42 protein-coding genes (1 of these 42 running past the window's edge) are annotated in these 57,671 nt (G+C 65.5%); 33 read left to right on the forward strand and 9 right to left on the reverse strand.

Annotated features, from left to right (window positions below):
• Positions 1-222 precede the first annotated feature (222 nt).
• From AC1AZA_RS07420 to AC1AZA_RS07445, 6 genes are all read left to right on the forward strand, one after another.
• Complete coding sequence (locus tag AC1AZA_RS07420) at positions 223-927, forward strand: response regulator transcription factor (RefSeq protein ID WP_476514027.1); 705 nt, start codon at positions 223-225, stop codon at positions 925-927.
• A gap of 168 nt (positions 928-1,095) precedes the next feature.
• Complete coding sequence (pstS, locus tag AC1AZA_RS07425) at positions 1,096-2,235, forward strand: phosphate ABC transporter substrate-binding protein PstS (protein WP_476514028.1); 1,140 nt, start codon at positions 1,096-1,098, stop codon at positions 2,233-2,235.
• Positions 2,236-2,379: 144 nt separating this feature from the next.
• Positions 2,380-3,333, forward strand: coding sequence for a phosphate ABC transporter permease subunit PstC (gene pstC, locus AC1AZA_RS07430; protein ID WP_476514029.1), 954 nt, complete (start codon positions 2,380-2,382; stop codon positions 3,331-3,333).
• Complete coding sequence (gene pstA / locus AC1AZA_RS07435; protein ID WP_476514030.1) at positions 3,333-4,325, forward strand: phosphate ABC transporter permease PstA; 993 nt, start codon at positions 3,333-3,335, stop codon at positions 4,323-4,325. Before pstC ends, pstA begins: the two co-directional genes overlap by 1 nt.
• A gap of 33 nt (positions 4,326-4,358) precedes the next feature.
• Positions 4,359-5,138: a phosphate ABC transporter ATP-binding protein PstB gene (gene pstB, locus AC1AZA_RS07440; RefSeq protein ID WP_476514031.1), complete on the forward strand. Its 780-nt coding sequence runs from the start codon at positions 4,359-4,361 to the stop codon at positions 5,136-5,138.
• 211 nt (positions 5,139-5,349) lie between these two features.
• Positions 5,350-6,735, forward strand: a complete 1,386-nt coding sequence (locus AC1AZA_RS07445) for an NCS2 family permease (RefSeq protein ID WP_476514032.1) — start codon at positions 5,350-5,352, stop codon at positions 6,733-6,735.
• Between the two features lie 490 nt (positions 6,736-7,225).
• Here the strand turns inward: AC1AZA_RS07445 and AC1AZA_RS07450 are convergent, their stop codons facing one another.
• Positions 7,226-8,263 carry an aggregation-promoting factor C-terminal-like domain-containing protein gene (locus tag AC1AZA_RS07450; RefSeq protein ID WP_476514033.1) on the reverse strand — a complete coding sequence of 346 codons (1,038 nt, stop codon included), beginning with the start codon at positions 8,261-8,263 and terminating at the stop codon, positions 7,226-7,228.
• 235 nt (positions 8,264-8,498) lie between these two features.
• A complete protein-coding gene (gene trxA, locus AC1AZA_RS07455) occupies positions 8,499-8,831 on the reverse strand; it encodes a thioredoxin (RefSeq protein ID WP_476514034.1) in 333 nt (110 codons plus the stop codon).
• 175 nt (positions 8,832-9,006) lie between these two features.
• Here trxA and AC1AZA_RS07460 point away from each other — a divergent pair, with 175 nt between their 5' ends.
• The 19 genes from AC1AZA_RS07460 to AC1AZA_RS07550 all read left to right on the forward strand — a co-directional run bounded on the left by AC1AZA_RS07460 (position 9,007) and on the right by AC1AZA_RS07550 (position 34,150).
• Positions 9,007-9,633 (forward strand): NUDIX hydrolase family protein, encoded by a 627-nt coding sequence (locus AC1AZA_RS07460; protein WP_476514035.1) that lies wholly within the window; start codon positions 9,007-9,009, stop codon positions 9,631-9,633.
• Between the two features lie 34 nt (positions 9,634-9,667).
• Positions 9,668-10,543, forward strand: a complete 876-nt coding sequence (locus tag AC1AZA_RS07465) for an alpha/beta fold hydrolase (RefSeq protein ID WP_476514036.1) — start codon at positions 9,668-9,670, stop codon at positions 10,541-10,543.
• Entirely contained in the window at positions 10,543-11,637 is a 1,095-nt protein-coding gene (gene nudC / locus AC1AZA_RS07470) for an NAD(+) diphosphatase (RefSeq protein ID WP_476514037.1), read from the forward strand. The genes AC1AZA_RS07465 and nudC overlap by 1 nt, the downstream gene beginning before the upstream one ends.
• A gap of 186 nt (positions 11,638-11,823) precedes the next feature.
• Positions 11,824-13,479 (forward strand): L,D-transpeptidase, encoded by a 1,656-nt coding sequence (locus AC1AZA_RS07475; RefSeq protein ID WP_476514038.1) that lies wholly within the window; start codon positions 11,824-11,826, stop codon positions 13,477-13,479.
• Between the two features lie 48 nt (positions 13,480-13,527).
• Positions 13,528-13,929 carry a glycine cleavage system protein GcvH gene (gene gcvH / locus AC1AZA_RS07480; protein ID WP_476514039.1) on the forward strand — a complete coding sequence of 134 codons (402 nt, stop codon included), beginning with the start codon at positions 13,528-13,530 and terminating at the stop codon, positions 13,927-13,929.
• 19 nt (positions 13,930-13,948) lie between these two features.
• Positions 13,949-15,133 carry an App1 family protein gene (locus tag AC1AZA_RS07485; RefSeq protein ID WP_476514040.1) on the forward strand — a complete coding sequence of 395 codons (1,185 nt, stop codon included), beginning with the start codon at positions 13,949-13,951 and terminating at the stop codon, positions 15,131-15,133.
• A gap of 396 nt (positions 15,134-15,529) precedes the next feature.
• A complete protein-coding gene (locus tag AC1AZA_RS07490) occupies positions 15,530-17,890 on the forward strand; it encodes a S9 family peptidase (protein ID WP_476514041.1) in 2,361 nt (786 codons plus the stop codon).
• Positions 17,891-18,068: 178 nt separating this feature from the next.
• Positions 18,069-19,100 (forward strand): 3-isopropylmalate dehydrogenase, encoded by a 1,032-nt coding sequence (locus tag AC1AZA_RS07495; protein ID WP_476514042.1) that lies wholly within the window; start codon positions 18,069-18,071, stop codon positions 19,098-19,100.
• A gap of 607 nt (positions 19,101-19,707) precedes the next feature.
• Complete coding sequence (locus AC1AZA_RS07500; RefSeq protein ID WP_476514043.1) at positions 19,708-21,522, forward strand: lipoate--protein ligase family protein; 1,815 nt, start codon at positions 19,708-19,710, stop codon at positions 21,520-21,522.
• Between the two features lie 94 nt (positions 21,523-21,616).
• Entirely contained in the window at positions 21,617-22,348 is a 732-nt protein-coding gene (locus tag AC1AZA_RS07505; RefSeq protein WP_476514044.1) for a Crp/Fnr family transcriptional regulator, read from the forward strand.
• A gap of 120 nt (positions 22,349-22,468) precedes the next feature.
• Entirely contained in the window at positions 22,469-24,805 is a 2,337-nt protein-coding gene (locus AC1AZA_RS07510; RefSeq protein ID WP_476514045.1) for a transglycosylase domain-containing protein, read from the forward strand.
• A 287-nt stretch (positions 24,806-25,092) separates the two neighbouring features.
• Positions 25,093-26,406, forward strand: coding sequence for an NADH:flavin oxidoreductase/NADH oxidase (locus tag AC1AZA_RS07515; protein WP_476514127.1), 1,314 nt, complete (start codon positions 25,093-25,095; stop codon positions 26,404-26,406).
• 260 nt (positions 26,407-26,666) lie between these two features.
• Positions 26,667-27,818 (forward strand): quinone-dependent dihydroorotate dehydrogenase, encoded by a 1,152-nt coding sequence (locus AC1AZA_RS07520; protein ID WP_476514046.1) that lies wholly within the window; start codon positions 26,667-26,669, stop codon positions 27,816-27,818.
• A 13-nt stretch (positions 27,819-27,831) separates the two neighbouring features.
• Positions 27,832-28,611 carry a polyprenol monophosphomannose synthase gene (locus AC1AZA_RS07525; RefSeq protein WP_476514047.1) on the forward strand — a complete coding sequence of 260 codons (780 nt, stop codon included), beginning with the start codon at positions 27,832-27,834 and terminating at the stop codon, positions 28,609-28,611.
• 86 nt (positions 28,612-28,697) lie between these two features.
• Positions 28,698-29,522, forward strand: coding sequence for a DeoR/GlpR family DNA-binding transcription regulator (locus AC1AZA_RS07530; RefSeq protein WP_476514048.1), 825 nt, complete (start codon positions 28,698-28,700; stop codon positions 29,520-29,522).
• A complete protein-coding gene (gene galT, locus AC1AZA_RS07535) occupies positions 29,519-30,769 on the forward strand; it encodes a galactose-1-phosphate uridylyltransferase (protein ID WP_476514049.1) in 1,251 nt (416 codons plus the stop codon). The genes AC1AZA_RS07530 and galT overlap by 4 nt, the downstream gene beginning before the upstream one ends.
• 39 nt (positions 30,770-30,808) lie before the next feature.
• Entirely contained in the window at positions 30,809-32,059 is a 1,251-nt protein-coding gene (gene galK, locus AC1AZA_RS07540) for a galactokinase (protein ID WP_476514050.1), read from the forward strand.
• 170 nt (positions 32,060-32,229) lie between these two features.
• Complete coding sequence (locus AC1AZA_RS07545) at positions 32,230-33,681, forward strand: DHA2 family efflux MFS transporter permease subunit (RefSeq protein WP_476514051.1); 1,452 nt, start codon at positions 32,230-32,232, stop codon at positions 33,679-33,681.
• A gap of 277 nt (positions 33,682-33,958) precedes the next feature.
• Positions 33,959-34,150 carry a hypothetical protein gene (locus AC1AZA_RS07550; RefSeq protein ID WP_476514052.1) on the forward strand — a complete coding sequence of 64 codons (192 nt, stop codon included), beginning with the start codon at positions 33,959-33,961 and terminating at the stop codon, positions 34,148-34,150.
• Positions 34,151-34,558: 408 nt separating this feature from the next.
• On the opposite strand, the gene AC1AZA_RS07555 is transcribed toward AC1AZA_RS07550, so the two are convergent.
• Positions 34,559-35,881 carry an MFS transporter gene (locus AC1AZA_RS07555; RefSeq protein ID WP_476514053.1) on the reverse strand — a complete coding sequence of 441 codons (1,323 nt, stop codon included), beginning with the start codon at positions 35,879-35,881 and terminating at the stop codon, positions 34,559-34,561.
• A 323-nt stretch (positions 35,882-36,204) separates the two neighbouring features.
• Between AC1AZA_RS07555 and AC1AZA_RS07560 the strand changes: the two genes are divergently transcribed.
• The 3 genes from AC1AZA_RS07560 to AC1AZA_RS07570 all read left to right on the forward strand — a co-directional run bounded on the left by AC1AZA_RS07560 (position 36,205) and on the right by AC1AZA_RS07570 (position 40,006).
• The gene (locus AC1AZA_RS07560) at positions 36,205-36,477 is read left to right on the forward strand and encodes an ACT domain-containing protein (RefSeq protein WP_476514054.1); all 273 of its coding nucleotides are present in this window, start codon (positions 36,205-36,207) and stop codon (positions 36,475-36,477) included.
• Between the two features lie 45 nt (positions 36,478-36,522).
• Positions 36,523-37,887 (forward strand): DUF711 family protein, encoded by a 1,365-nt coding sequence (locus AC1AZA_RS07565; protein WP_476514055.1) that lies wholly within the window; start codon positions 36,523-36,525, stop codon positions 37,885-37,887.
• Between the two features lie 613 nt (positions 37,888-38,500).
• Positions 38,501-40,006 (forward strand): hypothetical protein, encoded by a 1,506-nt coding sequence (locus AC1AZA_RS07570; RefSeq protein ID WP_476514056.1) that lies wholly within the window; start codon positions 38,501-38,503, stop codon positions 40,004-40,006.
• A 941-nt stretch (positions 40,007-40,947) separates the two neighbouring features.
• Here AC1AZA_RS07570 and AC1AZA_RS07575 read toward each other — a convergent pair.
• Positions 40,948-41,619 (reverse strand): tRNA (cytidine(34)-2'-O)-methyltransferase, encoded by a 672-nt coding sequence (locus tag AC1AZA_RS07575; protein WP_476514057.1) that lies wholly within the window; start codon positions 41,617-41,619, stop codon positions 40,948-40,950.
• A gap of 20 nt (positions 41,620-41,639) precedes the next feature.
• Between AC1AZA_RS07575 and AC1AZA_RS07580 the strand changes: the two genes are divergently transcribed.
• The 3 genes from AC1AZA_RS07580 to AC1AZA_RS07590 all read left to right on the forward strand — a co-directional run bounded on the left by AC1AZA_RS07580 (position 41,640) and on the right by AC1AZA_RS07590 (position 44,251).
• Complete coding sequence (locus tag AC1AZA_RS07580) at positions 41,640-42,584, forward strand: HhH-GPD family protein (RefSeq protein ID WP_476514058.1); 945 nt, start codon at positions 41,640-41,642, stop codon at positions 42,582-42,584.
• 61 nt (positions 42,585-42,645) lie between these two features.
• Complete coding sequence (locus AC1AZA_RS07585; protein WP_476514059.1) at positions 42,646-43,281, forward strand: hypothetical protein; 636 nt, start codon at positions 42,646-42,648, stop codon at positions 43,279-43,281.
• 22 nt (positions 43,282-43,303) lie between these two features.
• Entirely contained in the window at positions 43,304-44,251 is a 948-nt protein-coding gene (locus AC1AZA_RS07590) for a helix-turn-helix transcriptional regulator (RefSeq protein WP_476514060.1), read from the forward strand.
• Here the strand turns inward: AC1AZA_RS07590 and AC1AZA_RS07595 are convergent.
• The 3 genes from AC1AZA_RS07595 to AC1AZA_RS07605 all read right to left on the reverse strand — a co-directional run bounded on the left by AC1AZA_RS07595 (position 44,211) and on the right by AC1AZA_RS07605 (position 46,376).
• Positions 44,211-44,438: an SGNH/GDSL hydrolase family protein gene (locus tag AC1AZA_RS07595; RefSeq protein WP_476514061.1), complete on the reverse strand. Its 228-nt coding sequence runs from the start codon at positions 44,436-44,438 to the stop codon at positions 44,211-44,213. The two genes, AC1AZA_RS07590 and AC1AZA_RS07595, sit on opposite strands and share 41 nt — an antisense overlap.
• Positions 44,365-44,892: an SGNH/GDSL hydrolase family protein gene (locus AC1AZA_RS07600; RefSeq protein WP_476514062.1), complete on the reverse strand. Its 528-nt coding sequence runs from the start codon at positions 44,890-44,892 to the stop codon at positions 44,365-44,367. Before AC1AZA_RS07600 ends, AC1AZA_RS07595 begins: the two co-directional genes overlap by 74 nt.
• 176 nt (positions 44,893-45,068) lie before the next feature.
• Positions 45,069-46,376: an ABC transporter substrate-binding protein gene (locus AC1AZA_RS07605; RefSeq protein WP_476514063.1), complete on the reverse strand. Its 1,308-nt coding sequence runs from the start codon at positions 46,374-46,376 to the stop codon at positions 45,069-45,071.
• Between the two features lie 396 nt (positions 46,377-46,772).
• Between AC1AZA_RS07605 and rpoB the strand changes: the two genes are divergently transcribed.
• Both rpoB and AC1AZA_RS07615 read left to right on the forward strand, forming a co-directional pair.
• On the forward strand, positions 46,773-50,315 hold the full coding sequence (gene rpoB / locus AC1AZA_RS07610; protein WP_476514064.1) for a DNA-directed RNA polymerase subunit beta: 3,543 nt from the start codon (positions 46,773-46,775) through the stop codon (positions 50,313-50,315).
• A gap of 39 nt (positions 50,316-50,354) precedes the next feature.
• The gene (locus tag AC1AZA_RS07615; RefSeq protein ID WP_476514065.1) at positions 50,355-54,512 is read left to right on the forward strand and encodes a DNA-directed RNA polymerase subunit beta'; all 4,158 of its coding nucleotides are present in this window, start codon (positions 50,355-50,357) and stop codon (positions 54,510-54,512) included.
• Positions 54,513-54,697: 185 nt separating this feature from the next.
• Here the strand turns inward: AC1AZA_RS07615 and AC1AZA_RS07620 are convergent, their stop codons facing one another.
• Together AC1AZA_RS07620 and AC1AZA_RS07625 are read right to left on the reverse strand one after the other, a co-directional pair.
• Complete coding sequence (locus AC1AZA_RS07620) at positions 54,698-57,265, reverse strand: transglutaminase TgpA family protein (RefSeq protein ID WP_476514066.1); 2,568 nt, start codon at positions 57,263-57,265, stop codon at positions 54,698-54,700.
• Between the two features lie 101 nt (positions 57,266-57,366).
• Positions 57,367-57,671 carry the 3' portion of a DUF58 domain-containing protein gene (locus AC1AZA_RS07625; RefSeq protein WP_476514067.1) on the reverse strand. Its footprint extends 964 nt past the window's final position, so the window shows 305 of its 1,269 coding nt (coding positions 965-1,269); its start codon lies beyond the right edge, outside the window; it ends in the stop codon at positions 57,367-57,369.

The raw sequence follows: 57,671 nt of genomic DNA on the forward strand, positions 1-57,671 counted from the left end.
GCCATGCCGATCTTGCCTTCCATACGACAAGCCAAACAGGACCGGTACCGTTCGCGCTCATTCCCGATGAGGCACCACTAGCCATTACGCGCTCAAAAAACGTGAGTCACGTCGGATGTGAAATCTCGATGGCGTCGGTGGGTATGATGGATGACGGATTGATGAACGCCGCGCCTGCGGGGTGGGGCCGAAGCCGGCAGGGAGAAAGAGAGAAACGGTCATATGACTCGCATTCTGATCGTCGAGGATGAGGAATCGTACCGTGAGCCGCTGGTGTACCAGCTGCATCGCGAAGGATTCGAGGTATCGGCCGCCGCGACGGGAGAGGAAGGTCTGGAGCTGTTCACCAAGGGAGGCATCGATCTGGTGCTGCTCGACCTCATGCTGCCCGGTCTGGACGGCACCTCGCTGTGCCGGCGCATCCGCGAGCAAAGCCGCGTGCCGATCATCATGCTCACGGCCAAGAGCGCGGAGATCGACAAGGTGGTGGGACTGGAGATCGGCGCGGACGATTACGTCACCAAGCCGTACTCGTTCCGCGAGCTGCTGGCCCGCATCCGCGCGGTGCTGCGCCGCAATCAGGGAGGCTCGCTGGCTCCCGGAGGCGACGATGACGTGCCGCTCAAGTGCGGCGACATCTCCATGCTCGTGGGGCAGCATCAGGTGTCCGTGCGCGGCGAGGCGGTGTTCTTCCCGCTCAAGGAGTTCGAGCTGCTCGAATACCTGATGCAGAACAAGGGCCGCGTCATGACCCGCCACCAGCTCATCGACCGCATCTGGGGCTCCGACTACGTGGGCGACACCAAGACCCTCGATGTGCACGTCAAGCGCGTGCGCTCCAAGATCGAGGAGGATCCTGCCCATCCGAAGTACCTGACCACTGTGCGCGGGCTGGGCTACAAGATCGACGAACCGGACGCGGAGTAAGCGGCTACGGAAGCGTGCGCGGGAATCGCGCGCAGTAATCAAAAAGTATTCATCTTCCGTTCACCATTTTTGTGTTTCCCCCCTGCGGAACGCCTCTAGTGTTGGATGTGTCATGAGAAAAGCGGGCCGATTCCCGGCCCGTTGACACAAGGATAGAGGGAAATAAGAATGCGCAAGATCGTGATTCGTTCCATTGCCGCCGTGGCTTCCGTTGCCGCGATGGCTTCTCTCGCCGCCTGTGGCGATAACACTTCCGCGAGCACCAACACCGCCTCCGGTTCCACCAGCTCCTCCGCCGCCTCCGATCTGTCCGGCGAGTTCCAGGGCAAGGGCGCTTCCTCTCAGAAGACCGCCGTGCAGACTTGGACCAACGCCTTCCAGGAGGCCAACCCGGATGTCAAGATCGGTTACGATCCGTCCGGCTCCGGCGCCGGCGTGTCCGCCTTCCTGACCGGTTCCGCCGCTTGGGCCGGCTCCGACGCCGCTCTGACCAACGATCAGGTCAAGCAGACCTCCGATAAGGCCTGCGCCTCCGGCACCACCGCGTTCGACGTGCCGGTCTACGTTTCCCCGATCGCCGTGATCTTCAACCTGAACGGCATCTCCGGCCAGGACAAGCACCTCAACCTCGACGCCGCCACCATCGCCAAGATCTTCGACGGCAAGATCACCAAGTGGAACGACCCGGCCATCACCGCCCAGAACTCCGGCGTGAACCTGCCCGACAAGGCCATCACCGTCGTGCACCGTTCCGATAAGTCCGGCACCACCAAGAACTTCCTTGACTACGTGCAGAAGGCCGGCGGCAAGGAGAACTGGAACTACGAGGTCGGCGAGAACTGGCCGAACGAGATCGGTCAGGCCGCCAAGGGCACCGATGGTGTGGTGAACACCGTCAAGCAGGCCGACGGCACCATCGGCTACGCTGACGGTTCCGCCGTTGGCTCCCTCGGCACCGTGGCCGTCAAGGTCGGCGATTCCTACGTTGCCTACAACGAGGAAGGCGCTGCCGCCAAGACGCTGGACGACTCCAAGCTCGACGAGTCCGCTCAGGGCGAGAACCGCGTGGTCGTGAACATCAACCGCACCACCACCGCCTCCGGCGCCTACCCGGTCATTCTGGTTTCCTACATGATCGCTTGCCCGTCCTACCAGAACGACAAGGGCACCGGCAAGTTCGTGAAGGCTTGGCTGACCTACGTCACCTCCGAGGAAGGCCAGAAGGCCGCCGCCGAGGACGCCGGTTCCTCCCCGATCTCGGACACCCTGCGCGCCAAGGTCACCGAGTCCATCAACTCCATCAAGTGAGCTGAGCTGATGCGTACGGCCGCAAGGCCTGCGCATGGCTCCGTTGAGATCCGATAATCCACGCAACAGTCCGCTTGGTTAGGGACAATCCTTACCGGCGGACTGTTGCGCGCGCGGATCACGAAGCGACAATAAGGAGAACCCGTGAGTTCGCAAGATAAGGCCGTTGTGGAGCCGGTGACCGGCAAGACCGCTGATAAGGTCTTTAAGGTCATCGTCTACGCGTGCGGCATCATGATTCTCGTGGCCTTGGGTGCGGTGACGCTCTTCCTGCTCTACCGCGCATGGCCGCTCATCGGTGGCGATCAGGCCGCCAACACCGAAACCATCAGCACGCTGACCGGTGGCAAGGCCACCAACTTCTGGCAGTACGTGGGACCGTTGCTGTTCGGCACCGTCCTCGTGGCAGCCCTCGCGCTGATTCTGGCTTTCTTCATCTCGATCGGCATCGCACTGTTCATCTCGCACTACGCGCCGAAGCAGCTGGCCACCGTGCTGAGCTCGGTGGTTGATCTGCTCGCCGCCATCCCCTCCGTTATCTACGGTCTTTGGGGCGGTGTGATCTTGGTGCCCGCCATCTACCCGTTCTGGAACTGGGTGGCCACGTACCTCGGATGGATCCCGATCTTCAACGGTCCGGCGGCCAACCCGTCGCGTACCGTCGCAACCGTGGCCGTGGTGCTCGCCGTGATGATCCTGCCGATCATCACCTCCGTCACCCGCGACATCTTCCTGCAGACCCCGCGCCTGCAGCAGGAAGCCGCGCTGGCGCTTGGCGCCACCAAGTGGGAAATGATCAAGCTTGCCGTGCTGCCGTTCGGCAAGTCCGGCATCGTTTCCGCCTCGATGCTCGGCCTCGGCCGTGCACTGGGTGAGACGATGGCCGTCTTGATGATCCTTTCCCCCGGCCTCTCCTACTCGTTCAAACTCCTGCAGGCTTCGCAGAACCAGACCATCGCCGCCAACATCGCCGCCCAGTACCCCGAGGCGGACGACCTTGGCGTGTCGGTCCTGATCGGCACCGGTCTGGTGCTGTTCGTGCTGACCTTCCTGGTCAACTACATCGCCCGCAAGATCACCGATAAGGCAGGTGTCTGATGGCTGAAGCGGCAAAGAAGAGCTCGATGGACGGCGCTCCCGTCATCGACTTCGACAAGTTCAAGCCGACCCGTTCCTTCGTTGCGGCTCGCCAGCGCAAGAACGTGATCATGCAGGCGCTCATCGTGATCGCCTTCCTGATCGCGCTCATCCCGCTGATCTCCGTGCTGTGGACCACGATCGTCGATGGCGTGCAGCGCCTGAACATCGATTTCCTGACCCACAACATGAAGGGCATCTCCGGTGGTAAGCCGTCCGCATCCGGCGGCTACGGCGGTGTGCTCCACGCCATCATCGGTACGCTGGAGATCACGGCTGGCGCCATGGTCATCTCCATCCCGATCGGTCTGCTGTGCGCGGTCTACCTCGTTGAGTACGCCCACGGCGGTAAGCTCGCCAAGATCATCTCCATGCTCGTCGACGTCATGAGCGGTATCCCGTCCATCGTCGCCGGTCTGTTCGCCTTCTCGATGTTCACCATCATCGGCGGCCCCGGTACGATCAACGGCTTCGAAGGCTCCGTGGCATTGTCCCTGCTGATGATCCCGACCGTGGTCAAGACCAGCGAGGAAATGCTCAAGATCGTCCCCGGCGATCTGCGTGAGGCTTCCTACGCTCTGGGTGTCACCAAGCAGCGCACCATCACCAAGATCGTGCTGCGTACGGCCCTGCCCGGCATTGTGTCCGGTGCCATTCTGGCCATCGCACGAGTCATCGGTGAGACCGCGCCTCTGCTTATGACTGCCGGTTACATCGGCTCCACGAACGCCAACCTGTTCTCCGGCCAGATGACCACGCTGCCTGTGTACGTGTATCAGGAGTACAGCACCATGAGCGTCACCTGCACTAAGAGCGCCGGTGCCCTGTGCGTGCCGACCATCCCGACCGAGCGCGCTTGGGCCGCCGCCCTCGTGCTGATCATCATCGTGCTTCTGCTCAACCTTCTGGGCCGTCTCGTCGCGAAGATCTTCGCGGTCAAGACCGAGCAGTGATTCGACACTAGGAACAAAACCAAAGGAAACATAATGGGACAGCGTATTGATGTCAACCATTTGAACGTCTACTACGGCAACTTCCTGGCCGTCGAAGACGTGAACATGAACATTGAGGCCAACAAGGTCACCGCCTTCATCGGCCCCTCCGGCTGCGGCAAGTCCACCGTGCTGCGCACCCTCAACCGCATGCACGAGATCATCCCCGGCGCTCACTGCAAGGGTGAGGTTCTGCTCGAAGGCAAGAACCTGTACGCGCCCGATGTTGATCCCGTGGCCGTGCGCCGCGACGTCGGCATGGTGTTCCAGCGCCCGAACCCGTTCCCCACGATGTCCATCCGTGAGAACGTGCTCGCCGGCGTTCGCCTGAACAACCGCAAGATCTCCAAGTCCGACGCCGACGATCTCGTCGAGTGGGCGCTTCGCGGCGCCAACCTGTGGCAGGAAGTCAAGGATCGTCTGGACAACCCGGGCATCGGCCTGTCCGGTGGTCAGCAGCAGCGTCTGTGCATCGCCCGCGCCGTGGCCGTCCACCCGCAGGTGCTGCTCATGGATGAGCCCTGCTCCGCTCTGGACCCGATCTCGACGCTCGCCGTCGAGGACCTGATCAACGAGCTGAAGGGTGACTACACGATCGTGATCGTGACCCACAACATGCAGCAGGCCGCCCGTATCGCCGACTACACCGGTTTCTTCAACCTGAAGGCCGTGGGCCAGCCCGGTCACCTCGAGTACTTCGCGGACACGACCACCATGTTCAACAACCCGCAGAACGAAGAGGCCGAGCGTTACATCTCCGGTCGCTTCGGCTGATCGTTCAACAAAAAAGCCCCCGCTCCCTGCGGGGGCTTTTTTGTTGAACGATCAGCGACGGAGCTGCCCGTCACACTGCTGACCCACGCCGGTGCTAGCCTAAGTCTGTTCGGAGCGCCGGCCCTTAGCAATCGTTTGCCGTATGCGGTCGCCGCCCCGCTTGCCGCTGCAATCCGCGGCGGGAAGAGAGAAAGCTAAGGAGCAGATGGGTATGGAGAAATTCTTCAAACTCAAGGAGAGCGGCACCACCGTCTCCACCGAGATCACCGCGGGCCTGACGACCTTCTTTGCGATGAGCTACATCATCGTCGTCAACCCCCAGATTCTGAGCCAGACCGGCATGCCGTGGGGCGGTGTCTTCCTCGCCACCATCATCGCTGCCATCATCGGCACGCTCGTCATGGGCCTGTTCGCCAACGTGCCCTACGCGCAGGCGGCCGGCATGGGCCTCAACGCCTTCTTCACCTACACCGTCTGCTTCGGCTTGGGTTTCTCCTGGCAGCAGACGCTGTGCATGGTGTTCCTGTGCGGCATCATCAACATCATCATCACGGTCACCAAGATCCGCAAGATGATCATCGAAGCCATTCCGCCCATGCTGCAGAACGCCATCGGCGGCGGCATCGGCATCTTCGTGGCATACGTGGGCATGCTCAACGTGGACCTCATCAAGTTCACGCCGGACGAGGCCACCACCGATCATGCCGTCGGCGCCACTCCGGGCCTCGCCACGCTCAACAACCCCACCCTGTGGCTGTTCCTCATCGGCCTGCTGCTGGCCGTGGTGTTCACCGTGCTCAAGGTCAAGGGCGGCATGCTGCTGACCATCGTCATCACCGCGCTGATCGGCATCCCCATGGGCCAGACCTCCATGGCGAACTCCGTGTCCATCTCCGACACCTTCGCCCAACTGCCCCAGACCTTCGGCGTGATCTTCACCGGCGACGGCTTCCCGTCCCTGTTCTCCGACCCGGCCAGGATTCCGCTGGTGCTGGTCACCATCTTCGCGTTCTCCATGTCCGACACGTTCGACACGCTCGGCACGTTCATCGGCACCGGTCGCCGCACCGGCATCTTCTCCGACGAGGACATGCAGCACATGGAGAACGGCAGCGGCTTCTCCTCCAAGCTGGACAAGGCCCTGTTCGCGGACTCCATCGCCACGTCCATCGGCGCCATCTGCGGCACCTCGAACACCACCACTTACGTGGAGTCCTCCGCCGGCATCGCCGCGGGCGGCCGCACGGGCCTGACCTCCGTGGTCGTGGCCATCTGCTTCGCCCTGTCCGCGTTCCTTTCGCCGATCGTCTCCGCTGTGCCGTCCGCCGCGACCGCCGGCGTGCTGGTGATCGTCGGCTGCATGATGGCCGCCTCCCTCAAGGAGATCGACTGGAGCGACATCTCCGCCGCCATCCCGGCGTTCTTCGCGTCCGTGTTCATGGCGTTCTCCTATTCCATCAGCTACGGCATCGCCGGCGGCTTCATCACGTACTGCATCGTGAAGGTCTGCAAGAAGGAAGCCAAGGACGTGCATCCGATCATCTGGATCGTGTCCGTGCTGTTCATCCTCAACTTCATCCTGCTCGCCGTGCTGTGACGCATCGCATGCGCTGCGTGCGGCGCGCATCTGCGTGCGCCGACTGATCGGGCCCCGTCGTGCCGGCTTTCCGGCAGACGGGGCCTTCGCATACCGTGCGCGGTTCCGGTGATTCCGGCGGTCCGGTGACTTCGATGGTCCGGCGGGGTGGTTCCGTCACAAGAACGGTGGCGGTTTGAGACACAAACGAGGGTGCCGGTGTCTTAAATCACCTCCGTGCCATCTCCGCTGTGGAATTGGTGGCGATTCGAGACACAAACATGCCCACCTGTGTCTCAAATCGCCACCGTTTTCAACGATGGTGGCGATCCCGGACGCAGAAGGGCCCCTGCGCGTCTCAAATCGCCACCAATTCGGCAATTCCGGGCAGGAGGATGGAAGAGAGGCAGCCGGAATGACGGGAAAGGCCCGGAGGCAGACCATGTCGGATGGCCAGCCTCCGGGCCTTTCGTTGCTTGAGGTCAGCAGCGTGCTCAGACGCCCAGACGGATCAGTACCACTTGTGGGACAGCCAGAACGAGTAGGCGCCCTGAATGCTACCGTAGCGGCCGTTGCAGTAGTTGAAGAACCACTTGAGCTGCGTCTGGTAGTTGGTGCGCCAGTCGGCGCCGGCGGAGGCCATCTTGCTGCCGGGCAGGGCCTGCGGCAGGCCGTACGCACCGGAGGACGGGTTGGAGGAGTTGACCTGCCAGCCGGACTCGTGGCTGATGATGAACACGGTGGCGGTGAAGTCGGCCTCGGTGTATCCGTTGGACAGCAGATAGTCGTGCGCCCACTGCTGCATGGCGCCCACCGGGGTGGTGGTGCCGATCGACGCGGCGGCGGACGAGCCGGAGGACTTGGTGGCGGCCTTCTTGGTGCCCTTGAGGATCACCTTGTCCACCGGGGCGGTCTTGACGTACTTGGAAATGGTGTTCGAGGAGATGACCTTGTCACCGTTGCGGGTGACGAGATTCGTGGATTCGACCACGCCGTTCTGGCCTTCGGTCTCCACCTTCGTGGTGCCGGCGGGCAGAGAATCGTCTTCCTTCTCAACGGTGTTGAAGGGGATTTCCTCGTCGCTGGTCTCGATCGTCGCGTTGGCGCGCGTGATGGTGATCGTAGTGGATTCGCTGACCGGCTCGTCCAGACCGGGGGTGACCACGTCGGACGGATCAAGCGTGATGTTGCCGGCCTCGAGCACGGAACGCACGTCGGTGAGATTGTCTCCGAGCACCACGCGCGAATCGCCGTTGATGTCCACCGTGACGTAGGACGTGTTCGCGCTGGCGCCGCCGGCTCCTTCGCTGATGGCCTTGCGCACCGTGTCACGGGAGACTTCGATGCCCTGCATGTCCGTGGCCGAATAGGAGGTCACCTCGGTGGAATCGTCCGTGGCCACGGCCGCGGAATGCGCGTAGAAATTACGCGACGCCACGCCGATGCACGCCACGGTGGCAACCGCTGCAAGCCCTGCCACGCAACGCATCCACTGACGCTTGGTGATCAGCTTGAGTGCGGCTGTATGCGATTTCTGATGGCGACCCATCAAGCTCCTTCGTTCGACCAATACTGCACGGCGGCGCGGCTGCAACACGTGCCCACCGCGCACACACGACCTCCACAATAGCCTATGTTGCCCAAATATGGTAATCGGCCGGAATCGGACCACTAGATATTGGCACAGAAATGAGTGTCAAGCGGTGCGATTCCGACCGATCGGTGAAGGTCGGAGGAAGGTTGAATCCGAACTCGGCACGCCGCGGTGCGGCACGCCGCAAGGGTCACTCGGCGACGTCGAGCTTCTTGGCCTGGGCGATCAGGTCGTCCAGATCGGAGGCGCGCAGCGCGCCGGCCTGCTTGAAGACGATCTTGCCCTTCTTGGCGATCATGAGCGTGGGCACCGCGGAGATGCCTGCGGCGGCGGCGAGATCCTGGTTCTGATCGATGTCCACCTTGGCGAACACGATGTCCGGGTTCGCCTCGCTCGCGGCCTCGAACACCGGGCCGAACGCCTTGCACGGGCCGCACCAGGTGGCCCAGAAGTCGAAGAGCACCAGATCGTTGCTGCTGACGAGCTGCTCGAATTCAGCGGAAGTGACTGCACGCGTGGCCATGATCGTTTCCTTATCTCTTGAAAGTCCGTTTTCGTGCTGGAATCCAGCATTCCAGCACCAGTGGATAACGGTCCGGGGCGTTTCACCGATTCGGCGCACGGCGAATATCGGAGCCTATCGGCCGCAAGCGGCGAGGCGTCACCCATTGGTCATACGCCCGCCGGATAATGGAGACATGCCAGTCATGAATGATGAAGTGCCGGGGCCGGACGACTTCGATGCGAACCGTCCGCGCGGCGAATTCGACAACATCACGCCAGAGGATTTCGTGCGCGGCAGCGGACACCACAATCCGCCCGGGTGGTTGGGCCCGGCGGACATCGACCGTGCGCGCCGCCAGCTGCCCATCGCCTACGTGGAGATCGTGCCGGTGCGCACCGACGATCTGGGCCGCGTCAACCGTGTCGGCTCGCTGCTGCGCGTGGGTGATGATGGCGCCATCGAACGCACGCTCATCACCGGCCGCGTGCTGTTCCACGAGTCCCTGCGCGAGGCCATCGCCCGCAACATCGCGAAGGACCTGGGCGACATCGCCCTGCCGGTCCTGCCGAGCGGCCTGCAGCCGTTCACCGTGGCCGAATTCTTCCCCACCCCCGGCGTGAGCGAGTTCTACGATCCGCGCCAGCACGCCATCGCGCTGTGCTACGTGGTGCCGATCGCCGGCGACTGCAAGCCGCAGGACGAGACGCTGGACGTGGAGTGGGTGGATCCGCGCAGCGACGATCTGGACCGGTTCGTGGCGCAGATGCCCAACGGCCACGGGCGCTTGGTGCGTCTGGCGCTGGCGTGGGCCGGCGTGTGAGCGCGGCGGCGTGAATCAGAGGAAAGGACGGAACATGCGGATACTCAACCATGTGCTCAGCCGGGGCACGGGCGTGCCGGTGGTGCTGGTGCACGCCTTCCCCGTGGACCACCGGATGTGGGAGGAGTGCGCGGCCGAGATCGTGCGCCAGACCGAGGAGGAAGGCCTGGCCAAGCCGACGATCTGGGCCCCGGACATGCCCGGCGCCGGCAAGGGGCCGATCCCGAGCGCAGAGGAATCCGGCGGTGCGGACGCGGACGGGGCCTACCCGTATGCGCTCGACCGCATGGCCGACGCCTACGTGGAGCTCTTGCGCGAGGCCGGCTACGACCGCGCGATCTGGGTGGGGCTGTCCATGGGCGGCTATCTGGTGCTGGACATCCAGCGCCGGCACCTCGACGCAGTGGCCGGACTCGCCCTGTGCGACACGAAGGCGGATGCGGACGGCCCCGAGGCGCACGCCAGCCGCCTGAAGATCGCACAAACCATGGAGGCCAGCGGCACGTACGAGCCGATCATGCACTTCGCCGCCGCGAACCCGATGCGCGACTCCACGGTCAAATGCTCCCACGAGTTCATCGTCCGCATGACGGAACTCATCCGCTCGCAGGATCCGAAGGGCGTGGCGTGGCGCGAACGCATGGCCGCCGGCCGCCCGGACCTCAACGACCAGCTGCAGCTCGTGACCGCGCCCGCCGCCGTGATCTGCGGCGACAAGGACCCGTCCAGTCCGCCGGCCGTGATGCGCCCCATCGCCGAGGCCATGACCGGCACGCAGGCCGCGTTCACCGTGATCCGCGACTGCGGCCACTTCTCCGCCATGGAGCATCCGGACGAGCTGGCCCGGCCGCTCGTGGCGCTCATCGCCCGCGTGGACACCATCGCGACGATCAGGGAGGACAATCGCTGATGCAAGGATTCTCGCCGCTGGCGCTGACCGGCGTACTGCCGTTCCTGCCGCTCGCCCAAGGAGACATCGACTATCAGGTGGATCGCCGCGGCGAGGAAGGGCTCCTCGAGGGTGTGCTGGCCGAGCCGACCACCCGCGTGCTGCTGGTGAACGCCGGGCGTCTTGCCGTGCCGCGCGGACAGGCCGCCGTAGTGGACTACGAGGCCGCGAAGATGCGCCTCGCCATGCTGCCCGGCGCCTACATGGCCGACGAACTGGCCACGCACTCCGGTGCGGTGGCCATGTTTCTGGGCGCCTACGGGCCTCGTGCGGACGCCGAGCACGTGGTGGCCGTGGACATCACCCGCGCCGTGCGGCCCGCCGCCGCCCCGACCGTGCCCGATGCGGCCGGCGTGGGAGCGGACGACGCCTTCGCGGACGGCGGCGAGGGCGCGCGTGCAGGTGTCGCCGCGTCGATCATCGATCAGGCATCGCAACGATTCGACTGGGTGGACCTGCGCGGCTTCGCGCCCCACGCCTCCGCGCGCGAGGCCGGATTGGCCACCAGTGCGGCAAGCCTGAGCATGTGGCACAACGCCCAGCGCTTTTGCCCGTGCTGCGGCGCGCCCGTGGCCCCGGCCCTCGGCGGGTGGGCGCAGCGTTGCACCGCAGCGGATGATGGGCGCATCCTGTTCCCGCGCATCGAGCCGGCCGTGATCACCGCGATCGTGGACCGCAAGGACCGTCTCATGCTGCAGCACAACGCCGCATGGCGCAGCGAGCTGCTGTACTCCACGTCCGCCGGATTCGTGGAGGCGGGGGAGAACCTGGAACATGCCGCACGCCGCGAAGCCATGGAGGAGACCGGCATCAAGGTGGGCGAGCTGCGCTATCTCGGCTCGCAGCCGTGGCCGTTCCCGGCCTCGCTCATGGTGGCGTTCAAGGGCCAGGCGGAAACCGACGAGATCCACGTGGACGGCAAGGAGACCACGGACGCCATGTGGATGACCCGCGACGAATACACGCATGCGATCATCGCGGGGCGGATCGAGGCGCCCGGCAAGGCCACCATCGCCCGCTACATGATCGAGGAGTGGCTCGGCCGCGAGCTGTGAGCGGGGCCGGCCTGTGGGCCCGGGCATGGGCATGGGCCCCGGTCTTAGCCTCGGCGTTCAGGCGTGAGCAAACATACGGCAACGGGGATATAAGGCGTCGTTTTTACCGTCTATAGTGGTCGATGGTATCCAAATTCCCGGGGGCGCGGCCTGCCGGGACATGTGAATGCGAGAGGAACGGCGGCCATGGCCAACAATACGAATGAGGCACTCTTCGACCCGGAGCGCACGGCCTATCTGCCGCCGCTGCCGGCTCCGGACGGGTCGCGTCAGGCCCATGCCCGCCACGCGGAGCAGCCGACGTTCGATGCGCTGTTCGCCTCCGCCGAGCCGCAGTCCATTCCGCCCGTCTCCGCCGCAGCCTCGCTGGCGTCCGCCGTACCGGCCTCCCGCAAGGGGCACCGTGGACTCATCGTTGCACTGTGCGTGTTCGCCGCACTGCTGGTCACGCTCGTGGGCGGCTTCTTCGGTGCGCGCGCCTATTTCGCCGACCGCGTGGCCCCCGGCGTGAGTTTCGGCGGCACCAGCCTTGCGGGCAAGACCGCCGGCGAGGTGCGTGACGCGGTGGCTTCCGCGGCGAACACTACGCGCATCGCCATCAGCGCATCCGACGGCAAGACCGCCGAAGTCTCGCTCAAGGATCTGGGCGTGACCGCCGACGTGGACGGCACGGTCACGAATCTGCTCAACGCGAAATCCGGCGGTACGCTTGCCGCCGAACTCACGCGCATCAACCCGTGGTCCGCAAGCGACGTGCCGCTGAGCGTGAGCACGGACAAGCTCGCCCTGTCTAACGCGCTGACCGAGCGGTTCGTGCACGAATCCGACCGTGCCGTCGCCTCCACCGTGGCGTGGACGGACGCCGCGCACAACTTCGCAGTCACCCCCGGCAGGGACGGCCAGACACCGGTCGCCCAGCCCGTGGAAGCCGCCGTGGCGGACGCCGCGCAGCACCCCGGAACCGTGGTCAAGGCTTCCGTCACCTACGAATCCGTGAGCATGCCGGTGAGCGTGGCCACCGCGCAGCAGGCCGCCGATCAGGCCAACGCGCGCGTATCCTCCAAGCTCGTGGTGAACAACGGCGCCAAGAAATCCTTCACCGTCCCCGCCGAGGAGATCGCCAAGTGGATCGGGTTCGACACCGACCCGGAGCGGGGCACCGTGACCCTCAAGTACGATGACGCCGCCGTGAAGGACTACCTCGCCTCCACGCTGCCCGGCGCGCTCAAGCAGGACATGGTCAAGGCCTCCGTGGTGACCAACAAGGCCGGCGCCGTGATGACCACGCTGCGCGAAGGCGTGGACGGGGTGACCGTGACCGGCACCGACGAGGCCGTCAATGCCGTGACCGCCGCCCTGCACAACGGCGAAGGCGTGACCGCCACCGTGAAGACCGAAACCACGAAGTTCGAAACCGAGTCGCGCGTGGTGGATTATGACAGCCCCAACGGCGACCCGCATGTGGTGGTCAACCTGAGCGAACAGAAAGTGTACGCGTACAAGGGTTCCACGCTCGTCAACACGTTCCTCACCTCCACCGGCAAGCTCTCCACCCCGTCCGACGTGGGCACGTTCTTCGTATACATCAAGTACGAAACCAAGACCATGCGCGGCGCCGACTACGTGACGCCCAACGTGCCGTGGTCCATCTTCTACAACCAGGGTGAAGCGCTGCACGGCGCCCCGTGGAACCCGGACGGCATCGCCAAGGGCGAGCCCCGCTCCCATGGCTGCGTGAACATGAATGTGGCCGACGCCAAGTGGATGTACGACTTCCTGCCCGTGGGCGCCATGGTGCAGGTGGTAGGTGCGACGCCCGCCTCCGCCGTGCGTGCCGGCTGACCCCTAATTTCGACGTCCGTGCTCGAAACGCCGTGTTACTGTGGCGGTATGAGTGATGACGACAACAAGCCCCAGAACCTCGAAGTCCCCGAGCACCTCGAATACTCCGAGGAGCACGTGTGGGTGGACCGATCCGTCGAACCGGCTATCATCGGCGTGACCGAATACGCCGCCAACCAGCTCGGCGAACTCGTGTTCATCGACATGCCCGAAGTCGGCACCCGTGTGGAGGCGGGCGACGAAATCCTCGAACTGGAATCCTCCAAGGCCGTCGAGCCGCTGATCAGCCCCGTCGCCGGCACCATCCGCTACGTCAATCAGGCCGCAGCGGACGACCCGAGCGTGGTCAACAATGATCCGTACGGCGAAGGCTGGATCGTGAAGATCGAACTGGACGACGACGAACCCGCCCTGCTCGACGCCGAAGCCTACGCGAGGATCGCCCAGTAACGCCCGCAAGGGGGAACGCATGTCGAACCGCGAACCGAAGCAGAAACCCATCCGCGCGCGGCGCACCACCACCATCGTGGATGCCGCGTCGTGGCGCGAGCGCATCGAAAACAAGCCGATCGTCATTCGTGCCACGCGCCGCATGGTCACCCACGGATTCGGCATATGGTCGGCGCTCTCCACGCTGTTCACCCGCCAGCTCGGCTGGTATCCGCGCGTCGAACCGTACGTGGGCTACGGCACCGAATCGTATTCGCGGCTCATCTGCCGCACCGTGCGCGCGCCCGAACGCCGTGAGGCCGGCACGCTCATGCGCGGCATCCGCGGCATGCTCGCCGTGCCCGCCCCGCACACCCACGTGCGCATCACCGTGGACCGGCGTCCGCTCGAAACCGTGCAGATCGGTGTCTCCGAGGTGTACGACCCGATCGATCCGGCGCGCGACCAGCCCAGCAGCTTCGCCATCTCCGACGACGCCGGCTACCTCGATCTGGTGGCCGAACACCAGATGACGCCAGGCATCCATCAGGTCTCCTACAGCGTGGAGCGCCGGCCGGATGTGACCTCCCCGCTGTTCACCATTCCCTCCGGCGCGCAGGTGGGCATCATCTCCGACGTGGACGACACGATCATGGTCACTCAGGCGCCCACCCTGTGGAAGGCCGCGTACAACCTGCTCTTCCTCAATCCGCGCAAGCGTGCCGTGGTGCCCGGCATGAACGTGCTGTACTCCAAGATCGCGGACCTGTTCCCGGATGCGCCGTTCTTCTACCTGTCCACTTCGCCGTGGAACGTGGAGACCTCGATCCGCCACTTCATCCGCTATCAGGGCTACCCCGAGGGGCCGCTGCTGCTGCGCGACCTGGACCCCAGACCCAAGACGTTCATCCCCTCCGGCGTGCAGCACAAGCTCGAGTTCGCCGAACAGCTCATGGCGGACTTCCCGCGCATGCGGTTCATTCTCATCGGCGACGACGGCCAGAAGGATCCGACCACGTACGCCACCATCGCCAAGCGCTACCCCGGGCGCGTGATCTGCATCGGCATCCGCCAGCTCACGCCCAAGGAGGCGTCGGTGGTGCCGCAGATCGCCGGCGTGACCACCACGCAGCCCATTCCCGTGACCGACGTGCCCGTGTTCACCGGGACCACCGGTTCCAACCTCATGAAAACCATGCTGCCGTACCTGCGGCACAACGTGTGAGAGGCCGTCTCGACGGATATGCGCGAGTGTACGCCGGGTTGCGACGGTGGCGCGATGGACTGTCGGTGGCTTTGCGGCACGTCAATCGTTATATCTACGGGTGGGGCTGTTTTTCCCGGTGCCGCGGGCGATCGGGCTCGGGATATTTCCGATTTGTGCGGTCGATTTTCGGTGGCCCTCGAGTAGCAATGACGTCGTTACGCCGATTTTTCAAGGGGTCTACTTCGGGTACCGGAGCAATTCGACCGCACGAATCGAAAGTACGCGCAATCGAGGCGCTACGTAGTCTGCGAAAACGGGTCGGAGCCGGAGGGAATCGGCGGAAATCTGCGGAAACATGTGTCAATGGGCGGAACGCGGCGCGGCGGGCATCGCGGGATGTAGCATGGACGAATTATGAGTGAAGTCAGCGAATATCCGGTCGCGGTGCGCGAGTTGCACGCCCGATCGTTCCACAACGACGTTTTCGAGGACCCCTACGAGTGGTTGCGTGCCAAGGACGATCCGCGCACCCAGACGTTCGTGCGCGAGCAGAACGCATATACCGAGCGCCGCATGCAGCCGCTCGCCGGCCTGCGCGGCAGACTCTTCGACGAGCTGAAGTCCCGCGTGCAGCAGACCGACATGTCCGTGCCCACCCGACTCAACGGATACTGGTACTTCACGCGCACCAGAGAAGGCAGCCAGTACGCCGTGCAGTGCCGCATCCCCGTGACCGGGCCGGACGACTGGACGCCGCCCGAGGTGGACGTGACGGCCGAGCCCGGTTCCATGCCCGGCGAACAGATCGTGTTCGACGGCAACAAGGAGGCCGAAGGTCACGACTTCTTCCGCTGCGGCGGCATCGACCTGAGCCGCGACGGCCGCTGGATGCTCTACGGCGTGGACGTGACCGGCGACGAACGCTACGACCTGAAGATCCGCGACCTTTCCACCGGCCGCGACCTGCCCGAAACCATCCCGCAGGTGTCCGCCGGCGGATGCCTCACCCCGGACGGCAAATGGGCGTTCTACGTCAAGGTGGATGAGGCATGGCGGCCGTACGCCGTGTGGCGTCACCGCGTGGGCACCGACCCGTCCGAGGACCGCGAGGCATGGCGAGAGGGCGACGAACGGTTCTGGGTGGGCGTGGGCCTGAGCTTCGACGAGCGCAACATCGTCATCGGCACCGGGTCCAAGACCACCACCGAAGTGCTCACCCTGCCCGTGGACGACCCGACCGGCGAATTCCGCCCGTTCATCCCGCGGCGCGAAGGCATCGAGTACGACGTGAGCTTCGCCTGCTTCGAGGGTGCCGGCGACCATGGCGAGGACGTGCCCGTGGCGGTGGTGTACCACAACGTGACCAACCCGAACTTCCAGATCAACGTGATCGACATGCGCACCCACGAGCCGCCGTATGCGCTGGACGAGGGCACGGTCGTCGCGGCCGGGTCGCCCTACGGGTGCGAGAAGGGCGGGCAGTACTCCGCCATGCCGGTCGGACGCCCGTGTCACAACCCCGGCAATCCGGCCATTCTGGACGGTGTGCGAGGTCTGGGCATTGAGGGCATAGCCATCCACCGGCATTTCGTGCTGCTGTCCTACCGGGCGGAGGGACTGCCGCATCTGGCGGTCATGACCAAGCATGACGCGGTGGAGGATTGGCGGGTCGGGCGCCCCTGGCGGTTCGAGGAGATCGTGCCCAGGCCGTCGGGCAGTGCGGGCGGGAGCGACAGCGCCGGCCGTCCGTACGCGGAACGGCTGTACTCGATTGGCTCCGGCGGCAACCCGTCCTACGAGGCTCCGCGCCTGCGCTACTCGTTCGGCAGCTACACCATGCCCGGCGAACTGCATGAGTTCGATCCGGCCACCGGTGAGGATGCGCTGCTCAAACGCGCCACCGTGCTGGGCGACTTCAACCCGGACGACTATGTGGAGCATCGGCTGTGGGTCACCGCGCGCGACGGCGAGCAGATTCCCGTTTCGCTGGTGTGGCGTCCGTCCGTGTGCCATCCGCAGAGCGAGGGCGGTGCCGCGCCGATGTTCATCACCGGCTACGGCGCGTACGAGGTGAGCATGGACCCCGGATTCTCCGTGCCGAGACTGAGTCTGCTCGACCGTGGCGTGCTGTACGCGGTGGCGCACATCCGCGGCGGCGGCGAAATGGGCCGCGCGTGGTACGAGCAGGGTCGCCGGCTCAACAAGCGGCACAGTTTCGAGGACTTCGTGGACGTGACCCGCGCGCTGCAGGAGAGCGGTTGGGCGGACCGGTCGCGGACCGTGGCCAACGGCGGTTCCGCAGGCGGACTGCTCATGGGCGCGGTGGCCAACATGGCGCCCGACCTGTATGCGGGCATCGAGGCGGACGTGCCGTTCGTGGATGCGCTCACGTCCATCCTGAAGCCGGATCTGCCGCTCACCGTCACCGAATGGGACGAATGGGGTGACCCGCTGCACGATGCCGCCGTGTACGACTACATGAAGTCCTACACGCCGTACGAGAACGTGCCCACGGCGGCAGAGCGGCGCGAACGATTCGGCACCGATCATTTCCCGAGGATCTTCGTCACCACGTCGATGAACGACACGCGCGTGCTGTACGTGGAGCCGCTCAAATGGGTGGCCAGGCTGCAGGAGCCCGAGGTGGGGGCGGATGCGATCGTGAAGATCGAGGTGGAGGCCGGGCACGGCGGCACCACCGGGCGGTACAAGCAGTGGGAGGAGGTCTCCTACGAGAACGCGTGGTGCCTGGCCGTCATGGGGCTGACCGAGTAGCCTCGGGCAGGGCAGGCCGCGCCGACGGGCCGCGCCGGCAGATTGGGCGAATCCGCTGTTTTCCATCGATGCAATGGGTGCTGCGGCAATGGATTCGCTCAATCTGCGGTCCCTCCGCGTGTCCATCTGCTGAGCGGGTCTCGTCCGGGGCATGGATGCGCGAGTAGTCTCGCGTGCTATGAGCAAGTCATACCACATTGCAGTTATTCCCGGTGACGGCATTGGCAAGGAAGTCACTCCATGGGCGCAGGCCGCTCTGGAGAAGGCCGCCGAAGGAGAGGCATCGTTCATCTACGAGCACTTCGATCTGGGTGCCGAGCGCTACCTGCGCGACGGGTCCATCCTGCCCGAGGACGAGGAGGAGCGCATCAAGAAGGCCGATGCAATCCTTCTCGGCGCCGTGGGCGATCCGCGCATCAAGGCCGGCATTCTGGAGCGCGGTCTGCTTCTGAAGCTCCGCTTCGATCTGGACCAGTACGTGAACCTGCGCCCGTCCAAGCTGTACAGGGGCGTCACCTCGCCGCTGGCCAATCCGGGCAACATCGACTTCGTGGTGGTGCGCGAAGGCACCGAGGGCCTGTACTGCGGCGCCGGCGGTGCGGTCCGTCGCAATACGCCCAACGAGGTGGCCACCGAGGTGTCGATCAACACGGCGTATGGCGTGGAGCGCGTGGTCCGTTACGCTTTCCAGCTGGCCATGAAGCGCCGCAAGCACGTCACGCTGGTGCACAAGAAGAACGTGCTCGTCAACGCCGGCGACATGTGGCAGCGCATCGTGGACCGCGTGGGCGAGGAGTACCCGGAGGTCACGCACGACTACTCGCACATCGACGCGGCCACCATCTATCTGGTGTCCGACCCGTCGCGCTTCGACGTGATCCTCACGGACAACCTCTTCGGCGACATCCTCACCGACGAGGCCGGCGCCGTGGTGGGCGGCGTGGGCTACTCCGCGTCCGGCTGCATCAACGCGTCGAACGAATACCCGTCCATGTTCGAGCCGATCCACGGTTCCGCGCCGGACATTGCCGGCAAGGGCATCGCCAACCCGACCGCCGCCGTCCTGTCCGCCGCCATGCTGCTGCGCCATCTCGGGTTCGACGCGGCAGCCGAGCGCATCGATCGTGCGGTCGAGGCGGACATCGAGGAGCTGGGCTCCACCAAGCGCACCACCGAGCAGGTGGGCGAGGACATCCTCGCGCGCATCTGACGGTGTTTGCCCGGCCGGCCAGCCGCGTTCCGCGGGGTGCCTCCGCTTCCGGCCGGGGCGTTGGCTGCTGCCGGTTGGGGTGCGCGGCGATTGCGGTGGCGCTTCATGAGGAGGCTGCCCCGGGCGGTGCACGGCAGGTGCTTCTCCTGGGGCGCGTGACGGGCATACCTGTCGAGGCATGTTTTGTAATACAGTTACAAAACATGCCTCGGGCGGGTTGCTACGAGACCATTGTTGTAACGGATTTACAAATATGGTCTCGTAGCGGCGGCCAGAGACCGGATTTGTAACAGATTTACAAAATTGGTGGATAGGCGGCCGCAGGAGACGCGTTTTGTAACAAAGTTACAAAACGCATGTGGGCGTGTGGTTGTGGGCGTGTGGTTGTGGGTGTGTGGCGGGCGTGCGGTAGGCGTGCGGCGGATGCACGGTGGGTGCCCCGCGAACGAGCGGAGGGTGTGCCGCGGTATGTGGGGGCATACCGAGGATAGAACGGCGACGGTGCGTGACGGCAGACGGACGCGCAGGCGGGGCATGACGAAATCGGAAGAGCCCGATAAGGTGGTTGCGATGACGACACCATTGGCGGAATGAATCGGGGGGACGGATGGATGCACTGACGCAAGCGACCGAGCGTGTGTGGTACCGCGGCGAATGCAAGATGCCGGGCGGCAAGCTGGTGGCCGTCAGCGTGAATCCGGCGCGCGCGGATGGTGTGATTCAGGCGCGCATCGACGGCGATTTCTTCGTGGAGGGGGATGCGGAGGCGGCCCACGGTCTGCTGCGCGAACTGGAATCCGCGATCGGCGCATACGTGCACGCGGCGGCCGGTCTGACCTTGGCGTCTCAAGGGATTGGCGGTTCGGAAATGTGCGGCCGGCAGGGTCGCGGCAGGTTGGAATTAGACGGAACCGACGCGTCCGGAACGTCGGTGGCGGAGAGTGGGACCACGCCAAGGCGGTCGGTTGAATCGGTTGAACCGGTTGGGGTGGATGATCCGGTTGAACCGAGCCGGTCGCTCGAATCGGAAGGCCCGGTCGAATCGGGACGGTCGTCTGAATCGTGTGAGCCTGCTGAATCGGATGAGTCAGCTGAATCGGTCAGGCCGGACGGTCCGTCTGAATCGGCTGACCCAGACTGCCCGGTCGAATCGCTGGCCCGGCGGCTGGAGACGGTGATCTCCGGGCATCCGACGGTCATGCTGATCGGTGCCGACGCGCGGACGATCGCCACGGCGGCCGGGCGCGCACTGGAACGGGAGCGCGTTGCGGGTTACTCGAATGCCTTTGCCCGTCGTGAGCGTGCCGAGATCTGCCATGGCGGTTCCTTGGCGCCCGCATCCGGCGCACGCGCATTCGGCACGCCCGCATCCGGTCCCGATGGGCCGACTTCCGTGTCGGAACAGGGGATTCCCGAGCGCTCCGGGGACGCGGTTCGGCCCTCCGACGGCCATGACGATCCGGACGGCGCCCGGCCCATATGGCCCGTACGATCCGCCCATCCGGACCGGTCCGAACAATCCGCAGGCCCCGTCCGGCCTGCGCAGCAGCGCCTCGCCCCGGCCCGAGCCGACGCCCCATATGCCCAAGCAGCCCCAGACAGCCTGACCGTGCTGCGCGATGTGCCCCGCTCCCCGTCGATGCAGCTGGCGCTCGATCAGGCGTGCGCGGAGGCGGTGGCGGCCGGACGCATGGGGCCGCTGCTCCGCCTGTGGCAGTGGGACCGCGCCGCAGTGGTGATCGGTCGCTTCCAGTCGCTGCGCAACGAGGTGAATCTGGAACAGGCGCGTGCGGAGCAGGTGACCGTGGTACGGCGCATCACCGGCGGCGGGGCGATGTTCGCCGAGCCGGAGTCGGTCATCACGTATTCGCTGGTTGCGCCCCTTGGATGGGTGGCGGGATTGGACGTGGAGGAGTCCTATCGTCGCTGCGACCGGTGGGTGCTTGATGCCCTGCGCTCGCTCGGCATCGAAGCCCGCTACCGGCCCGTCAACGACATCGCCTCGCCTCTGGGCAAGATCGGCGGGGCGGCGCAGCGCCGGTTCGCTCCGGCGCGTACGGCTTCCGGGGGCTGGGGCGCCGCAGGTCCGGGCGCGGTGCTGCACCACACCATGCTCTCCTACGACATGGATGCCGCCAAGATGGTGCGCATCCTGCGCATTTCCAAGGAGAAGATGTCCGACAAGGCCGTCAAATCGGCCGTCAGGCGCGTGGATCCGTTGCGCTCGCAGACCGGTCTGACCCGCGCTCAGGTGCTGGACCGCATGGTCGCCACGCTCACGGATCCGGAAGGCCCGTACCGCGCGCGCTATGCCGCCCCCGAGCGGGCCGACGCCACGATCGGCACGGAATCGCTGGAACGTGCCGAAGAGCTGGCACGCACCCGGTTCGCCACGCCCGGATGGACCGCGATCATCCCGTAGATTGCCGGAACCGGACCGGTCTGCGTCGCAATGCGGGGATACAATAGCATCCCGTAAAATCGGTCAAAAGGCCAATGGACGGCACGGAGGTGGGATGGGCGTGACTAGGGCGAACGAGACGCCGAACGGCATTGCGCAGGGCGACAATACGCTGTTGCATACTGCGCTGTTCAAGCAGGTGTCGCCCGAGGAGGCCGAGCAGCTGATCCCGCATCTCAAACGCTGGACGCTCAACAAGGGCGGCTACATCTTCCGTGAAGGCGACGTGGACCACCGCATGTACGTGCTGGAGAACGGGCGCGTCAAGCTCACCCGCCAGTCGGAGGATCACCGCGTACAGCTGCTCAGCATCCACGGCCACGGCGAGATTCTGGGCGAGATCCCGGTGTTCGACCCGCACGGCGGCCCGCGCACGGCCAGTGCGGTGGCCATGACCAACGGCACCACCGTCGTCTCGCTTGAGCATGACGATCTGTTCGCCTGGCTCGACGAGCATCCGCGCGTGGCGGTGGACATGCTGCAGGTGCTCGCCGGTCGCATGCGTGCCAACAACGAGCGCATCTCCGATCTGGTGTTCATGGACGTGCCGGCGCGACTGGCCAAGACGCTCATCGACCTTGCGCAGCGGTTCGGCGAGCCGATCGAGGCGGGCCTCATGGTGCCGCACGACCTGACGCAGGAGGAGCTCGCCCAGCTGGTGGGCGCCTCGCGCGAAACGGTGAACAAGGCGCTCATGGACTTCGACAACCGCGGCTGGATCGCTCGCAAAGGCCGCTCGATCATCATCTTCCAGCCAGGCATGCTCATCCGTCGCTCCAAGCGCTGACGCTCGCACCCTGCGCCGTGTTCAGCCGGTTTTCGGCGGGTTTTCAGCAAGTGGAGCTATGGTGATCGTTTGCGTCGCAGGGCGAACCGGCGGTAGAGCCGCACCTTTAGAATGGGCACCATGCCCGAAAAGAAATCGAACTCCTTCAAGCGTGTGCTGACGCTGCTGCTCGCGTACATCATGTTCTGCGGCGCCGGCGGCGTGGTGATGACCGGATTCCTGCTGCCCGCGGTGTTCGGTGCGAACGCCGTGATCCAGGCCGTCTCGCCATCCCTGAAGGCGGAAGGCATCGATTTCTCCATCGCCAAACTGCCCCAGGCGTCCACGCTGTACGCGGCGGACGGCAGCAAGATGGCGTCGTTCTACACGCAGAACCGCATCGTGGTGCCGCTGAGCGACGTGTCGGAGATCATGCAGAAGGCGCTGGTCTCCAGCGAGGACCGCCGATTCTTCCAGCATTCCGGCGTGGACGTGCAGGGCGTGATGCGCGCGTTCGTGCAGACCTACGTCAAAGGCGGCAGCACCCAGGGCGGTTCCTCCCTGAGTCAGCAGTACGTGAAGAACATGCTGCTCGCCCAGGCCGAGTCGGACGACGACCCGATCGCCGCCTACCACGCCACCGAGGACACCATCGCCCGCAAGCTGCGCGAGATGCTCATCGCCGTGCAGCTCGAGAAGGAGTACAGCAAGGCGGAGATTCTGCAGGGCTACCTCAACATTGCCCAGTTCGGCACCCGCAACCTGTACGGCATCGAATCCGCGGCCCGCCGCTACTTCAACAAGAGCGCCAAGGACCTCAACATCGTCGAGGCCGCCACCATCACGCCCATCACGCAGAACCCCGCCAAATACGATCCGTCCATCGAGGCGAACCAGCCGGAGGCGCAGCGGCAGCGCGACATCGTGCTCGACCTCATGCTCCAGGAGGGCTACATCACCCAGAAGGAGCATGACGATGCCGCGAAGACGCCCATCAAGGACACGCTGCACATCACGTCCGTGGACCAGGGGTGCATGACAGCCGGCGACGCCGCGTTCTTCTGCTCGTACGTGGTCAAGCAGATCGAGAACTCCCCGGAGTTCGGCGCCACCAAGGAGGAGCGCCAGAAGCTGCTCAACACCGGCGGCCTGGAGATCCACACCACCATGGACGTCAACGCGAACAACGCCGCCATGAACGCGGCACGCACCGCCATTCCCGTGAACGATCCCAGCCAGTTCGAGATGACCATCGCCGCGATCCGCCCCGGCACCGGCGAAGTGCTCGGATTCGGCATCAACCGCACGTACGACGCGACCGACGCCGCGGCGAACGACTTCACGCGCACGGCCGTCAACTTCGCCGTGGACCAGAAGGACGGCGGTGGCACCGGCTTCCCGGTCGGCTCCACGTGGAAGCCGATCAACCTCGCGGCGTGGATGCGCGAGGGCCATTCCATCACCGAGGTGCTGCCGGCAGGCAACTCCGTGGACGAGCGCACGGAAGTCCCCGACTTCAAGGCGCCCAGCACGTGGCTGGTGAGCAACTCGGGTGCGCGCGGCTACCCGGAATCCCCGTTGCAGGGCCTCATCAACTCGCACAACACCACGCAGGCCGCCATGCTCAAGGTGATCGGCCTGACGCCCATCCTCAACGCCGCGTCCGACATGGGCTATCACAGCGCGTCCATAGCGGACGAAGGCAAGAGCCTGCTCGACCAGAAGACCCTGTACAACCCGCCCGTGGTGATCGGCGCCGGCGTGTCCGCCTCGCCGCTGACCATGGCCAACGTGTACGCCACGATCGCCGCCAACGGCGTGCAGTGCACCCCGATCGCCATCACCAAGGTGACCGACAGCACCGGCAAGGACATTCCCGTGCCGAGCGCCAACTGCCATCAGGCGCTTGACCCGGAGATCGCGCAGACCGTCGCCTACGCCATGAACCAGGGCGTGGTCACCCCGTCCGGCGCCGCGCACACCGCGCAACTGGCCAACGGGCGCAAGACCTTCGCCAAGACCGGTACCAACGAGAACGAGTACCTGATCACCGCCGGCTTCACCCCGGAGGTGGCCGCATTCGCGATCGCCGGCAACGCGCAGGGCTACAAGAAGCAGTACGACAAGAAGACGGGCATCTCCAAGACGCTCGACGGCTTCACCAACCGCACCATCAACGGCGTGTTCCACGACACCTGGTTCGGCTACATGCTGGCCACCCCGGCGTGGGTGAACTTCATGAACACCTATCTGGAGACCGCGCAGATTCCGGTCAACAACGACTACGGCGCTCCGGCGGCCAAGTACATGGGCGGCTCCTCGTCGTCCACGTCCTCCGGCTCCGGGACGGGCACGCAGTCGCAGGACCAGTCGCAGTCGCAGGATCAGGCCGGCACGCCGTCCGCTTCCGAGTCCGCTGCGGCGAACACCGAAGAACAGGTTGACAACGCGCAGCAGGATCTGACGCAGCTGCCGTGACGGCGTGGCCGGAACCGGAATCGCCTGCGCCTTGCCTGCGTCAGTCCCTGCGCTGACCCTCACGAGCCATGCACAAATGGACGTGAGGGTCGCGTCGTTTTCCGCCTACAATGGCACCGGTGGCTGCCGAATGCGGCGGTCGGTGACACGAGAGGGGCGAATGAGCGATGAAGCACAACAACTATGACGAAGCGAATCTGGCGGGCTTTGACATGCGCGGGTTCACGGTGGCCAGCAAGACGTCGGCCTATGACCGCGACGAGACGGACGAGACGGCGACGGCGGGAATGCCCGGGGCCGGAGTAGCGGCCGACGGCGGAGATTCCGCGGTACAATCCGCCGCCGAGCCTTCAGCCGAGACGGGCGAAGGCGCACCGGACGCCGGCGCCGATTCCAACGATCCCGTTGCCGACGGCGATGCGTTGGATGAGATTGCCGAGGCCGACCGTCCCGCGCCCGAGCGCAAGACGAAGTCCAAGGGCCTGTTCAAGAGCGCCAAGAAGGCCGTGAAGGTTGAATCCCCGGCGTTGTTCAGCCCGATCTCGCTGCGCGGCGTGACCGCGCGCAACCGCATCTGGCTGCCCCCGATGGACACCTACTCGGCAGTGAACCGTGACGGCAAGCCCACCCCGTTCCACTATCAGCACTACGTGTCCCGCGCGGTGGGCGGTTTCGGTCTGGTGTGCTTCGAGGCGACCGCCGTGGTTCCGGAGGGACGCATCTCCCCGTGCGACCTTGGCCTGTGGAACGACGATCAGGTGGCCGCGTTCCAGTGGATCGTGCAGGGCGTCAAGGACGCCGGCGCGGTGGCTGCCATCCAGCTCAACCACGCCGGCCGCAAGGGCTCCACCGGCTGCTTCGGCGTGGGCTACGAAGGTGGCAGCGTACCACAGGAGGCGGGCGGCTGGCCGACCGTGGCGCCGAGCCCGATCGCGTTCGACGACTTCGCCGCACCGCGCGAACTCACCGTAGATGAGATCCACGGCATCGTGGACGCCTTCCGCGCCGCCGCTGTGCGCGCCGTGAACGCCGGGTTCGACGTGATCGAAATCCACGCCGCCCACGGATACCTGCTCAGCGAATTCCTCGACCCGCTGACCAACGTGCGCACCGACGAATACGGCGGTAGCCTCGAGAACCGCATGCGCATGCTCGTCGAGGTGACGGATGCGGTGCGCGGCGCGGTCGCCCCGTCCGTGCCCGTGTTCGTGCGCGTCTCCGCCACCGATTGGGCGGCCGGCGGCTGGGATCTCAATCAGACCATCGAGACCGCGCGTGTGCTCAGGGCCCACGGCGTGGATCTGGTGGATGTGTCCACCGGTGGCATCCTGCCCGGCGTGGCCATCCCCGCCAAGCCGAACTATCAGGTGCCGTTCTCCGAGCAGGTGCGTCTCAAGGCGCTGGTGCCCACCACCGCGGTGGGGCTCATCACCAAGCCGAAGCAGGCCGATCGGATCATCCGCCGGGGCGAGGCGGACGCCGTGCAGATCGGCCGTGCAGCCCTGCGCGACCCGTACTGGCCGCTGCGTGCCGCAGACAAGCTGGGCCTCAAGACAAGCGAGGCGCCCTACCAGCCGCAGTACGTCCGCGGCGCATACTGAACCATACTGAACTGAGCCCTGCCTCCCGTGTGTCTCGAATCGCCGCCGCAGCCAGAAATGGTGGCGATTCGAGACACATAACGGCGGTTTTGAGTCTCAAGCCGCATCCGCAGTCCGGAACGGTGGCGATCTGAGACAGATCAGCGCGGTTTTGTGTCTCGAATCGCATCCGAATGTCGGAGTGCCCCCGGAGTGCCTCCGGTTCCACCCCCGGTGGACGAGGGTGGCGCTTCGCCGCGCGCGGTGAGACAATGGGACGCATGAGCTACGTTTCCGAGAACTTCTGGCATGATGCCGTGAACAAGGCCACCACCGATCTGTTCACCTTCGGCTACAAGCACGTCGTCAAGCCGTACTTCGTGTTCAATCACACGCCTGACGTGGCGCACGACCAGATGATTGCATTCTGCCGCGTCGCCAAGCGCATCCCGCCGCTCATGTGGCTGGAGAGAGAGATGCTCGATTACACCGATCCGATTCTCGAAACCGAGGTGATGGGCGTCCGCTTCGCCAACCCGTTCGGCCTGTCCGCCGGACTGGACAAGAACTGCGACATGCCGGTCCTGCTCGACAACGCGGGTTTCGGCTTCGAGACGATCGGCTCCACCACCGCGCGCCCCTGCCCGGGCAACCCGAAACCCTGGTTCCACCGTCTGCCCGAATACGATTCGATGATGGTGCACGTGGGCCTTGCCAACGACGGCTCGGACAAGGTGATTCCCCGCGCCGAGGCCGCCTGGCGCAAGGCGAAGAGCATGCAGGTCTCCGTTTCCATCGCCCGCACCAACGACGAATTCTGCGGCGATCTGGACGAGGGCATCGAGGACTACTGCACGTCCATGCGCCGCGCCGCCGGCCGCACCGCCATGATCGAGGTCAACGTCTCCTGCCCGAACACGCACGTGGGAGAGCCGTTCACCTCCAGCCCCGAGAATCTGGACCGCCTGTTCACCGCGCTGGACAAGATCGAGCACCCTCAGCCGGTGCTCGTCAAGATGCCGCTGAACAAGACGTGGCCCGAGTTCCGCGATCTCCTCGCCGTCCTGGCCGAGCATCGGGTGGATGGCCTGTCCATCGCGAACCTGCAGAAGGACCGCACGGGATTGGAGATTCCGCGCGAGTGGGAGGGCGGCCTGTCCGGTGGCCCCACGTACCGGGCCAGCAACGCCGTGATCGCCAACACGTACCGCGAGTTCGGCGACCGGTTCGCCATCGCGGGCATCGGCGGCGTGTTCACCGCGCGTCAGGCGTATGCGAAGATCCGTTCCGGCGCGAGTCTGGTGATGTTCATCAGCTCGCTCATGTACCGCGGCCCGCAGCAGATCACCGTGCTCAAGCGCGGTCTGGCCGAGTTGCTGCGCCGCGACGGGTTCGATTCCGTGGCCGAGGCCGTCGGCGTGGACGTGGACTGACGGGAACGCAGCGATGGAGAAGGAACCGAAACTCGAGGGCGGTGCCGTAGCGCGCCCCCGTACGCTCATCGTCATGCCCACCTACAACGAGGTGGCGAACCTCAAGCCCACGCTCTCCGGCATCTTCGCGCAGACTCCGGAGGTGGAGGTGCTCGTGGTGGACGACAACTCCCCGGACGGCACCGGCCGTCTCGCCCAGTTCATGGCCGGCGGCGAACCGCGACTGCATGTGATGCACCGCACGGCCAAGAACGGGCTCGGCCCGGCGTATCTGGCCGGGTTCGAATGGGCGCTCGAGCGCGGCTACGATCTCATCTGCGAAATGGACATGGACGGCTCTCACCGCCCGGAGGATTTCCGGCGCATGCTCGACGTGGCCGTGATGAACCCGGACGTGGATCTGGTGATCGGCTCCCGGCGCGTGCCGGGCGGCGCGACGGTCAACTGGCCGTGGCTGCGCGACATGATCTCCCGCGGCGGCTCGTGGTATGCGCGCACCATGCTGGGCCTGCCCGTGCACGATATGACCGCGGGATTCCGCATCTACCGCGCCTCCATGCTCGCAAGTCTGGGGCTGGAGCGCGTGCAGGCGAACGGCTACGTGTTCCAGGTGGATATGACCCGGCGCGTGGCGGCGGTGGGCGGTGTGATCCGCGAGGTGCCGATCGTGTTCGTGGAGCGGGTGCGCGGCAATTCCAAGATGAGCACGCGCATTGTGGCCGAGGCGATGCTGATGGTCACCCGGTGGGGTCTGGAGCGCATGGGCTTGGAGCACGCGGGCCGCCACGATTAGCCGCCGTGCGCGATGATTGTCGTGTTATGCCGCGAAACGCTCAAGCTCGTTTTGTTCAATGAGCGGATGTGTGCGATAATGTTCGAATGATATCGTCACAACGCCAACATCTCATTCTGAGCCGGTTGCGCACGCGAGGAGCCGTGCGCATCACGGCCCTGTCCAAGGAACTCGGCGTCTCCGCGATGACCATTCGCCGCGACATCGCCGACCTTGCGGACAAGGGCCTGCTCAAGCGCGTCCATGGCGGCGCCATCACCACCTCTACGCTTCTGGCCGAACCGCTGTTCTCCGTCAAGTCCCAGATGGACATCGGACTCAAGGACGCCATCGCGCAGGAAGCCATCCAATACGTGGCCCCGGGGGATGTGATCGCCATCGGCGGCGGCACCACGGCCTACGTGTTCGCCCAGCACCTGCTCGAATCCCAGCAGTCCAGCGGCATCACCATCCTCACCAACTCGATCCCGGTCGCGGAACTCGTGCAAGCACTGGAGACGAAGGACGTCGAAGTCATCGTCACCGGCGGCGTGATCACCCGTTCCAACTCCCTCGTCGGGCCCATCGCGGACAAGGTCGTCAGCTCCCTGCGCGTCAACACCGTTTTCCTCGGCACCCACTCGGTGTCCATCCCGCACGGATTCCTCATGCCGAATTCGCTCGAGGCCGCCACGGACATGGCCCTCATGGGCATTGCCGACCGGACGATCATCCTCACCGACCACACCAAGTGGCAGTGCACGTCCCTGTCCCTGTTCGCCCGGTTCGACCAGGTGGACACGGTCGTGACCGACGACGGCCTCGATCCGGCGGCCGCCAAGCAGACCAAGGAACTGGTCAAGGAACTCGTTTTGGCCAAACAGACCGAACCAACCCAAGAACCAACACAAGAAAGTGAGTACATGCAATGAGCGAATTCGCACACTACACCCCGGGGGAGTATGCATCCGAACACATTCGCATCACGCCGACCACGCTGGCGGACGGCCGCGACTTCTTCTATCTGGATGACGATCCGGACTACGTCTCCGGCAGGAAGACCCGCGAGCTCAAGGACCCGCGCAACCTGCCGTACCGCTTCAGCAACCAGCTGAACGCCGCCGGCGAGGAGGTACCGTACGCGGCCCCTGAAATGCGCCGCGACCCGCTGACCGGCGACTGGATCCCGATGGCGACCGCCCGCATGAACCGCCCGATCACCGCCGGCCCCGGCGCCACCGCCAAGGGCAACCCGCTGGCCGCCCGCAAGCCCGGCGACCCGTACCAGGACGGCGAAGTGCCGGACACCGACTACAACGTCGTCGTCTTCGAGAACCGCTTCCCGTCGATGGTCCGCGTGCCCGGCCGCTCTGAGGATGTCACCTTCGTTGACGGCAACCCGTTGTGGGAGAAGAAGATGGCCGCCGGTCGCTGCGAGGTCATCTGCTTCGACCCCGACGAGCACGGCCTGCCTGCGGACCTGCCGGTGTCCCGTCTGCGCACCGTCGTCGAGGCGTGGGCCTTCCGCACCGCCGAGATCTCCGCGATCGAAGGCATCGAGCAGATCTTCCCGTTCGAGAACCACGGCGCCGAAATCGGCGTCTCGCTGGCCCACCCGCACGGCCAGGTGTACTGCTACCCGTTCATCGCCCCGAAGATGGAGAAGGAACTGCAGCACACCGAGGCCTACCACGAGAAGACCGGCGGCAACCTGCTCAAGGACCTCATGAACGCCGAGCTCGAGGCCAAGGAGCGCGTGGTGCTGCGCAACCACAGCTGGGTGGCCTACGTGCCCGCCGCCGCCCGCTGGCCCCTCGAGGTGCACGTGGCCCCGGTGCGCGACGTGCTCACCCTCGACCAGCTCAACGACCAGGAGCGCTGGGACCTCGCCCAGATGTACTCCACGCTGCTCAAGCGCGGCAACGCGTTCTTCGACAAGGGCGACGGCAAGGGCATGGACCTGCCGTACATCGCCGCCTGGCACCAGGCCCCGATCCACGACCCGCGCCGCGCCAACTACCGCCTGAACCTCCAGTTCTTCAGCTTCCGCCGCGCCGCCAACAAGATCAAGTACCTCGCCGGCTCCGAATCCGGCATGGCCGCCTGGATCTCCGACACCACGCCGGAGCTCATCGCCAAGCGATTCCACGAGCTCGGCGACGTGGACATCGCGGACTGAGCGTTGTACACACATCACCAGAAAGGGAACGAAACACCAATGACTGCTGTTGAATTCATCGAACCGATCAGCCACGACGACGGCGTTGCACAGGCCACCGACCTGTTCCGCCGCACGTACGGCACCGACCCCGCCGGCGTATGGGCAGCCCCGGGCCGCGTCAACCTCATCGGCGAGCACACCGACTACAACGCCGGCCTGTGCCTGCCGATCGCACTGCCCCACCGCACGTTCATCGCCCTGAAACCGCGCGAGGACACCGCCGTGCGCCTTGTGTCCGACGTGGCACCGGACAAGGTCGCCACCGCAGACCTCGACGGTCTCCAGGCCGGCGGCGTGGACGGCTGGGCCGCCTACCCGACCGGCGTGGCCTGGGCCCTGCGGGAAGCCGGATTCGATCAGGTCAAGGGCTTCGACGCCGCGTTCGTCTCCTGCGTGCCGCTCGGCTCCGGCCTGAGCTCATCCGCCGCCATGACCTGCTCCACCGCGCTCGCCCTCGACGACGTGTACTCCCTGGGCTACGGCGCCACCGACGCCGGCCGCGTCACCCTGATCGACGCCGCCATCAAGTCGGAGAACGACATGGCCGGCGCCTCCACCGGCGGGCTCGACCAGAACGCGTCCATGCGCTGCACTGCCGGACACGCCATCCTGCTCGACTGCCGGCCGGGCTTGACCCCGATCGAATCCGTCTCCCAGCAGGAGTTCGACCTCGACAAGTACGGTCTCGAACTGCTCGTGGTGGACACGCAGGCACCCCACCAGCTCAACGACGGCCAGTACGCCCAGCGCCGCGCCACCTGCGAGGCCGCCGCGAAGATTCTCGGCGTGGACAACCTGCGCGTGGTGGCCGACCGCGTCAACGCAGCCGACGATCCGGTTGCCGCGCTCGCCGATGTGCTCGAGCAGCTCGACGATCCGGCCCAGGTGCGCTGCACCCGCCACGTGATCACCGAGATCGGCCGCGTCACCCAGTTCGTGGAGGCGTTCAAGGAGGGTGACATCGCCCGGGCCGGCGAGCTGTTCAACGCCTCGCACAACTCCCTACGCGACGACTACCGCGTCACCGTGCCGGAGCTCGACACCGCCGTGAACATCGCCCGCGCCCACGGTGCGTACGGTGCGCGCATGACCGGCGGCGGCTTCGGCGGCTCGATCATCGCCCTCGTGAACAAGGGCGCCGGACATGAGATCGCCCAGCGCATCGCCGACGAGTTCAAGGCCCAGGGCTTCAACGCCCCGCGCGCCCTGCCCGCCGTGGCTGCTGCCGCTGCTTCACGCGAGGCGTGACGCAGCCTTCGCGGCTGGGTCGGCTCCGGCGACACGCCCGGCCTGACTTACGAAGCCTGCGAAAACGTGCTACCTTGCACAGCTGATCAAAACCGCATGGCCTGCGCCGAATTACCATCGAGTACTTCGGTGCGGGCCATGCGGTTTTCTGCGTTGAGAGAGGAAAACACGTGAGCACCAGTCACACCCATGCCCCTGCCGATGCCGCCGAGCGGATGCCGCAGCCGGCCCAATCGCCGCAGCCGCCGTCGTGCCAGCACTTCGACAGACCCCATCTGATCATGTCCGGCCTGTACGCCGGCGTATTTCTGGGCATGCTGTCCGAAACATCCATGAACATCGCTCTGCCGGACCTCATGGACGAGTTCTCCGTCACCTCCGGCACCGTGCAGTGGATGGTCGTCGGCTACATGCTGGCCATCGGCGTGGTGCTGCCGTGCGTCGGCTTCCTGCTCAAATGGGTGCGTGCCAAGACGCTCGCCCTGTTTGCCCTCTGCTGCTTCCTCGCGGGTGCCGTGGCATGCACGCTCGCACCGAACTTCGCCGTGCTGCTCGCCGGGCGCATGGTGCAGGGCGTGAGCACCGGCATCATGCTGCCCACCATGTACGCGGCCATCATGCGCGTGTTCCCGCCGCAACGGATCGGCGCCGCCAACGGCGTGGCCGGACTCACCATCATGTTCGCGCCCGTGATCGGCCCCACTTTGGCCGGCGTGCTGATCGGCGCGTTCTCCTGGCGGGCCATCTTCGCCATGCTGGCCGTCGTCTCCGTCGCGGCGATCGTGCTCACCGCGGCCTTCTTCGTTACGCCGATCGAACGCACGCGCCCCGCGGTGGACGTCATCTCCATCCTCGCCTCGGCCGTCGGCTTCGGTTGCCTCGTTGCCGGCGTGAGCTTGGTGAGCGACATGGGCTTCTCCGCCACAGTCATCGCCCTGCTCGTGGTGGGCGTGGCGGTGCTTGCCTTCTACACGCACCGGCAGTTCACCGTGGCCGATCCGCTGCTGGATCTCAAGGCCCTGCGCATCCGGGCGTTCGCCGTGCCGGCTGTGATGGTCAGCTGCTCCTTCGCCTGCACGCTCGCCTTCATGTACCTCGTGCCGCAGGAGCTGCAGCGCGGTCTCGGCCTGAGTTCCGCCGTGGCTGGCATGCTCATGCTGCCCGCCGGCGTGGTGAACGCGCTGTGCACGCTGCTGGCCGGTCGCATGTACGATCGCTACGGCGCCCAGCGTCTGGTGTGGTTTGGCGTGGGCATGGCCGTAATCGGCGGTGCGCTGTTCCTGGCGATCGGCGTGGGCTCGCCGGTGGGGCTGTTCCTGGCCGCGCACATCGTGATCATGGTGGGCATTCCGTTCATCCAGCAGTCCACCCAGTCCGCCGCGCTGCACGCCCTGCCGCGCGAGATGGCGGCCGACGGCAGCACGATCCTCAACACCATGCAGCAGGTCGTGGGTGCGATCGGCACCGCGGTCGCCACCTGCCTGCTGGGACTCGCGGACACCGCCACCCAGACCGGATTTGTGACCGGCTCCCGCTACGGCTACGTGTTTGGCCTTGCGCTGGTGGCGTTCGTGCTCGCGGGCTCGTTCCTGCTGCGCGAAGGGACGGCACGGCGGGGGTGAGCGGTGCCAGCGCGGGTGCGGGTTGCATGGGCTGAGGCGTGCGGCGGGACAAGATTCGCGCGGCTCTGCGGCAATAGATGTGCTCACTGTGCTGGCACCGCAGATGTGGGTGGCATGCCGTAGAACTGTCCGGGTGGGTTCGGCGGCAATGCGTCGGCGTCGGACTAGCGGTGCGAAGTGACGTTCCATGAGTGTGACGCCCGTTTCGGCGGCACGCAGTGGGCAACGTTCCATGCGCTCCCCGGATAGACCTTCCGTGGCAGGTGGCGCGAACGGCATGAACGGCATCGTGTTCCCGCCCGACGAAGACGAACCCCTGCGGCAGACGGCGCGAACGGGCCTCGTCCATGCTCTCCCGGACCCCGGCAGGCGTGCAACGTCCCCGATCGGTCCAACCTATGCCGCCGCCAACGCAGCTTGGACCGATCGCGCGAAAAAACAGCCGTTTTCGGGCCCGAAAATCGCATGATCGGTCCAACCTGCGAATCTGGGCCCACAGCTTGGACCGATCATGCAAAAGAGGACATGCCGCTCTGCTCGAGGGAACGGTACTCGTCACAGTCGAAGCTGAGACTCTCAGGCACCGAGATTCTCAAGCACCACAACAGTTCCTATAGTTACCGGAGCAAGATATGGTCTAACGGCAAGACGGCGGGGAGGGGCAGGACGCTAAGTCGGCAGCCGGTAGACCGCCAGCAAGCCAGCAGAGCCGGCAAACCACGGAACGGCAGAAACGATAATGCCCCCGCATGGAATGCATTTCCATGCGGGGGCATCGGTTCATTTTCCCGGCAAGCTGCGTGCTGCACGTTGCATGATCAGCGGTAACCGGAGACCACACAACCCATGCGACTCACGCAATCAGCCGGTAAGGCCGTTACTTGGTGTAGTCCTTGTTCTTGCTTTCCTTGATGAGGAACAGCGCGACGAGGGCGATCACCGACATGACGGCGAGGTACCAGCCGACGGACTCCACGGTGCCGGTGGCCTGCACCAGCGCGGTGGCGATGGTCGGAGCGAACGCACCGCCGAAGATGGCGGCAAGGTTGTAGGCCAGACCGGCGCCGGAGTAGCGCACGTGGGTCGGGAACAGCTCGGGCAGGTAGGCGCCGCACGGGCCGAACAGGCCGCCCATAAGGGCGAAGCCGACGCACAGGAACAGCATCACGGAAACGACGTTGTGCTGCAGGGACTGCATGGCGAACAGGCTGAAGACCAGCGTGGCCAGCGTGGTGGAGATGAGTACGGTCTTGCGGCCCAGACGGTCGGAGTACACGCAGGTGACGAAGATGAAGATGGCGAAGAACACCACGGAGGTCATCTGCATGGCCAGATACTCGTTCTGGGTGAATGCCGGCTTCATCACCTTCACGCCGTAGGACAGCGACCAAGTGCCGAGCACGTAGAACAGGGAGTAGGTGATGCCCATGGCGGCGGTGCCCAGCAGGACTTCCTTCCAGTAGGGCACAAGGTCGCGCAGCGGGTGCTTGGAGACGCGGTCCTCGGCCTCGGCCTGGCGGAAGATCGGGGTCTCGGTCATGCGCAGACGCACATACAGGCCGATGATGACCAGAATGGCGGAGCACAGGAACGGGATGCGCCAGCCCCACGCCTGCATGGCCTCGGGACCGAGCGTGGAGTCGAGCAGCAGGTTCAGGCCGTAGGCGCAGAAGAAGCCGATCGGAGCGCCGAGGTTCGGGAAGGAACCGTACAGGGCGCGCTTGTTGGCCGGCGCGTTCTCGGTGGCGACCAGCGCGGCGCCGGACCATTCGCCGGCGAGGCCCACGCCCTGGCATGCACGGCAGATGCACAGGATGATGATGGAGAGCATGCCGAGCTGCTCGTAGCCGGGCAGGCAGCCCACGAGGAACGTGGAGATGCCCATGGTCATGAGGGCCACGACCAGCGTGGTCTTGCGGCCGATCTTGTCGCCGAAGTGGCCGAAGAGCATGGAGCCGAACGGGCGGGCGAGGAAGGACACGGCGAACGTGAGGAACGCGAGCATGGTGCCGATGGCCGGGTTGGCCTTGGTAGCGGCCGGGAAGAAGATCACGCCGAAGTAGCTGGCGGAGGCGATGGAATAACAGTAGTTGTCGTAGAACTCGATGGCGGTGCCGACCATGGATGCGGCGATGATCTCCGGCACCGAGTCCTTCTTGACCGGCGTCGCGTTCTTGGCGACTGCAGCGGTTGCGGACATGGAATGAACCCCTCTAACTCAAAAATACAAGGAACCACGCCCGGCCCCGTCCCGTCCCGGTTGTGCCAGTAGGGAACGGCTCCGGTGCGGTTCGGCTTTGCGTTCCGGCGTGTGGCCGGAAGCTGAAAGCAAACATACGGAGATTGGGCGCCGAGGGGAATGACCGGACCACTATTCGGACGCCGGCCCTGCCTGCTGTCGTCGCGCCGTGCGGCGAGACAGACGGCGCGACAGACGACGAATGGAACGGCCCGCCCGGCAAGCGCGCGAAGTCCCTATACTGGTGACATCCGTCGTTCTTTCCCATATTTGATCGGAGCGCCATGAATAAGGCAATCATCACCGTCGTCGGCCAGGACACCGTCGGCATCATCGCCCGCGTCTGCACGTACCTGTCCGGCCACAAGGTCAACGTGCTCGACATTTCCCAGACCATCATCGACGGGTTCTTCAACATGATGATGATCGTGGACTATTCCAAGTCGGACGTGGAGTTCGGCGCGATGGTGGAGGCGCTCGACGAGTTGGGCGAGGACATCGGCGTGCGCATCCGCTGCCAGCGCGAGGAGATCTTCACCAAGATGCACCGCGTCTGATCGGTGGACCCTGCGGACCGTACGACCTGAAAGGAACACAACGCCATGCTGAATATCATGGAGGTCCACGAGACCAATCAGATGATCGAGCAGGAGAAGCTCGACGTGCGCACCATCACCATGGGCATCTCGCTGCTCGACTGCGCGGCGGACACCGTGGACGAGGTGTGCCGCAACGTCTACGACAAGATCACCCGGTACGCCAAGGATCTGGTGTCCACCGGCGAGGCGATCGAACGCGACTACGGCATCCCGATCGTCAACAAGCGCATCACCGTCACCCCCATCTCCCTGGTGGGCGCCAGCGCCTGCAAGTCCAGTAAGGACTTCGTGAAGATCGCCCACGCGCTGGACCGCGCTGCCAAGGAGTGTGGCGTGGACCTGATCGGCGGCTACTCCGCACTGGTCTCCAAGTCCATGACCCCGGCCGAGGAGCTGCTCATCCGCTCCCTGCCGCAGGCGCTGAGCGAGACGGACATCGTCTGCTCGTCCGTCAACGTGGGCTCCACCAAGACCGGCATCGACATGAACGCCGTGGAGCTGCTGGGACATGTGATCAAGGACATCGCCGCCGCCACCGCGGACAACGATTCCTACGGCTGCGTGAAGTTCGTGGCGTTCTGCAACGTCCCGGACGACAACCCCTTCATGGCCGGCGGCTTCCATGGCGTGACCGAGGGCGACGCGGTGATCAACGTGGGCGTCTCCGGGCCGGGCGTGGTCTCCCGCGCGCTCGATGCCGCCAAGGGCAAGGACTTCGAATTCCTGTGCGAGACCATCAAGCGCACCGCGTTCAAGATCACGCGCGTGGGCCAGCTGGTGGCGCAGGAGGCATCCCGCAGGCTCGGCGTCCCGTTCGGCATCATCGACCTGTCCCTGGCCCCCACGCCCGCGGTGGGCGATTCGGTGGGCGAAGTGCTGGAGAAGATCGGCCTCGAGCAGGTGGGCGCCCCCGGCACCACGGCCGCGCTGGCCATGCTCAACGACCAGGTCAAGAAGGGCGGCATCATGGCGTCCAGCTATGTGGGCGGCCTGTCCGGCGCGTTCATCCCCGTCTCCGAGGACAAGAACATGATCGACGCGGCCTCCTCCGGCTGCCTGACCATCGAGAAGCTCGAGGCCATGACCTGCGTGTGCTCCGTGGGCCTCGACATGATCGCCATCCCCGGCGACACGTCCGCCGCCACCATCTCCGGACTCATCGCCGACGAGGCCGCCATCGGCATGGTGAACCAGAAGACCACCGCCGTGCGCGTGATCCCCGTGGTGGGCAAGACCGTGGGTGACGAGGCCAACTTCGGCGGCCTCATGGGCTACGCGCCCATCATGCCCGTGAACAAGGCCAGCTGTGCCGCCTTCGTGACCCGCGGCGGCCGCATCCCCGCCCCGATCCACAGCTTCAAGAACTAGACAGCCAGGAACCGAACCGGCAGCAGGCGAATCTGACGATGGCTTGAATGGCTCGGTGAGGCTCGGATGACGGACAGTCACCCGAGCCTTCTTGTAACAGCGACGGCATAGATTAGAGGGTAAGGACAAGAGGGCACATACCCGCTGCGCCTCCATGTGCTGCGGTTGACCAAATCCACAAGACGCTGTGGACCATGATCAACAGAATGAGGAATCACTTCTCGAACGGCGATGCAGTGCAGTCGGGGGTGAATCGGAATAAGTGGAATGAGGAAAGCTGAACCGAAAGAGAACGATGGACGAGCATAAGCAACGCGAAGACGCCAATCTGCATCATTTCGAAGAGCTGCAGGTGCCGGAGCTGTCAACCTTTACCCAGCACAGCAGCATCGTTGACGCGCCGACTCCGGTTGAACCGTTCGTATCCTCCGAATCTTTATCCCCTGAACCTCCCGCGTCGCAGCAGAAATCCGTGGCGGACGCTCCGACGATCGTCTTCAAAACGTCCGTCGGCGAGCCCATCAAAGACGCCGATGCACCCACGACGGTCATTCCTTCTGTGCACGGCATGGGCATGGACGATGCCGTTGAACCCGTGCCGTCTACGTTGCCCATGCAGGATAATCATGTGGAGGAGACCGTTGCGCTGGGCAACCCCATGCCGGCGGCTCAGTCGTCCGGTCAATCGCAGCCCATTCAATTCGACCAGTCGGCTGAAAGTGCCGTGACCACGGAGGATGTAACGACGGATGGTGACGTGGTGAACACCTTCGGGGACTTTCCTCCCATCAACTTCCCCGCATCCATATACGACGAGACGACCAAGGCTGACGGCAAGGGAAACGACGTGCCCGTCGTCAAACCGCTGGGTGCCGGGGATCAGCCCGAATACCAGTCGGCGGACGGGTCCGGGGCCATCACCCCGCAGGAAGCGTTGGCCGGCGAACCGGATTACACCAGCGCCTTGGTGGCGGAGCAGCCGAAGCCGAAGAGGAACCCGTGGGTGATCGTGGGCATCGTGACCGCGGTGGTGATCCTGATCGCGCTGGCGCTGGGCGGATGGTCGTACTACAACTCGCTGAAGAACGACAGGGTGCATGCCTCGGCGCTGGCGCTGTGCAACGACTCGCGGACCAAGTACAACAAGGCCTCGTCCGCGCTGCAGGATGCGCTCAACGCCACCAAGGACGCGCAGGCCGTCACCGCCGACGCCGTGGCGGACGGATCCACCGTGGACGCGCTCAAGCAGGCCGTCGAAACGGCCAACGGCCTCAGGCAGGCGCAGAACTGCCTGTACATCGCCAGCACCGACCAGCTCAACGCGGCCGCGCAGGGCAATCAGGCGCTGATCGGCAAGGTCAACGATTCCGCCTCCGCCGTGACCAATGCGGCCACCGCCGTGACCGACAGCCAGAAGGCCAAGACGGTCAACGACGCCAAGTCCGCGCTGGGCAATGAGATCACCGCCGCGCAGACGCTGCTCGACGGCAGCAACGGAGCCGTGACCGACGAGGCTACGCGCACCGCGCTGCAGAACGCGCTCAACGATGCCACCGCCGTGCTGGGACAGACCGATCCGGACCCGTCGGCGCTGCAGTCCGCCGTGACCGCGCTGCAGAACGCGGAAAAGGCCGTGCAGGCCTCCAAGGACGCATACACCGCGCAGCAGGAAGCGGCCCGGCGGACGCAGCAGCAGAACGCGCAGAACAGCGGGAACGATTCCTCGGATTCCTCGGATTCCTCGGATTCCGGCAGCGATTCGCGGCGGAGCGATTCGAGCTCCAACGGTTCCGGCAACCGCGGCGGTTCGACCGGAGGTTCGACCGGCGGTGCACAGACCACTACGCCGCCTTCCTCTCCGGCGCCTGAGCCGTCTTCTCCTGAGCCTTCGTCTCCGGAGCCTTCCTCTCCCGAACCTTCGTCTCCTGCGCCTGAGCCGTCTTCTCCTGAGCCGTCCTCTCCGGAGCCCTCGTCTCCTGAGCCGTCCTCTCCGGAGCCGTCCTCTCCTGAGCCTTCGTCGCCGGAACCCGGTACGCCGGGCACGTCGGGTGACGGCGACGGCGGATCCGGCGCGTCGGAGGGCGGCAACGAGTCGCCGGTTCCCGGGGTGGAAGGGTAACACAGTACTGACGCGTTTTGCTGCTGGGCTACGGGGGTTTGCGCTGCATGGCGTTGCTGTGCTGCGCCGACGGTGCGCCGGTGATGTGCCGGCGGTGCACCGGTGGTGTGCCGACGCGGGAAAATACGGGCTGGATGTAACGAATTCCGGATTCTAAGCGTCAAATGATCGCTGGGGCGATAGATTCGCGCTTGGAATCGCGAATTTCGCTATGTTCAGCCCGTATTTTGAGCGGATCGTATGCGCAGCGATGCCTGTCTGGCTCGCACGCCGTCAGCCTTGCCGTGCTGTCTGCTGCATATGCTGTCTGCTTCGCATTGCCTGAGTGTGGTTCTTCCGATCGGTCCAACCTGTGCACTCCTTTTCGCAGCTTGGACCGATCGTGCAATTTTTGGCCTCCAAACGGCCTGTTTTTTCGCATGATCGGTCCAACTTGCGAATCCGGGGGTACAGATTGGACCGAATGGACGAATGCGCGCATGCGGTTCGGCCGGGGGAGCGGGATACGTGCCGCGCTGGGTGCTGGGTGCGTGACGCGATCAACGTGAAAAATGGGGTAGCGATGAGTCGCGGGGATGTCGATTTGCGGTCCGGCTGCGATGCGGATTGTTGCTGCGGAACAGGCCACAGTGAATGAATGCAGGAGCCAAAGCACAGGTGACTTGACCTTGAACTCCTGCGACGTTGTGGGCTACTCCGTTGGAGTGCGTCTATCGGGCACGGTCCTGCAATTATGGCTCTCCTGCGGCGAGGCTTATGGCTGCATCGCGCGCCGTGGCGGAAGGCTAGGGGGAGTTTGATTGACGGTTGACTGGACTGTCAGTCCTATTACGCTCCGTCCCTGCAATTATTGGCTCGCCGATGGCGAGGCTCAATGTTGCCTCGCACGCCGTGGTGGCGCGCTCGGCGGCGCTACGAAACGCTCTACCGGAGCGTTTCGCTTACGCGCCGCCCTTGAACCCTAGCTGACGCCAGGCTTCGTAGATGGCAATGGACGCGCAGTTGGTGAGGTTCAGGGAACGCAGGGACGGGCGCATGGGCAGTCGCACCTGCTCGGCCACGTGCGGGCCGGCCATGATATCCATCGGGTCGGGAATGTCCCCCGGCTCGGGGCCGAAGAGCAGAATGTCGGTCGGGCGGTATTCCACCTCCGTGTACAGCTTGGTGGCGTGCGCGGTGAATGCGATGATGCGCGAGTTCGGCATGGACTCGACGAGATTCTCGAAGTTCGGGTGCAGCACCACATGGGCCATGTCGTGGTAGTCAAGCCCTGCGCGGCGCAGCTTCGTGTCGCGCAGGTTGAAGCCCAGCGGCTCCACTAGATGCAGGATCGTGCCGGTCACGGCGCACAGGCGGATCGCGGAACCGGTGTTGCCCGGAATGCGCGGCGAGTAGTAGCACAGATGCGGCGTCACGGTCTCCGCGGCCGCGGCCTTCTCCGCGGACAGCATCGCATCCACCACGGAGATCGGGTTGCCGTGCGCGTCGGTCACCAGTTCGTCCGGCCCGTAGTTCGACTTGCGGTAACCGTACTCGAACATCTTCTCCACCTTGGCTTCGGGATTGGCCTCGGGGTTTGCTGCATTGTTCGCGTTGTTCGCTTCGTTCGTCACGAATGCTAAGAATAGGGACGATGAACGACACCGTTGAACCTCTCCCCGCCGCCTCCGTTGCGGACTCTTCCGCCGTTGCCGTGCCGCTGTTCGCGTGGTGGCACGCCAACGCGCGTGACCTGCCATGGCGCTTCGGGCGAACCACCCCGTGGGGTGTGCTGGTGTCCGAGGTGATGAGCCAGCAGACGCAGATGAGCCGCGTGGTGCCCTACTGGAACGCATGGATGGCCGTCTGGCCGGACGCCGCCGCGCTCGCCGTCGCGTCCACTGCCGAGGTAATCACCGCATGGGGCCGGCTCGGCTACCCGCGCCGCGCGCTGCGCCTGCAGGAGTGCGCTCGCGTGGTGGCGGGCGAGCACCACGATAGCCTGCCGCGTGACTACGACGGCCTGACGGCACTGCCCGGCATCGGCGACTACACGGCCAGTGCGGTGATGAGCTTCGCATTCGGCGCGCGCATCGCCGTGGTGGACACCAACATCCGCCGCGTGCTGAGTCGCGTGTTCTCCGGCGTTGAATCCCGGGGAGGGGCGGCGTCTCCCGCGGAACGGGCGCTTGCAAGCCGCGTGCTGCCGGCGGATGCGAGCCGATCCGTGGTCTGGAATCAGGCGGTGATGGAGCTTGGCGCATTGGTGTGCACGGCCAAGGCGCCGCTGTGCGGGCAGTGCCCGGTTTCCGCGTGCTGCGCGTTTCTGGCGGCCGGACGGCCCGGACTGGGCGAGCGGCGCACGCGACCCCGGCAGCGGTTTCAGGGCACCGACCGGCAGGTGCGAGGCATCGTGCTCGACGCGTTGCGCAAGTTGCCTGCGGGCGTTTCGGCTCCCGTCGCCCTGCCTCGCGAGGCGGTGGAGAGGCTCTGGCGGGACCGTGCCCAGCTTGATGCCTGCATCGCCAGCCTCGACGAGGACGGGCTGATCGAAATCCTGTCCGACGGCTCGCTGCGCCTGCCGCTGGGATGTGGATAAGCGGCAAGGGTCCGGCGGGAAACGTGCCGGGCGGGCCCGTGGCACGTAGACTGAAGTGGTTATGGCCAGAAAAAGAAAGCAGTGGACGCCGGCTCAGCGGCGCATGTACCGTCGCCGTCGGATCGTGGCGGCCGTGGTGCTCGTTGCGCTCATCGCCGCGTGCATCGGCGTGGTCCGTGGCGCTGTGGCGGGCATGGAAGCCGCCTATCGGTGGATCAACCACGACGAGATCTATGCGATCAGCCGCACTGCCAATCCGCCCACGCCGCGCAAGACGTCCGGCGTGTCGAATTGCTCGTCGTCGGACGTGTCCCTGCAACTGACCGCGGCATCCTCCACCGTGGGCGTGGGCGGCTCGGTGAAGTTCACGGCCGCGATCGCGTACATCGGCACCGGGCAGTGCCTCATCGACGGTTCGGACAGTTCGCGCATCCTCACCATCACCTCCGGAGACCAGACCGTGTGGCGTTCGGACGTGTGCACCGCCAACCCGCGCAAGCTGCTCCTGAGCCAGGCCGCGGACATGAAGCGGGACGAACAGACCATGACGTGGTCCACCAACTCGAACGGCACCGACACCTCCTGCCGCAAGGATTCCGAACTGCCAAAGGTCAAGGCCGGCGCCTACGTGGCGAGGCTGAGCCTCAAGTCGGACCCGTCCGTGCAGTCCGACCCCGTGGTCATCACGGTGCAGTAACAGTGCAGTAGGGGAGTGCCACATGCGCGTGGAGGGTGCGGGACTGGTTCCCGGCAGTGCGGAGATCTTTCCCGGCGTGCCGTCCGGGCATGCCCCGCACGTCGCGTTCCGGCCGGTACGGGCGGGGACCATCACGTTCGAGGCCGGCTACCGGCTGCGGCGACGGGCCATCGACGAGATCATCGTGGCATACTTCGATTCCGGTACGTTCCACATGCGTATCGGGGACGTGGACGAGGACGTGCATGCTGGCCAGTTCATGATCGCCGACCTGTCCCGCCAGCACGAGTTCAGTTCGCCCACGCGCAGCCACGACGTGTACCTGCACTGCACCGGTCCGATGGCGCGGCACTACTGCACCGGCATCGTGGAACAATGCGGCAACGTGCTTTCCCTGGACGATCCCGCCCCGGCGGTCGATGCCCTGCGGCTTATCTACGAGACGCTGAAGGGCGGCACACCGATTCCGGACGTGCGCATGTCCTGGCACATCGACACGCTGTTCACTGAACTGGCGACGCGTGCCCGGCCGCTGCATGCGCGCGGACGGGACTCCGGAGGCTCTGCGGCCGCGTCCGGAGCCGGAGCCGCGCAGGAGGGCATCGCGAAGGTGCGGGCGTATGCGCTCAGGCATCCCGAGGCCGCACTGGATCTGGCGGCCATGGCGGCCATGGCGAACATGAGCAAGTTCCACTTCGCCAAGAGTTTCAAGGCGGCGACCGGCATCACTCCGCACCGTTACGTGCTCGGCGTGCGCATGGAACGAGCGAAATACCTGCTGTGCTACACGCGCGAGCCGGTCGGGGCCGTCGGCCGGGCCTGCGGGTTCGGGCAGACGAGCAACTTCTGCGTGGCGTTCAAGGGCTGGACCGGCATGACGCCCGGCGAATTCCGCGCCAGCGTGACCGCGGGCGGCGGCGACGGCGTGCTCATCGACAGCGGTCTGCGAGACGGCACGGTAGCGGTCTGAGCAGATCCTTGATTTGCGGCGTAACGGCGTTTGCGATCGCCTCGTAGCCGCGCGGATTGGGGTGGATGGTGTTGCCGTACAGCTCGCGCCGCCCGTCAATCACCCCGGCGACCTCAATCACATGCCAGCCGTAGTGGGCGGCGGCGTCGCGCAGCATGGCATTGAAACGGTCCACCGCGCGGTTCATGACGACCAGCTCGTCGTATGTGAACCTCGCGAAGATCGGCTCGCCGAGCGCGAACTGCGGGATCGTGAGCACGGCGATGCGAAGAGGGGTTTCCTCGGCAGTTGCGGCCGCGATGTCTGCGACGATGGATGCGTAGCGTGCCATGACGCCCTGCAGCGAATCCCCGTCCCCGGCACCGGCCGCCGTCGATGTCGTTGGTGCCGAGCATTACCGTGGCGATTTCGGCGCCGGGCAGCGCGTTGAGCGCGGTCTGCCATTCCGGCAAGGTGCGATAGTCCCGCGTGCTTGCGCCGCAGTGCCCGCAGTTGATGACGCTCGCGCCGAGCCGTTCGCCCATGATGCGCGGCCACGGGCGTTCGACGATGAATCCCATGCCGGTGTCCCCGTAGGTGATGCTGTCGCCGATGCACACGATGCGCGCCGGCGTCGGCGCAGTCTGTTGGTTGGATGCCATGATGCTCCCCTTCTCAGTTCCCCCGCACGTGCATGATGGTGTTGCGGTGATGCCGGTTCCGCGTCCGAAATAGCCTCCCAAACCGGATTGGGTAGCTATTTCGGACACAGGAAGCAGACTGTGCGTCCGAAATAGCCTCCGCCGTTGGTTGCGAGCTACTCCGGACGCTGCAACGGTCAGGCGGCGTCGATCTCCCGCTGCAGTTCGGCAATGAACGCGTTGGCGCCGTCGATGGGCGTCATGCGTCCGAACGAGACCTCCTGCACGTAGCGGGTGAGCATCTTCTCCGCGCCGCTGGCGCCGTTCGGTGTGACCTCGGGCGCCTCACCCACGGAGTCCGCAAGTGAGCTGTCGAATTCGAGCACCTTCTTGTCTGCGCCGGTTAGTGTCTCCATCAACGCCTCACGGTTCTTGTTGTTCGCAGGATCGCCGCGCTCCGCGCCGAGGATCTTTGCCGCGTCGGCGTCGTTGATGAGGAAGTCAATGAGCTTGGCGGATTCCACCGGGTGCTCACTCTTGGCAGAGATGGACCAGTACTGGCTGGGCTTGTAGTAGTTCCATTTGGTGGTATGGTCGTCACTGGGCATCGGCTCTACGGAGATGTTCTCCGAACCGGTGGCCTTGACGTTGACCGTCAGCTGGTTCGATGTGGCGAAACCGAACGCCTGCTTGTTCTGTCCGAACGGCTGCTGGTCCTGAGTGGCCACGATGTCCTCCGACCACTTGTCTACGCTCGGCGACATGCCCTTTTCATACCAGGTCTTGGGCTGCTCGAGGAATTCGGCGAGCACCTGCGGGTCGATTGCAACTTTGCCGTCCTTGTACAGTACCGTGCCGTGCTGTCTGGCCCACAGCTGCAGGATGAATTCGGCGGAGGGCGCATAGGCGCCGATGATTTCGCCATTCGACTTGTCCATGACTTCCTTGGCTACTTTGGCGAAGTCGTCCCACGTCCATGTCGAGGTGTCCGGCAGACTGATGCCGAGCTGGTCGAGCAAATCGTTGTTGACCATCACGCCGAGTGTGACCATGGAGATCGGTGCCGCGTACTGCGTACCGTCGTACTTGCCCGTGTCCTTGAGTGAGGCGCTCATGGTGCTGAGATCGAGCTGGTCAGACAGTTTGTCCAAGTCGTACAGGCTGCCCTGGCTGGAGTATGAGGCCAGATAGGAGGCGTCCATCTGGATGACGTCCGGCGCTTCGCCACCCGCGGACTGAGTGGCGAGCTTGTCCCAGTAGGAGGTGAAGTCGGCATACTGCATGTTTACCGTGATGTTCGGATTCTTGCTGTGGAACAGGTCGATCGCCTGCTGGGTGAGTTTGACGCGGTTGTCACTGCCCCAGAACGTCAGCTCCAGCGTCACCGGGCCGTCAGAAGCCTGCGGCGTTCCGTTGCCGCCGCTTGCGCCTCCGCATCCCGCGAGCGTCATGGACAGTGCTGCGATGGCGGCGGGAACCGCCAGATACCTACGATTGAACGTCATCGTTCTTCCTTTCCTCGTGCGTCTCGGCACCCGTGCGCAGTCCTCCGTTGGCCCGTGCGCGGTTGGCCGAAGTGCTCTCCACGATAGAGGATTTGCAGTGTGTGCGTCGATGTGTTTCGTTGTCCGTTCTTGGGATGGTGTTCTGAAAACTTGGTGTCGATGACCGGCGGCCGGTACCGGCGTGGTGGGTGCGGCTGGTTGGCGGCGCAAAACGCCGAGGGGAGGTGCATGATTGACGCGACACGCCGATGGTGATATTATTTTGACTTCGCGTGAAGTGTGTCATATGGCGGGCATGGCTTCATAGGGGAAGCGCCCGTCAGGCATATGGTGGCCCGCGGCGCGTTCCGGGGAAAGCACCAGAATCGAACTAGCGAGCGATAAGGACACAGTCTCTTGGCTACTACCACATACGCACGCGCGGACGAGCACGACATCGAGCTGCACAAGGCTTCGAACCGCGTGAACTTCGGTTCCATCAAGGAACCCATTGACGTTCCCTACCTGCTGGGCGTCCAGACCGACAGCTTCGACTGGCTGATCGGCAACGAGCGTTGGAAGGCCCGCGTCGAGGAGGATCTCAAGAACGGCACCAACACCGTGCCGCACACCTCCGGCCTCGACGAGGTCTTCGAGGAGATCTCCCCGATCGAGAACTTCGCCCAGACCATGTCCCTGACCTTCTCCGACCCGTACTTCGAGGAACCGCGCCACACGGTCCAGGAGTGCAAGGAGAAGGACTATACCTACTCCGCCCCGCTGTACGTGAACGCCGAGTTCGAGAACGGCGACACCGGCGAGATCAAGTCCCAGACCGTGTTCATGGGCGACTTCCCGCTGCAGACCCCGCACGGCACGTTCATCATCGGCGGCACTGAGCGAGTGATCGTCTCCCAGCTTGTGCGCTCCCCGGGCGTCTACTTCGACCGCACCCAGGACCGCACCTCCGACAAGGAGGTCTTCGGCGCGAAGATCATCCCGTCCCGCGGCGCGTGGCTCGAGTTCGAGATCGACAAGCGTGACGTGCTCGGCGTGCGCGTGGACCGCAAGCGCAAGCAGTCCACGATCGTCTTCCTCATGGCCATCGGCATGACCAAGCCGGAGATCGCCCAGGCGTTCCAGGGCTATCCGCTGGTGCTCGACGCCCTCGCCAAGGAGACCGTCGAGACCCAGGACGAGGCCCTGACGGACCTGTACCGCAAGATCCGCCCGTCCGACACCGCCACCCCGGAGGCCGGCCGCAACCTGCTCGACTCCTTCTACTTCAACACCAAGCGCTACGATCTCGCCCGCGTGGGCCGCTACAAGATCAACCGCAAGCTCGGCCTCGAGGTGGACTACAACGAGCGTTCCCTGCAGCGCGAGGACATCATCGCCACCATCAAGTACCTGGTCACCCTGCACGCCGGCGACAAGACCTTCCCGGGCCGCCGCGACGGTCAGGACGTGGAGCTGCGCGTGGACGTGGACGACATCGACCACTTCGGCAACCGCCGCATCCGTCAGGTCGGCGAGCTGATCCAGAACCAGCTGCGCACGGGCCTGTCCCGCATGGAGCGCGTGGTGCGAGAGCGCATGACCACCCAGGACTCCGAGGCCATCACCCCGCAGTCCCTGATCAACATCCGCCCGGTGAACGCCACCATCAAGGAGTTCTTCGGCACCTCGCAGCTGTCCCAGTTCATGGACCAGAACAACCCGCTGGCCGGCGTGACCAACAAGCGCCGTCTGTCGGCCCTGGGCCCCGGCGGTCTGTCCCGCGACCGCGCCTCCATGGAGGTGCGTGACGTGCACCCGTCCCACTTCGGCCGCATGTGCCCGATCGAGTCCCCCGAAGGCCCGAACATCGGCCTCATCGGCTCGCTGGCCACCTTCGGCCGCACCAACCCGTTCGGCTTCATCGAGACCCCGTACCGCAAGGTCGTCAACGGCCATGTGACCGACGACGTGGAGTACATGACCGCCGACCGCGATCTGGACCACGTGATCGCTCAGGTGAACCAGGAGCTCGACAAGGACGGCAACTTCGTCTCCAAGGACGCGCTGGTGCGTGACGCCGCCGGCGAGGCCGAGGATGTGCCGGTCGACATGGTCGACTACATGGACGTTTCCCCGCGCCAGATGGTCTCCATCGGCGCCTCCCTGATCCCGTTCCTCGAGCACGACGAGGGCCACCGAGCGCTGATGGGCACCAACATGCAGCGTCAGGCCGTGCCGCTGATCGAATCCGAGCGCCCGCTCGTGGGCACCGGTTCCGAATGGCGCGTCGCCTACGATTCCGGCGACGTGGTGATCGCGGAGAAGGACGGCGTGGTGACCTACGTCTCCGCCGACATGATCCGCACCATGAACGACGACGGCACCCAGTCCAGCTACAAGCTGTACAAGTTCCAGCGCTCCAACCAGACCACCTGCTACAACCAGCGTCCGCTGGTCAAGGACGGCGAGCGCGTGGAGAAGGGCACCGTGCTGGCGGACGGCCCGGCCATCGAGAAGGGCGAGATCGCCCTGGGCAAGAACCTGCTCATCGCGTTCATGCCGTGGAACGGCTACAACTACGAGGACGCCGTGATCATCTCGCAGCGCCTCGTGCAGGACGACACCCTCTCCTCCATCCACATCGAGGAGTACGAGATCGACGCGCGCGAAACCAAGCTGGGCGCCGAGGAGATCACTCGCGACCTGCCGAACGTCGGCGAGGACGCGGTGGCCAACCTCGACGAGCGCGGCATCATCCGCATCGGCGCCGAGGTCGAGGCCGGCGACATCCTCGTCGGCAAGGTCACCCCGAAGGGCGAGACCGAGCTGACCCCGGAGGAGCGCCTGCTGCGCGCCATCTTCGGCGAGAAGTCCCGCGAGGTGCGCGACACCTCCCTGCGCGTGCCGCACGGCGAGACCGGCACCGTGATCGCCGTCAAGGAGATCACCCGCGAGGACGCCGAGGAGGACGGCGACGAGCTGCCCAACGGCGTCAACCAGATGATCCGCGTGTACATCGCGCAGCACCGCAAGATCACCGTGGGCGACAAGCTCTCCGGCCGCCACGGCAACAAGGGCTGCATCTCGCGCATCCTGCCCGAGGAGGACATGCCGTTCCTGGCGGACGGCACCCCCGTGGACATCATGCTCAACCCGCTGGGCGTGCCTTCGCGAATGAACCTCGGCCAGGTGCTCGAACTCCACCTCGGGTGGATTGCGCACGCCGGCTGGGACATCAGCCTCGACCCCGATCTCGAGGCCGAGTGGAAGAAGCACGTGCCGGCCGGCGCCGAGAAGGCCGATCCGAACACCCCGGTCGCCACCCCGGTGTTCGACGGCGTGCGCCCCGACGTGATCCAGGGCCTGCTCAAGACGACCCTGCCCGACCGCGACGGCAACAAGCTCGTGGGTCCCGACGGCAAGGCCACCCTGTTCGACGGCCGCACCGGCGAACCGTTCCCCAAGCCGATCTCCGTGGGCTACATGTACATGCTCAAGCTCCACCACCTCGTGGACGACAAGATCCACGCGCGCTCCACCGGCCCGTACTCCATGATCACCCAGCAGCCGCTGGGCGGCAAGGCCCAGTTCGGCGGCCAGCGCTTCGGCGAGATGGAGGTGTGGGCCCTCGAGGCCTACGGCGCCGCGTACACGCTGCACGAGATGATGACCACCAAGTCCGACGACGTGGATGGCCGCGTGCGCGTCTACGGCGCGATCGTCAAGGGCGATAACCTGCCGCCGGCGGGCATCCCCGAATCCTTCAAGGTGCTCCTGAAGGAAATGCAGTCCCTGTCCCTGAACGTCGAGGTGCTCAGCGCCGACGGCCAGACCATCGACATGAAGGACGAGGACGACGATCCCGCCGCTTCCGCCAACGACCTGGGCTTCAACATCGGCGCCCGCCCGGACGCCGCCGCGAAGGCGGACCAGGCCGCTCCCGAACCCGAATACCGCTGATAAGACCGCTGTTAGATTTCGAAAGACAGGACAAACCAAGTGCTGGACGTCAACGCATTTGACAAACTGAGGATCGGCCTGGCCACCGCCGACGACATCCGCGGATGGAGCCACGGCGAGGTCAAGAAGCCCGAAACCATCAACTACCGCACCCTCAAGCCGGAGAAGGACGGTCTGTTCGGCGAACAGATCTTCGGCCCGACCCGCGACTGGGAGTGCGCCTGCGGCAAGTACAAGCGCGTGCGCTTCAAGGGCATCGTGTGCGAACGCTGCGGCGTGGAGGTCACCCGCAGCCGCGTGCGCCGCGAGCGCATGGGGCACATCGAGCTGGCTGCCCCCGTGACCCACATCTGGTTCTTCAAGGGTGTGCCGTCCCGTCTGGGCTACCTGCTGGACATCGCGCCGAAGGACCTCGAGAAGGTCATCTACTTCGCCGCGTACATGGTCACCAAGGTGGACGACGAGCAGCGTCATCAGGACCTGCCCGACCTGCAGGAGGAGTTCGACCACGAGATCGAGCACCTTGCCAAGCGCCGTGACAACGAGATCGAGGAGCGCGCCAAGAAGGTCGAGGAGGATCTCGCCACGCTGGAGGAGGCCGGCGAGGCGAAGGGCCCCGCCCGCGCCAAGCTGCGCAACGGCGCCGAGCGCGACATGGCGGCCATCCGCCAGCGCTACGACGATCAGATCCAGCGCCTCAACGCCGTGTGGGATCGTTTCAAGGGCCTGAAGCCCGGCGACATGGAAGGCGACGTGGACCTGTGGCGTGAGATGGAGGATCGCTACGGCGACTACTTCGAAGGCTGCATGGGCGCCGAGGCGATCAAGAAGCGTCTGCAGGACTTCGACCTCGAGGCCGCGTCCAAGCAGCTGCGCGAGGAGATCGAAACCGGCTCCGGCCAGCGCAAGGCCCGCGCCCTCAAGCGTCTGAAGGTCGTCAACGCCTTCCTGTCCACCGGCAACAAGCCGGAGGCCATGGTGCTGGACGTGATTCCGGTCATCCCGCCGGACCTGCGCCCGATGGTGCAGCTCGACGGCGGCCGTTTCGCCACCTCCGACCTCAACGACCTGTACCGTCGCGTGATCAACCGTAACAACCGCCTCAAGCGACTCATCGAGCTGGGCGCCCCGGAAATCATGCTCAACAACGAGAAGCGCATGCTGCAGGAGGCCGTCGACTCCCTGTTCGACAACGGCCGCCGCGGCCGTCCGGTCACCGGCGCCTCGAATCGTCCGCTCAAGTCCCTGTCCGACATGCTCAAGGGCAAGCAGGGCCGCTTCCGCCAGAACCTGCTGGGTAAGCGCGTGGACTACTCGGGCCGTTCCGTGATCGTGGTGGGCCCGTCCCTGAGGATGCACCAGTGCGGCGTGCCGAAGCCGATGGCGCTCGAGCTGTTCAAGCCGTTCGTGATCAAGCGCCTCGTGGACCTCAACTACGCGCAGAACATGAAGAGCGCGAAGCGTCTCGTGGACCGCGGCGACTCCGAGGTGTGGGGCGTGCTCGAGGAGGTCATCTCCGAGCACCCGGTGCTGCTCAACCGTGCGCCTACCCTGCACCGTCTGGGCATTCAGGCGTTCGAGCCGATCCTGGTGGAAGGCAAGGCCATCCATCTGCCGCCGCTGGCCTGCGCCGCGTTCAACGCGGACTTCGACGGCGACCAGATGGCCATCCACCTGCCGCTGTCCGCCGAGGCCCAGGCCGAGGCACGTTCGCTGATGATGGCTTCCGACAACATCCTCAAGCCCGCCGACGGCCACACCGTGACCATGCCTTCCCAGGACATGATCCTCGGCCTGTACTACCTGTCCACCGTGCTCGAGGGCGCGAAGGGTCAGGGCCGCGTGTTCTCCTCGCTCGAGGAGGCCGAGATGGCGCTGGATCGCCATGACATCGACATGCAGGCCAAGGTGCTCATCCGTCTGCCGAAGGACTTCTGCCTGCCGGCCGACTGGGAGCCGGGCGAACTCAAGGTGGTGGACCCGGAGCCGGGCAGCCCCGAGACCGTGCGTGAGGAACGCTTCCACGACGGCACCGTGCTGTTCGCCACGTCCTACGGCCGCATCCTGTTCAACGAGACGCTGCCGGTGGACTACCCGTTCGTCAACGAGCAGGTTGGCAAGAAGCGTCTGGCGAAGATCGTGGACGACATCGCGTCCCGCTACTCCACCGCGCAGGTGGCTGCGTCCCTTGACGCGCTCAAGGATCTGGGCTTCACCCGCGCCCCGTGGTCCGGTGTCTCCTTCGCGTTCTCCGACGTGATCGAGCCGGCCGAGCGCAACGAGCTCGTCGCCCGGTACGAGAGTGAAGCCGCCACGGTCAACGAGAACTACGAGATGGGTCTCATGACCGAGGACGAGCGCCGTCAGGAGCTCATCGACCTGTGGACCAAGTGCACCGCCGAGGTGTCCAAGGCCGTGGAACGCGACTTCGACGCCAGGAACAACCTCGCCATCATCGTGCAGTCCGGTGCACGAGGAAACATGATGCAGATCAACCAGATCGCCGGCATGCGTGGCCTGGTGGCCAACCCGAAGGGCGAGATCATCCCCCGTCCGGTCAAGTCGAACTACCGCGACGGCCTGTCCGTGCTGGAGTACTTCATCTCCCAGCACGGCGCCCGCAAGGGTCTGGCGGATACCGCACTGCGTACCGCCGAGTCGGGCTACCTGACCCGTCGTCTGGTGGACGTGTCCCAGGACGTGATCGTGCGCGAGGAGGACTGCGGCACCAAGCGAGGCCTGACCATCAAGGTGGGCGAGCGTGACGAGAACGGCAATCTGGTGCTCGTCAAGGCTGCGGACGGCGGTCCGTACTCCCGTCTGCTGGCTGCGGACGTGATCGACCCGGCCGACGGCACGACCGTGCTCTACAAGCGCGATGACGCTCTGTCGATGGATGTGCTGCGCGATCTGGTCAAGCACGGCGTGGAAGAGGTCAAGTGCCGTTCCGTGCTGACCTGCGAGTCCAAGCGTGGCGTGTGCGCGAAGTGCTACGGCTGGTCGCTGGCCACCAACACGCTGGTGGACGTGGGCGAGGCCGTGGGCATCGTGGCCGCCCAGTCGATCGGCGAGCCCGGTACCCAGCTGACGCTGCGTTCCTTCCACTCCGGCGGTGTCGCCTCCGCGTCCGATATCACTCAGGGTCTTCCCCGCGTGACGGAGCTGTTCGAGGCGCGTACCCCGAAGGGCGAGGCGCCGATCGCCGAATATCCCGGCACCGTGAAGGTGGAGGACACCGACCGCGGCCGTCAGGTGGTGCTCACCCCGGACGATCAGGCCGTGGAGCCGATTACCTACCCGGTGACCCGCCGCGTCCCGCTCATGGTGCAGGACGGCGAGCACGTGGAGGCCGGCCGCCAGCTGATCGAGGGTTCCGTGGATCCCAAGAAGATCCTGCGCATCCTCGGCCCGCGCGCCGCCCAGGTCAACATCGTGGAGGAGGTGCACACCGTGTACCGCTCCCAGGGCGTGGACATCCACGACAAGCACATCGAGGTCATTGCGCACCAGATGCTGCGCCGCATCACCGTGATCGATTCCGGCGACACCAAGCTGCTGCCGGGCGAACTGGTGGATCAGGCTCGCTTCAAGGAGGCGAACAAGGAGGCTGTGGCGAACGGCGGCAAGCCGGCTGCGGGCCGCCCGGAGCTCATGGGCATCACCAAGGCGTCGCTGGCCACCGATTCGTGGCTGTCCGCCGCCTCCTTCCAGGAGACCACGCGCGTGCTCACCGAAGCCGCCCTGAGCCAGAAGGTCGACGACCTCAAGGGCCTCAAGGAGAACGTGATCATCGGCAAGCTCATCCCGGCCGGCACGGGCCTCGCCCGCTACCGCAACGCCGTGGTGGAGCCCGACAAGGCCATCCGCGACACCATCTACCCGAACTTCGGTCTGGGCGGGGACGATGCGGCCGGCGACGTGGACCTCTCCGACGCCGATCTGGGCGATGTGGACTTCTCCAACATCGACTTCGGCGAACTCAAGCTCGGCGACGACTTCAACCCGGATGACTTCCTCAACGATCAGGGTGGCCAGACCAGCCTGGACGACGACGATTTCTCCTCCGCGTTCGGAGCCGACGGCGCTGAAGGTACCGATGGCACCGCTTCTGATGCCGGTCAGGATTCCGACGGCAATCAGGGTTCCGACGCGGCATCCGACGGGGATCAGCCCGCTGACGACGTCGACCAGCAGTAAGCCGGTCAACGCCATGTCGATCATGATCGGCTGACCCAAGGCCATCGTCCGTACACCGTACGGGCGGTGGCCTTGCGCGTATTCCGCCGCGATCGGTTGCGCGGCTGCGTGCGCGGCGTGTGCCTGTGCGGTGTCTGCCTGCGCGGCGTTGACTGTCTGCGCCGCGTACTCCGGGACCCGTCCCATCAGCGCACCGCCAATCGGGTGCGCCACCGCTTCGCCCACGGCAAGGCGCGCAGCATGGAGCGTCGGGCGGCATCCGCGGCCTTCCAGTAGCTTCGGGCCGCCCTCACATTGACCGATTCGCCGGAGAACGCGGCATGATCGGCCCGCCGTGCCAGCTCAACGAACGGCTGAGGGTCAACGTGCAGCGCTGCGGCGATGGATCGTGCCTGATCGGGCGCCGTGCCGTGCGGCGGCAGACGCGCTCCGCATGATGCGGCCAGCGCACAGACCGCGCGCCAACCCGCTGCGATGCGCTGCCGCGGCGTACCCCGCCGCCGTGCGCGGGCCAGCAGCAGCGCCTTGACGGCCAGTATCAGCACGATCGCGGCGAGCGTCGCCCACAGCGGGCTGCCGAACCATGCGACGGCCACGATGATGCGACGCAAGTCGGCCATGGCATCGGTGCCGTCGTCGGGCGGGGGAGCGGCTTCGTCACCGGTGACGGAGGACTGGCCGTTCGGGCGTGTCCGCTCGCGCAGCGGGTCGGCAAGCGGCACCGGCGGTTGGCGCATCAGGGTCTGGGGATCCGGCGGCGATGCCTGCATGCTGTCGTCCGGTACCTTGGATTCTGGCGGCGTGGGATGGAACGCCACCCATCCGTAGCCATCCAGATTGATTTCCGTCCAGGCGGCAATGTCGTTGCCGGTGAACGTCACGGAGTGTACGGAACCGGAATGGGCCACTGCCGGGCCCGTGGACCGGTTTACATGCGGGTCCTCGGTCTGCTCCGACGTTGATTGCGCAGATCCCGCGGCGGACTCGTCCGGCGATGCGGATGCTGCCTCGCGTTTGCGAAACCCGTACGCCACGCGGGACGGCAACCCCAGTTCGCGGGCCATGAGCGCCATGGCCGATGCATACTGTTCGCTGTCGCCCACCATCGCATCCCCGTCCAGCAGCATCCGCAGTCGATGGCTGCCATGGCCGGGCGGCGAAGGGTATTCGCCTTCCAGCCCATGCGAGAACCACCCCGTTCGTGCGAGCGACGAAGCCAGCCGGTCGGCTGCGGCCCCTGCGCGGGATTCCCCTCCGGCGAGCGTTCGGGCGAACGTGCCCACGGATTCGGGCACGTCACGCGATTGCGGCTGGGGGACCGTTTCCGCCTGCGCCCGTGCGAGCGCTTGAGAGCCGGGTCGGGGCGTCAGCGTGCCGGACACGTCGTAGCTGAGGCCGGGGGACAGGCCGTCGGCAAGCAACGCGGCCGATCCCTCGCCGTTGACGTACAGCGATGCGGCCGCACGGTCGCCGGCGTTCCCGTTGACGCGGTTTCGGAAGGTGATGCGTTGCACGGTGCCGGCGATCGGCAGCCAATGGTCCGGCATCCCGTCATGTAGCGTGAACGTTGCCGTGAAGGCTTCGCCGTCGGCGTCCGGTGCCGTGTGCCGTGCGCCGCCTCCGACCGTGCCGCTCGAACGGCGGAATTCGCCCGACGATGTTGCGTTGCCGCCGTCGGACAGGTTCCAGACCATGCCGTCGAACCGATCCATCACGGCCAGACGGACCGGCGTACCCTCCGGCAGCCCGGTGACCGTAAGCAGCGGATCATGCCGGTGATCCCTGATCACGGCACGCATGCCGTTCAGCGGACTACCCATGGTATCCATGGTCAAGGGCGGTTCGTAGCGGTCGCGCAAGGTCAGCCGGTGCTGCGGCGCGGCCGGTCCGAGCACCGTCGTAACGGCAAGGGGCAGGGCAACCATGACGGTCAGGGCGGAAAACCGCGCCCGCGGACGGACACCGGACGGCCTCTTTTGGCTGCCGTGGCTCGCCTGTACGCTTCGCGCCGGGAATGCTGCGTGTGTCGTCCGTGTCGCCCACGCCGTCCACGTCGCTAGCAGCAAGGCGAGTGCGGATCCGACGGCCAGCGGATGCCAGCCATCCGCAGTGCCCAGCAGTGCCGAACCGGCGCAGCACAGTAGCAGTATCGTCATGGCAAGCGCGCATCGCCACGGGAGCCGGCGAACGGTCACGGCAGACATACCGCTTCCGGCATCGCATCCGGTGACGGTTCCGACGGCAACGCCGGTGGCCAGATATGCACTGAACAGTGCCAGCGTCCATACGGCCAGGAGCGATCCGCCCGTAGCGCCGACGGGCGGTTGCAACACGATGAGCAGTTTGAATGCGCCGACCATGGCGAACGGCCCCTCACTGGCCGCAACGCCAGCGGTCAGCGGCCCGATCGCGATCTGCGCGACCGTCAATGCGACGATCTGCGCCAGCTGCGCCGTGGCAGTGCGACGGCGGTCCATGGGTGGACGGGCGCCGGAGAGTCGCCGACCGCTGATCGGACCGTTCATCGGACCGCGCTGCCGGTCGGGTTTCGGCCACCGTTGCAGCGCCACGCCGATGGTCGCCGCCAGCGAGGGGCCGACCGCGATCAGGCACCCGCATACCGCAGCCGGCAATGCCGCGCGAAGCCACACGGCCACCGAACCGTACGAGGCGATGAGCGGGCTGACAGCCAGCAGCGTTGCCGCCAGCATCACGGCTGCGGTCGTGATGCTGCGCTGCAGATCAGCCGGCATGACCGCAGGTTTCTGGTCTGGCGATTCCGTCGGATGCAATGCGGGCGGCAACGTGGGCGTCTGCGTCGACTCCCCGGCAAGCAATCGGATGGGCGACGCACTCATGGCAGTGACCCCCATATTGCGTGCAGATCACTCTCCCCGCGCACCGTCACGCGCACCGTGCCGACGGCAACGCGCAGCGAGGGTGCCGTTGCATGCGGGTCCACGCGGATGATGCGCACGGCGCGGTTCGGACAGGCCAGACGAACGGTCTCATCCCATGCCGCTGTCGATGCGATGGCGGACTTTGCGGACGCATCCACCTCTCGACACTCCATGCCGTTCGCCTGTGACCCGGTGACGGCATGGAGTGTCATTGCCGGCAAGTCTCCCGGAGCCTTCCCGAACTCCGTGTAGGCGTCGG

This window comes from Bifidobacterium sp. LH_389, assembly GCF_056357235.1.

Coding starts and splice junctions, on each gene's coding strand:
- AC1AZA_RS07420 (WP_476514027.1), top strand. CDS start 223: ATGACTCGCATTCTGATCGTCGAGGATGAGGAATCGTACCGTGAGCCG.
- pstS (WP_476514028.1), top strand. CDS start 1,096: ATGCGCAAGATCGTGATTCGTTCCATTGCCGCCGTGGCTTCCGTTGCC.
- pstA (WP_476514030.1), top strand. CDS start 3,333: ATGGCTGAAGCGGCAAAGAAGAGCTCGATGGACGGCGCTCCCGTCATC.
- pstB (WP_476514031.1), top strand. CDS start 4,359: ATGGGACAGCGTATTGATGTCAACCATTTGAACGTCTACTACGGCAAC.
- AC1AZA_RS07445 (WP_476514032.1), top strand. CDS start 5,350: ATGGAGAAATTCTTCAAACTCAAGGAGAGCGGCACCACCGTCTCCACC.
- AC1AZA_RS07450 (WP_476514033.1), bottom strand. CDS start 8,263: ATGGGTCGCCATCAGAAATCGCATACAGCCGCACTCAAGCTGATCACC.
- trxA (WP_476514034.1), bottom strand. CDS start 8,831: ATGGCCACGCGTGCAGTCACTTCCGCTGAATTCGAGCAGCTCGTCAGC.
- AC1AZA_RS07460 (WP_476514035.1), top strand. CDS start 9,007: ATGCCAGTCATGAATGATGAAGTGCCGGGGCCGGACGACTTCGATGCG.
- AC1AZA_RS07465 (WP_476514036.1), top strand. CDS start 9,668: ATGCGGATACTCAACCATGTGCTCAGCCGGGGCACGGGCGTGCCGGTG.
- nudC (WP_476514037.1), top strand. CDS start 10,543: ATGCAAGGATTCTCGCCGCTGGCGCTGACCGGCGTACTGCCGTTCCTG.
- AC1AZA_RS07475 (WP_476514038.1), top strand. CDS start 11,824: ATGGCCAACAATACGAATGAGGCACTCTTCGACCCGGAGCGCACGGCC.
- gcvH (WP_476514039.1), top strand. CDS start 13,528: ATGAGTGATGACGACAACAAGCCCCAGAACCTCGAAGTCCCCGAGCAC.
- AC1AZA_RS07485 (WP_476514040.1), top strand. CDS start 13,949: ATGTCGAACCGCGAACCGAAGCAGAAACCCATCCGCGCGCGGCGCACC.
- AC1AZA_RS07490 (WP_476514041.1), top strand. CDS start 15,530: ATGAGTGAAGTCAGCGAATATCCGGTCGCGGTGCGCGAGTTGCACGCC.
- AC1AZA_RS07495 (WP_476514042.1), top strand. CDS start 18,069: ATGAGCAAGTCATACCACATTGCAGTTATTCCCGGTGACGGCATTGGC.
- AC1AZA_RS07500 (WP_476514043.1), top strand. CDS start 19,708: ATGGATGCACTGACGCAAGCGACCGAGCGTGTGTGGTACCGCGGCGAA.
- AC1AZA_RS07505 (WP_476514044.1), top strand. CDS start 21,617: ATGGGCGTGACTAGGGCGAACGAGACGCCGAACGGCATTGCGCAGGGC.
- AC1AZA_RS07510 (WP_476514045.1), top strand. CDS start 22,469: ATGCCCGAAAAGAAATCGAACTCCTTCAAGCGTGTGCTGACGCTGCTG.
- AC1AZA_RS07515 (WP_476514127.1), top strand. CDS start 25,093: ATGCCCGGGGCCGGAGTAGCGGCCGACGGCGGAGATTCCGCGGTACAA.
- AC1AZA_RS07520 (WP_476514046.1), top strand. CDS start 26,667: ATGAGCTACGTTTCCGAGAACTTCTGGCATGATGCCGTGAACAAGGCC.
- AC1AZA_RS07525 (WP_476514047.1), top strand. CDS start 27,832: ATGGAGAAGGAACCGAAACTCGAGGGCGGTGCCGTAGCGCGCCCCCGT.
- AC1AZA_RS07530 (WP_476514048.1), top strand. CDS start 28,698: ATGATATCGTCACAACGCCAACATCTCATTCTGAGCCGGTTGCGCACG.
- galT (WP_476514049.1), top strand. CDS start 29,519: ATGAGCGAATTCGCACACTACACCCCGGGGGAGTATGCATCCGAACAC.
- galK (WP_476514050.1), top strand. CDS start 30,809: ATGACTGCTGTTGAATTCATCGAACCGATCAGCCACGACGACGGCGTT.
- AC1AZA_RS07550 (WP_476514052.1), top strand. CDS start 33,959: ATGAACGGCATCGTGTTCCCGCCCGACGAAGACGAACCCCTGCGGCAG.
- AC1AZA_RS07555 (WP_476514053.1), bottom strand. CDS start 35,881: ATGTCCGCAACCGCTGCAGTCGCCAAGAACGCGACGCCGGTCAAGAAG.
- AC1AZA_RS07560 (WP_476514054.1), top strand. CDS start 36,205: ATGAATAAGGCAATCATCACCGTCGTCGGCCAGGACACCGTCGGCATC.
- AC1AZA_RS07565 (WP_476514055.1), top strand. CDS start 36,523: ATGCTGAATATCATGGAGGTCCACGAGACCAATCAGATGATCGAGCAG.
- AC1AZA_RS07570 (WP_476514056.1), top strand. CDS start 38,501: ATGCAGGATAATCATGTGGAGGAGACCGTTGCGCTGGGCAACCCCATG.
- AC1AZA_RS07580 (WP_476514058.1), top strand. CDS start 41,640: ATGAACGACACCGTTGAACCTCTCCCCGCCGCCTCCGTTGCGGACTCT.
- AC1AZA_RS07585 (WP_476514059.1), top strand. CDS start 42,646: ATGGCCAGAAAAAGAAAGCAGTGGACGCCGGCTCAGCGGCGCATGTAC.
- AC1AZA_RS07590 (WP_476514060.1), top strand. CDS start 43,304: ATGCGCGTGGAGGGTGCGGGACTGGTTCCCGGCAGTGCGGAGATCTTT.
- AC1AZA_RS07595 (WP_476514061.1), bottom strand. CDS start 44,438: ATGAACCGCGCGGTGGACCGTTTCAATGCCATGCTGCGCGACGCCGCC.
- AC1AZA_RS07600 (WP_476514062.1), bottom strand. CDS start 44,892: ATGGCATCCAACCAACAGACTGCGCCGACGCCGGCGCGCATCGTGTGC.
- AC1AZA_RS07605 (WP_476514063.1), bottom strand. CDS start 46,376: ATGACGTTCAATCGTAGGTATCTGGCGGTTCCCGCCGCCATCGCAGCA.
- AC1AZA_RS07620 (WP_476514066.1), bottom strand. CDS start 57,265: ATGCCGGCTGATCTGCAGCGCAGCATCACGACCGCAGCCGTGATGCTG.